Annotated in this window: 37 protein-coding genes, 3 tRNA genes and 6 pseudogenes; 19 read left to right on the forward strand and 27 right to left on the reverse strand. The window is 73.6% G+C overall.

Going from position 1 to position 41,729, the window contains the following annotated elements:
• From KPL57_RS23150 to KPL57_RS23175, 6 genes are all read right to left on the reverse strand, one after another.
• Positions 1 to 1,586 (reverse strand): LON peptidase substrate-binding domain-containing protein (locus KPL57_RS23150; RefSeq protein ID WP_226353161.1); only part of this gene is annotated, 1,586 nt, incomplete at its 3' end.
• A 117-nt stretch (positions 1,587 to 1,703) separates the two neighbouring features.
• Positions 1,704 to 1,985, reverse strand: a complete 282-nt coding sequence (locus KPL57_RS23155) for a DUF2516 family protein (protein WP_020625752.1) — start codon at positions 1,983 to 1,985, stop codon at positions 1,704 to 1,706.
• 184 nt (positions 1,986 to 2,169) lie between these two features.
• Positions 2,170 to 2,895, reverse strand: a complete 726-nt coding sequence (locus tag KPL57_RS23160; RefSeq protein WP_226353162.1) for a hypothetical protein — start codon at positions 2,893 to 2,895, stop codon at positions 2,170 to 2,172.
• An 11-nt stretch (positions 2,896 to 2,906) separates the two neighbouring features.
• Entirely contained in the window at positions 2,907 to 3,371 is a 465-nt protein-coding gene (locus tag KPL57_RS23165) for a helix-turn-helix domain-containing protein (RefSeq protein ID WP_226353163.1), read from the reverse strand.
• A 148-nt stretch (positions 3,372 to 3,519) separates the two neighbouring features.
• Positions 3,520 to 4,863, reverse strand: a complete 1,344-nt coding sequence (locus KPL57_RS23170) for a DUF445 domain-containing protein (protein WP_226353164.1) — start codon at positions 4,861 to 4,863, stop codon at positions 3,520 to 3,522.
• 279 nt (positions 4,864 to 5,142) lie between these two features.
• Positions 5,143 to 5,583 carry a hypothetical protein gene (locus tag KPL57_RS23175; protein ID WP_374203774.1) on the reverse strand — a complete coding sequence of 147 codons (441 nt, stop codon included), beginning with the start codon at positions 5,581 to 5,583 and terminating at the stop codon, positions 5,143 to 5,145.
• Positions 5,584 to 6,157: 574 nt separating this feature from the next.
• On the opposite strand from KPL57_RS23175, the pseudogene KPL57_RS23180 reads away from it, so the two are divergent.
• Together KPL57_RS23180 and KPL57_RS23185 are read left to right on the forward strand one after the other, a co-directional pair.
• Positions 6,158 to 7,067, forward strand: a pseudogene (locus tag KPL57_RS23180) (IS5 family transposase); the annotation flags it as partial.
• Entirely contained in the window at positions 7,053 to 7,715 is a 663-nt protein-coding gene (locus tag KPL57_RS23185) for a tryptophan-rich sensory protein (protein ID WP_374203775.1), read from the forward strand. The pseudogene KPL57_RS23180 and the gene KPL57_RS23185, both read left to right, overlap by 15 nt.
• A 77-nt stretch (positions 7,716 to 7,792) precedes the next feature.
• Here KPL57_RS23185 and KPL57_RS23190 read toward each other — a convergent pair whose 3' ends face one another.
• A complete protein-coding gene (locus tag KPL57_RS23190; protein WP_020627638.1) occupies positions 7,793 to 7,996 on the reverse strand; it encodes a cold-shock protein in 204 nt (67 codons plus the stop codon).
• A 1,753-nt stretch (positions 7,997 to 9,749) separates the two neighbouring features.
• Positions 9,750 to 10,388 (reverse strand): mycofactocin system transcriptional regulator, encoded by a 639-nt coding sequence (mftR, locus tag KPL57_RS23195; protein WP_226353168.1) that lies wholly within the window; start codon positions 10,386 to 10,388, stop codon positions 9,750 to 9,752.
• Positions 10,389 to 10,623: 235 nt separating this feature from the next.
• Between mftR and KPL57_RS23200 the strand changes: the two genes are divergently transcribed.
• A complete protein-coding gene (locus KPL57_RS23200) occupies positions 10,624 to 11,664 on the forward strand; it encodes a sigma-70 family RNA polymerase sigma factor (RefSeq protein WP_020626624.1) in 1,041 nt (346 codons plus the stop codon).
• Between the two features lie 61 nt (positions 11,665 to 11,725).
• Here KPL57_RS23200 and KPL57_RS23205 read toward each other — a convergent pair whose 3' ends face one another.
• Entirely contained in the window at positions 11,726 to 12,376 is a 651-nt protein-coding gene (locus tag KPL57_RS23205; protein WP_226353169.1) for an FMN-dependent NADH-azoreductase, read from the reverse strand.
• 91 nt (positions 12,377 to 12,467) lie between these two features.
• Here KPL57_RS23205 and KPL57_RS23210 point away from each other — a divergent pair, with 91 nt between their 5' ends.
• From KPL57_RS23210 to KPL57_RS23220, 3 genes are all read left to right on the forward strand, one after another.
• On the forward strand, positions 12,468 to 12,950 hold the full coding sequence (locus tag KPL57_RS23210; RefSeq protein ID WP_075312454.1) for a MarR family winged helix-turn-helix transcriptional regulator: 483 nt from the start codon (positions 12,468 to 12,470) through the stop codon (positions 12,948 to 12,950).
• A 63-nt stretch (positions 12,951 to 13,013) separates the two neighbouring features.
• Entirely contained in the window at positions 13,014 to 13,565 is a 552-nt protein-coding gene (locus tag KPL57_RS23215) for an ATP-dependent Clp protease proteolytic subunit (protein WP_020626628.1), read from the forward strand.
• A gap of 14 nt (positions 13,566 to 13,579) precedes the next feature.
• On the forward strand, positions 13,580 to 14,206 hold the full coding sequence (locus KPL57_RS23220) for a MerR family transcriptional regulator (protein ID WP_020626629.1): 627 nt from the start codon (positions 13,580 to 13,582) through the stop codon (positions 14,204 to 14,206).
• Positions 14,207 to 14,301: 95 nt separating this feature from the next.
• Here the strand turns inward: KPL57_RS23220 and KPL57_RS72590 are convergent.
• The 3 genes and pseudogenes from KPL57_RS72590 to KPL57_RS23230 all read right to left on the reverse strand — a co-directional run.
• A pseudogene (locus KPL57_RS72590) lies at positions 14,302 to 15,238 on the reverse strand (endonuclease/exonuclease/phosphatase family protein); the annotation flags it as partial.
• The gene (locus KPL57_RS23225) at positions 15,226 to 16,170 is read right to left on the reverse strand and encodes an MBL fold metallo-hydrolase (RefSeq protein ID WP_226353170.1); all 945 of its coding nucleotides are present in this window, start codon (positions 16,168 to 16,170) and stop codon (positions 15,226 to 15,228) included. The pseudogene KPL57_RS72590 and the gene KPL57_RS23225, both read right to left, overlap by 13 nt.
• A gap of 28 nt (positions 16,171 to 16,198) precedes the next feature.
• Complete coding sequence (locus tag KPL57_RS23230; RefSeq protein ID WP_226353171.1) at positions 16,199 to 16,960, reverse strand: NAD(P)H-dependent oxidoreductase; 762 nt, start codon at positions 16,958 to 16,960, stop codon at positions 16,199 to 16,201.
• Between the two features lie 101 nt (positions 16,961 to 17,061).
• Between KPL57_RS23230 and KPL57_RS23235 the strand changes: the two genes are divergently transcribed.
• Positions 17,062 to 17,385 (forward strand): helix-turn-helix domain-containing protein, encoded by a 324-nt coding sequence (locus KPL57_RS23235; protein WP_226353172.1) that lies wholly within the window; start codon positions 17,062 to 17,064, stop codon positions 17,383 to 17,385.
• 8 nt (positions 17,386 to 17,393) lie between these two features.
• On the opposite strand, the gene KPL57_RS23240 is transcribed toward KPL57_RS23235, so the two are convergent.
• The 5 genes from KPL57_RS23240 to KPL57_RS70070 all read right to left on the reverse strand — a co-directional run bounded on the left by KPL57_RS23240 (position 17,394) and on the right by KPL57_RS70070 (position 19,514).
• Positions 17,394 to 17,467 (reverse strand) — tRNA-Phe (locus tag KPL57_RS23240).
• Positions 17,468 to 17,503: 36 nt separating this feature from the next.
• Positions 17,504 to 17,577, reverse strand: a tRNA-Asp gene (locus KPL57_RS23245).
• 40 nt (positions 17,578 to 17,617) lie between these two features.
• Positions 17,618 to 17,690: transfer RNA gene (locus KPL57_RS23250), tRNA-Glu, on the reverse strand.
• 123 nt (positions 17,691 to 17,813) lie between these two features.
• On the reverse strand, positions 17,814 to 18,032 hold the full coding sequence (locus KPL57_RS23255; protein WP_020622469.1) for a hypothetical protein: 219 nt from the start codon (positions 18,030 to 18,032) through the stop codon (positions 17,814 to 17,816).
• A gap of 186 nt (positions 18,033 to 18,218) precedes the next feature.
• Positions 18,219 to 19,514, reverse strand: coding sequence for a GDSL-type esterase/lipase family protein (locus KPL57_RS70070; protein ID WP_226353173.1), 1,296 nt, complete (start codon positions 19,512 to 19,514; stop codon positions 18,219 to 18,221).
• A gap of 257 nt (positions 19,515 to 19,771) precedes the next feature.
• Between KPL57_RS70070 and KPL57_RS23265 the strand changes: the two are divergent.
• From KPL57_RS23265 to KPL57_RS23290, 6 genes and pseudogenes are all read left to right on the forward strand, one after another.
• Positions 19,772 to 21,661 (forward strand): annotated as a pseudogene (locus KPL57_RS23265) (propionyl-CoA synthetase).
• A 501-nt stretch (positions 21,662 to 22,162) separates the two neighbouring features.
• A complete protein-coding gene (locus KPL57_RS23270; protein WP_043276655.1) occupies positions 22,163 to 22,354 on the forward strand; it encodes a ferredoxin in 192 nt (63 codons plus the stop codon).
• Positions 22,355 to 22,588: 234 nt separating this feature from the next.
• Positions 22,589 to 24,212, forward strand: a pseudogene (locus KPL57_RS23275) (long-chain-fatty-acid--CoA ligase).
• Between the two features lie 25 nt (positions 24,213 to 24,237).
• Positions 24,238 to 25,422: an MFS transporter gene (locus KPL57_RS23280; protein ID WP_226353174.1), complete on the forward strand. Its 1,185-nt coding sequence runs from the start codon at positions 24,238 to 24,240 to the stop codon at positions 25,420 to 25,422.
• A 76-nt stretch (positions 25,423 to 25,498) separates the two neighbouring features.
• The gene (locus KPL57_RS23285; RefSeq protein WP_020622752.1) at positions 25,499 to 26,470 is read left to right on the forward strand and encodes a daunorubicin resistance protein DrrA family ABC transporter ATP-binding protein; all 972 of its coding nucleotides are present in this window, start codon (positions 25,499 to 25,501) and stop codon (positions 26,468 to 26,470) included.
• Entirely contained in the window at positions 26,467 to 27,285 is an 819-nt protein-coding gene (locus tag KPL57_RS23290; RefSeq protein ID WP_369804802.1) for an ABC transporter permease, read from the forward strand. Before KPL57_RS23285 ends, KPL57_RS23290 begins: the two co-directional genes overlap by 4 nt.
• A 158-nt stretch (positions 27,286 to 27,443) precedes the next feature.
• Here the strand turns inward: KPL57_RS23290 and KPL57_RS23295 are convergent, their stop codons facing one another.
• The 3 genes from KPL57_RS23295 to KPL57_RS23305 form a co-directional block, all read right to left on the reverse strand.
• Positions 27,444 to 28,466, reverse strand: a complete 1,023-nt coding sequence (locus KPL57_RS23295; protein WP_226353175.1) for an MmpS family transport accessory protein — start codon at positions 28,464 to 28,466, stop codon at positions 27,444 to 27,446.
• A gap of 105 nt (positions 28,467 to 28,571) precedes the next feature.
• On the reverse strand, positions 28,572 to 29,402 hold the full coding sequence (locus tag KPL57_RS23300; protein ID WP_226353176.1) for a DUF72 domain-containing protein: 831 nt from the start codon (positions 29,400 to 29,402) through the stop codon (positions 28,572 to 28,574).
• Positions 29,399 to 30,160: an alpha/beta fold hydrolase gene (locus KPL57_RS23305; RefSeq protein ID WP_226353177.1), complete on the reverse strand. Its 762-nt coding sequence runs from the start codon at positions 30,158 to 30,160 to the stop codon at positions 29,399 to 29,401. The genes KPL57_RS23300 and KPL57_RS23305 overlap by 4 nt, the downstream gene beginning before the upstream one ends.
• 88 nt (positions 30,161 to 30,248) lie before the next feature.
• On the opposite strand from KPL57_RS23305, the gene KPL57_RS23310 reads away from it, so the two are divergent.
• The gene (locus KPL57_RS23310) at positions 30,249 to 31,079 is read left to right on the forward strand and encodes a serine hydrolase (protein ID WP_226353178.1); all 831 of its coding nucleotides are present in this window, start codon (positions 30,249 to 30,251) and stop codon (positions 31,077 to 31,079) included.
• Positions 31,080 to 31,086: 7 nt separating this feature from the next.
• Here the strand turns inward: KPL57_RS23310 and KPL57_RS23315 are convergent, their stop codons facing one another.
• The 5 genes and pseudogenes from KPL57_RS23315 to KPL57_RS70080 form a co-directional block, all read right to left on the reverse strand.
• The gene (locus KPL57_RS23315; protein WP_075308689.1) at positions 31,087 to 31,335 is read right to left on the reverse strand and encodes a hypothetical protein; all 249 of its coding nucleotides are present in this window, start codon (positions 31,333 to 31,335) and stop codon (positions 31,087 to 31,089) included.
• Positions 31,332 to 31,556, reverse strand: a complete 225-nt coding sequence (locus KPL57_RS23320; protein ID WP_226353179.1) for a non-oxidative hydroxyarylic acid decarboxylases subunit D — start codon at positions 31,554 to 31,556, stop codon at positions 31,332 to 31,334. The genes KPL57_RS23315 and KPL57_RS23320 overlap by 4 nt, the downstream gene beginning before the upstream one ends.
• On the reverse strand, positions 31,556 to 32,989 hold the full coding sequence (locus tag KPL57_RS23325; RefSeq protein ID WP_226353180.1) for a non-oxidative hydroxyarylic acid decarboxylases subunit C: 1,434 nt from the start codon (positions 32,987 to 32,989) through the stop codon (positions 31,556 to 31,558). Before KPL57_RS23325 ends, KPL57_RS23320 begins: the two co-directional genes overlap by 1 nt.
• On the reverse strand, positions 32,989 to 33,174 hold the full coding sequence (locus KPL57_RS70075) for a hypothetical protein (protein WP_255677769.1): 186 nt from the start codon (positions 33,172 to 33,174) through the stop codon (positions 32,989 to 32,991). Before KPL57_RS70075 ends, KPL57_RS23325 begins: the two co-directional genes overlap by 1 nt.
• Before the next feature lie 65 nt (positions 33,175 to 33,239).
• Positions 33,240 to 33,563, reverse strand: a pseudogene (locus KPL57_RS70080) (UbiX family flavin prenyltransferase); the annotation flags it as partial.
• Positions 33,564 to 33,622: 59 nt separating this feature from the next.
• Between KPL57_RS70080 and KPL57_RS23335 the strand changes: the two are divergent.
• The 3 genes from KPL57_RS23335 to KPL57_RS23345 all read left to right on the forward strand — a co-directional run bounded on the left by KPL57_RS23335 (position 33,623) and on the right by KPL57_RS23345 (position 39,174).
• Positions 33,623 to 34,096, forward strand: coding sequence for a MarR family winged helix-turn-helix transcriptional regulator (locus KPL57_RS23335; protein ID WP_226353181.1), 474 nt, complete (start codon positions 33,623 to 33,625; stop codon positions 34,094 to 34,096).
• A 249-nt stretch (positions 34,097 to 34,345) separates the two neighbouring features.
• Positions 34,346 to 38,755 (forward strand): ATP-dependent RNA helicase HrpA, encoded by a 4,410-nt coding sequence (gene hrpA, locus KPL57_RS23340; protein ID WP_226353182.1) that lies wholly within the window; start codon positions 34,346 to 34,348, stop codon positions 38,753 to 38,755.
• Positions 38,756 to 38,784: 29 nt separating this feature from the next.
• Entirely contained in the window at positions 38,785 to 39,174 is a 390-nt protein-coding gene (locus KPL57_RS23345; RefSeq protein ID WP_226353183.1) for a VOC family protein, read from the forward strand.
• Here KPL57_RS23345 and KPL57_RS23350 read toward each other — a convergent pair.
• Positions 39,164 to 39,640, reverse strand: a complete 477-nt coding sequence (locus KPL57_RS23350) for a LysR substrate-binding domain-containing protein (protein WP_226353184.1) — start codon at positions 39,638 to 39,640, stop codon at positions 39,164 to 39,166. The two genes, KPL57_RS23345 and KPL57_RS23350, sit on opposite strands and share 11 nt — an antisense overlap.
• A gap of 62 nt (positions 39,641 to 39,702) precedes the next feature.
• A pseudogene (locus KPL57_RS72595) lies at positions 39,703 to 40,140 on the reverse strand (LysR family transcriptional regulator); the annotation flags it as partial.
• Positions 40,141 to 40,166: 26 nt separating this feature from the next.
• Here KPL57_RS72595 and KPL57_RS23360 point away from each other — a divergent pair.
• Positions 40,167 to 41,063, forward strand: coding sequence for an SDR family NAD(P)-dependent oxidoreductase (locus tag KPL57_RS23360; RefSeq protein ID WP_226353185.1), 897 nt, complete (start codon positions 40,167 to 40,169; stop codon positions 41,061 to 41,063).
• Between the two features lie 37 nt (positions 41,064 to 41,100).
• The gene (locus KPL57_RS23365; RefSeq protein WP_226353186.1) at positions 41,101 to 41,532 is read left to right on the forward strand and encodes an acyl-CoA dehydrogenase family protein; all 432 of its coding nucleotides are present in this window, start codon (positions 41,101 to 41,103) and stop codon (positions 41,530 to 41,532) included.
• Positions 41,533 to 41,729: the final 197 nt, after the last annotated feature.

Genomic DNA, 41,729 nt, shown 5'->3' on the forward strand with positions numbered 1-41,729 from the left:
GACAGCGCGACGTCGGTGAACTCCACGTCGCCGTCGTCCAGACCGGCCTTCGCGATCTGACGCGGCAGTAGGTGGTCGCGGGCGATCGCGACCTTCTCCGGCTCGGTGTAGCCGTCGAGCGTCACGATCTCCATCCGGTCGGCCAGCGGGCCGGGGATCGCGGAGGCGTCGTTCGCCGTCGCCAGGAACAGGACGTTCGACAGGTCGAGGTCGACCTCCAGGTAGTGGTCGCGGAAGGTGTGGTTCTGTGCCGGGTCGAGCACCTCCAGCAGCGCCGCGGTCGGGTCACCGCGGAAGTCGCTGCCGACCTTGTCGATCTCGTCGAGCAGCACGACCGGGTTCATCGAGCCCGCCTCGCGGATCGCGCGGACGATGCGGCCGGGCAGCGCGCCGACGTAGGTGCGCCGGTGGCCACGGATCTCCGCCTCGTCACGCACGCCGCCGAGCGCCACGCGGACGAAGTTGCGTCCGAGCGCGCGGGCGACCGACTCCCCCAGCGACGTCTTGCCGACGCCGGGCGGGCCGACCAGCGAGAGCACCGCGCCCGAGCCGCGGCCGCCGATGGTGTCGAGCCCCTTGCGTCCGCGACGGGCGCGCACGGCGAGGAACTCGACGAGGCGTTCCTTCACGTCGTCGAGGCCGGCGTGGTCGGCGTCGAGGATGCGACGCGCCTCCACCAGGTCCGACGAGTCCTCGGTCGTGGTGCTCCACGGGATGTCGAGGACGGTGTCGAGCCAGGTCCGGATCCAGCCGGACTCCGGGCTCTGGTCCGAGGCGCGCTCCAGCTTGCCGACCTCGGTCAGCGCGGCCTTGCGGACGTCGTCGGGCAGGTCGGCGGCCTCCACGCGGGCGCGGTAGTCGTCGGAGCCCTCCGGGTCGTCCTCACCGAGCTCCTTGCGGATCGCCGCGAGCTGCTGGCGCAGCAGGAACTCGCGCTGCTGCTTCTCCATGCCCTCGCGGACGTCGTTCGAGATCTTCTCGCTGACCTCCTGCTCGGCGACGTGCTCCTTGGTCCATTCCAGGAGCTTCTCCAGCCGGGCGTCGAGGTCGGTCTCGGCGAGCAGCTCGGCCTTGTGCGCGACGTCGAGCCACGAGGCCCACCCGGCGAGGTCGGCGAGCGCGCCCGGGTCGTCGGTCTGCTGGACCGAGTCGATCACCTGCCAGGCGCCCCGCTGCTGCAGGATGCCGACGACCAGGGCCTTGTACTCGCGGGCGAGCTCCTGGGTGCGGCCGGTGGGCGCACCGGCCTCGATCGGCTCGGCCTCGACCCAGAGCGCCGCGCCCGGACCGGAGACCCCCGACCCGATGCGGGCGCGCCGCTCACCGCGCACGACGGCGGCCCGGTCCCCGTTGGGGAGCCTGCCGATCTGCTCGAGCACGGCGACGACGCCGATGGCGCCGTAGCGGCCGTCGATGCGGGGGACGACGAGCACCCGTCTCCCGTCGTCGCGGTCCTGGGCCGCGGCGGTGGCCGCGTCCACCGCGGCACGGGTGTCGGAGTCGTCGAGACGGACGGGGACGACCATGCCGGGCAGGACCACGGCGTCGTCGAGGGGCAGGACCGGGAGCGTCAGCACGTCACTCATGCCCGGCACAACCACGCGGAGGGCCCTCCGCTTCCCGGAGTTGAGTCGTGTCCGCTCAGGGCGAACGCGGACCTCGGCCGGCCGGGACGGCCGTGAGCACCCCGAGGACCGGGTGGGTCACCAGCGCGGTCCGCCGCCCTGGACCTCCATCACCGCGGGCTTGACGTCGACCAGGTAGACCAGCGTCGCGACGGTGGCGGCCAGCCAGAACATGGCCCCGCCGTACATCGGGCCGCCCGTGACGAGCAGGAGCAGCAGCGCGACGCCGGTGATGCCCAGCCAGGCGTTCTTGGTGAGCTTGCCCGCCGCGGTGAAGGCGTCGGCGCGCTGCCTCAGCGCGTGCCCGAACGAGAACCCGCCGACCACCACCATGATCCACTTGATCACGAAGATGATCACTTCATCGGGGGCACTTGGCAGCGACAGCACGCGGCCAGAGTACGGACAACCCGGGCGCTGGTCACGTCCGGCGCCGCATCCCGGGCGGCCCGATCCACGGCCCCGCACACGACGACGCCCCCGGCCGATCGAGGATCGGCCGGGGGCGCGGTGCGTGCTCACCGGGCGCGGGGCCCGGCGGGTGTCACTTCTTCGCGGCGGACGCGCTCGAGGTGCCACGGCGGGTGGTCGGCTTGCGGGCCGGGACCTTCGCGCCGGTGGCGGTCTTCGGGTCGGTCTTGGCGGCGGTGCGGCGCGCGGTCGAACGCGTGGTGGACGCGACCTCGTCGCCGGCCTCCTCGATCGCCTCGGCGGCCTCCTTCGAGACCTCGGTGACGGCCTCGGCGACCTCGCCCGCGGCGGTCTGGGCGCGGCGGGCGACCTTCTCACCGACCGAGCGGGTCTGCGTGGTGACGGCGCCGAGGGTCTTGACGGCGACCTCGTGGGTCTCGTCCACGAACTCGTCGACGCGGGTGTCGAACTTCTCGGTCAGGTCCTCGACCGTCGCGATGGCCTGCTTGACCTGCGGCTGCTTGCGGATGCGACCCCAGGCCTTCTCACCGCGCTGGGCGAAGCCGACGTAGACACCCTCGACCTCGGAGCGGAACTCCTCGATCTGCTTGCGGATGTTGTCCGAGGACAGCTTGCCGCGCAGCTCCTTGAGCTCCTCGGGGAGCTCCTGGACGCGGGTCTGGACCTCCTCGGCGCGCTTGGTGGCGGTCTCGCGGGCGTCGGTGACGGCCTTGGTCACGGTGCTGTAGGCGTAGTCGCCGGCACCGAGGACGGCGAGCAGCGGGGTGCGGACGACCTCGGCCTGCTCGGCGGTCTGCTCACGCAGCTTCTGGACGTCGGCGCTGGTGGGGAGGTTCACGGCCATGATGATCACTTCCTGGATTCGGTGGACGTGTCGTCGGGATCGGCGGTGAGACCGTTCTCCCTGCGGAACGACTCGTAGACGTCGAGCAGCACGCGTTTCTGCCGCTCGCTGAGGGTCGGATCGGTGAGCACCGCGTCGGTCACCTGACCGGCGGGCCGCTCCTCGAGGATGCCGGCGCGGACGTACAGCGCCTCGGCCGAGATGCGCAGCCCCTTGGCGATCTGCTGCAGTATCTCGGCGGACGGCTTGCGCAGTCCCCGCTCGACCTGGCTCAGGTACGGGTTGCTGACGCCCGCGGTGCGGGCCAGCTGCCGCATCGAGACCTGGGCGGCCTCGCGCTGGGCGCGGATGTAGGACCCGATGCCCTCCACCGCGTGCCCCACGGTCTGACCGACGCTCTCGACGGCCTGCGCGACGCGCTCGGCGGGCTCGACGGACTCACGGTCTCCGGGCTTGCGCTCGGTGGCCATCCGTCTCACCTCCGCCTCGATCCGTTCTTCACTGACGGAATCGACCGTACGCGGCCCTGCTAGCTCTTGCAAGCAGGGTGCTAGCGCTGGTCACGTGGTGTGCGCCACGTCCATGACGGCGCGATGTCCTGCGGGGACACCTGCCCGATCACCCGATGACGAGCTCCCCCACGGCGTGGATGACCAGGCCGGCGAGCGCCCCGACGACGGTGCCGTTGATCCGGATCCACTGCAGGTCACGGCCCACCTGGAGCTCGATCTTGCGCGAGGTCTCCTCCGCGTCCCAGCGGGCGACCGTGTCGGTGATGAGCGTGGTGATCTGGCGCCGGTAGTGCCGCACGACGTACGACGCGGCGTCGGCCAGCCAGCCGTCGAGCTTCGCGCGCAGCTCGGCGTCGCGACCCAGCCTCCGCCCGAAGGCCATGAGGCCGTCGCGCACGCGCAGGCGCAGCTCGTTCGACGGGTCGTCCGCGGCGTCGAGGACCATGGCCTTCACGACCGTCCAGGCGCGGCCGATGAAGTGCTGCACCTCGGGGTGCTCGACGACCTGGCGCTTGACCTGCTCGGCGCGCTCCATGGTCGTCTCGTCGTGCTGCAGGTCGCGGGCGAACTCGGCGAGATACCGGTCCACGGCGTGCCGCAGCGGGTGCTCGGGGTCGGTCTTGACGGCCCAGGCATAGCCGCGGACCTCGGCGAACAGCTTGTCCGCGACGAGGTCGTCGACGAAGCGCGGGGTCCAGGAAGGCGCACGGTCGTGCACGACCCGCAGGACCATCTCCTGGTTGTCGGCGACCCAGTCGTAGGCGCGGTCGCAGACGAGGTCGACCAGCCTCCGGTGGGCACCGTCGACCAGGACGCCCTCCAGCGCCTTGCCCATCGGCGGCCCGACCGGGATCTCCATCAGCTTGCGCACCGCGACGGTCTCGATGACGTTCTGCACGTCCTCGTCGCGCAGCACGGTCACGACCGCCCGCGCGGCGGTGGCCAGCTCGGTGGTGACGCGGTCGGCGTTGCCCTGCTCGGCGATCCAGCGCCCGACCGACTCGCTGACCCCGATCCGGTCGAGCTTGTCGCGGACGACGGACTCGGACAGGAAGTTCTCCCCGACGAAGTCGCCGAGGGCGTCGCCGATCGTGTCCTTCTTGCGCGGGATGATCGCGGTGTGCGGGATCGGGATCCGCAGCGGGTGCCGGAACAGTGCCGTCACGGCGAACCAGTCGGCCAACGCACCGACCATGCCGGCCTCGGCGGCGGCCCGGACGTAGTCCGCCCCGGGGACACCGCGGACGACCTCGAAGTACTTCGCGACGAAGAACACGACCGTCGCACCGAGGAGGAACCCGGTGGCGACGGCCTTCATCCGCCGCAGGTCGCGTCGCTTCTGCTCGTCACCGGGCCCGAAGCCACCGAGGGGGACGGCGGGAACGGTCCCGATGGTGCGGTCCCGCTGCGGGACGGGGGTCGGGCGCTCCGGCGCGCGGGAGGTCTGCACACACCCATAGTGCCCGGGGACACCGACATCGGGCGGCGGGGGCGCCCGGAGCGGGGCCCGGCCGGGTCCGGCGATGTCCCGCCGGACCCGGCCGCGGCCGGTGGAGCGGCTGCTCGGCGAGGGAGAAGTGCCCCCTCGGGCGCCGCCTCCGCTGCGCACCACCCGGCCGGTGTCGGCGTCCGCACTCCAGACGAGCGGGGACGGCGACGAGACGCCCGGGCGGGCGGTACGCGGTCGCGCGGGCCGGATCCTCGGTTCCGTCCGGGCCGCGCGGGTGGATCAGCGGCGCAGGGCGCCCGGCATGCCGGACCGCTCGGCCCGGACCTCGTGCTCGTCGGGGAGGACCTGCTCGCCGGAACGACGGCGCACCGCGTCGCAGATCGCCTCGACGACGACCGCGGCCTCCGGCACCCGGTAGCCGACCCGCGCCGGAGCGACGCGCCACTGCACCCAGCCCTCGGGACGCTCGGTCGGCGGGGCGACGACACCGATGCCGTCGGTGTGCAGCACCACGTCGGCGTGCAGGCTCAGCTCGGCGGGCAGCGCGTGCCGCGGGCTCATCGGGAACCACCAGGTGTCCTCGGGCGTCGCGGCGACCGGCACGACCTCGCCGGCCTCACGCAGCGTCCGGCAGGCCTGGCGACCGATGACCGCGGGAACCTCGACCACGTCGAGCACGTCGCCCGTCGCCAGCATGACCTCCGCGCCCGGCCCCGGCACGAGCGGCCAACCGTGGTCGGCGTACTCGCGAGCGGCCGCTCACAGCTCCGCGCCGTAGACGGCTCGGTAGCTGTCCCACCAGGACATGGAGGTCACTTCCTTCCGCTTGTGCGACAACCCCTGCGGTGCCGCTCACCTGTGAAGTACAACACCAGGATGCGGGCTCCGGGCACGACTTCGCGAGGGGTACGCGACGAGGGTGCGCAGCGGCGAGACGAGCGGGGAACGCCGACCGCACAACGCCACGACCACCGGTGAACGGCAGGTGACCGGGCGCAGCGGACCGACGACCGGCGGCAACCTCCACGCCGTCCGGTGCGGTGCCGGTCGTCGCACCGCTCGACATGCCTCGTGCATCGATTATCTTTACGATAGAGATATTTGCGAGATCGAGAGGACCGACATGGCGTCGACGACGGCGAGGGCCGGCCGCACGGCCGGCCCGGCCACCGGGATGGACACGGCACAGACCTGGGCGGTGCTCGCCGCGGCAGTACTGCAGGCGGTGGCGGGCTCGCTCGGCGGCAGCGGGACGTTCGGGGAGTCGCAGCGGGTGCTCAGAGCGTGTTTGGAAATGGTGGGTGTGTCGGGATGGTCGACACGGCTGGGGTGCTCCATCGTGGTCGGCATGCAGGAACGACCGCGCCGGTACCCCTCGGACACCAGTGATGCCCAGTGGGTGGTGATCGAGCCGTTGTTACCGCCGCTCGCGCGGCGGGGGCGGCCTGTTGCTCATGCTCGTCGGGACGTGCTGGACGCGATCTTGTATGTCGTGCGGACCGGGTGTGCCTGGCGGGCGTTGCCGGTGGACTTCCCGCCCTGGCAGACCGTCTACTGGTACTTCAACCAGTGGGAACAGCAGAAGGTCACCGAGAAGATCCTCCCGGTCGTGCGGGGGCAGTTACGTATCGCCGAGGGCCGTGATCCGGAGCCGAGTGCGGGGATCATCGATTCCCAGTCGGTCAAGGGCGCCGACACCGTCGGCCAGGACTCCCGCGGCTACGACGCCGGGAAGAAGACAGGCGGACGGAAACGGTTCATCGTGACCGACACCCTCGGTCTGCTGCTGACCACGATGGTGTGCTCGGCCTCGGTACAGGACCGCGACGGCGCCAAGCCGATCCTGCTCAACCTCTACCTGCGCACCAGGGTGCGGTTCGTCTACGCCGACGCCGGCTTCGCCGGGCGACTGCTCGACTGGGCCGCCACGATCCTGCAGACAACGATCGAGATCATCCGCAAGCCACCCGAGCAGCGCGGATTCACCGTCCTCCCACGAAGGTGGGTGGTCGAACGGACCCTGGCCTGGCTCACCGCACACCGACGCCTGGCCCGAGACTACGAACGCCACCCCACCACATCCGAAGCCATGATCCGCTGGGCCGCGATCAACACCATCACCCGCCGCATCGCCCGTGGATACCCCGCCACCCGCCAGCAGAAACACACGACACCCTCAACCCACTAGAATTTCCAAACACGCTCTCAGCGACCGCTACCCCTCACTCATCACCCCCGCGACGGTGGCGTTCTCCGTGTGGGGCCTCATCTACCTGGTCCTGCTCGTGTACGCGGTGTACCAGTCACTGCCCGGGCAGCGGTCGCGCACGGTGCACCGGGCGACCGGTTGGCTGTTCGTGGCGACGGCGGTGTTCAACGCGGGCTGGATCGTCGTGTTCTCCCAGGAGTTCCTGGGGACCGCACAGCTGCTGATCGTGGCGCTGCTCGTGACCCTCGCGGTGGTGCTGCGCCGGCTCGCCGCATTCCCGGCCGAGGGGACGGCGGACCGGGCACTGCTGCACGGGCCGCTCGCGTTCTACGCGGGCTGGGTGTCGCTGGCGACCGTGGCCGGGTTCTCGGTGACGCTGACCTACTGGGGCGTGCCACTCGGCCCGGTGACGGCCGCGGCGCTGCTCCTGGTCGGCGTGCTGGGCGCGGGCGTCGCGACCCGGCGGACGACGGCGGCACTGCCGTACGCGGCGACAGCCGCCTGGGCGCTGGTCTGGGTCGCCGTGGAGTCCGCCGCGACCGGGACGGTGCCGGTGACCGTGGTCGCGGTGCTCGGCGTGACCGCGGTGGTCGTCGCGGCGGCGCTGCGAGCACGGGAGGGGCTGCGACCGGCCTTCGGCTGACCCCGGGAACGACGACGGCGCCGGTCCCCGAGGGGAGCCGGCGCCGTCGCGTTGCGCGGGTCGTGCCCGCGCAGAAGTCAGATCACGCGGACCGAGTCGGCCTGCGGGCCCTTCTTGCCCTGGCTGGCCTGGAAGTCAACGCGCTGGTTCTCCTCCAGCGTGCGGAATCCGTTCGACTCGATGGCGGAGTAGTGGACGAAGACGTCCGGTCCCTCGTCGTCGGTGGCGATGAAGCCGAAGCCCTTCTCGGCGTTGAACCACTTGACGGTGCCCTGCGGCATAGCGTGTGTCCTTCTCAGATGGAGCGGTTCCGGCCCTCACAGCAAGAGCCGGAGGTCGCGTGGACACCGCCGCGGCACCTCAGCACCGATCGACGACGCCCACCGTCACAACTTCAACGGACGCTCGACGGCGATCGGAGAAGAACGACTGCAACCGCCGCGGACGCTACCACGGCTCCGTGACACGTCGACCGTCCTCACTCGACCCCCCGCACGGCCGACTCCGCGGCACCGACCACCCGCCGCACGACGCCACGGGTGACCACGCCGCGTGAGATTCGGGCCGCCGATCGACGTCGGGCGGTCATCACCACCCCGAACGAGTGAGCACGACACACGTTCCACGCCGTCGAGTGAGCACCAGGCGTCCACACTCCCCGTTTCGGGTGGCGGCGGCGGTTCCGACCCGCTCGGCGGCCGCCCGTGAACCCGGACGGGGTCGCCCGTTCCGGGTGCAGCGCGGTGCGATCCGGCCACAGCGTGACCGATGGGACCCCTGTGACGCGTGTGGCCACGATCAGGTCACTGGTGGACGACGCCCCGTGACCGCAAGCTCAGCGCTGTCCGTCACCCCGTGCAGCAGCACAGCGAACTGGAGAGACCGTGCGATCCCGAGTCACCACTTCCGTCGCCCTGACCCTCATGATCGGCACCCTGGGTGTGTACGGCGCCGGCGTGGCCGGCGCGGCCGAGCCCGTTCATGCCTCCACCCCGGTCGTGCCGGCCGCGACCGCCGCCGACGCACCCGCAACGCCGTCCGACGGCCCGCTGGACCGGCTGTTCGACACGCTCTTCGGCGACGGCGCGGCGACCGCGCCAGCGACGCCCGCCGACGCCGCCGTCCCCGTCCAGGACGTGCCGACCCCCGCGGCACCGGGAGTTCCCGCGGCACCGGGAGTCCCGGCCGCTCCGGGCGTGCCGGTCGCCCCACAGGCCCCCGCCGTCCCGAGCACTCCGACAGCGCCGCAGGTTCCCGCTGTCCCGGGTACTCCGGCCGCACCGCAGGTTCCCGCTGTCCCGGGCGCTCCGGCCGTACCGGCCGCCCCGGCTGCGCCGCAGGTCCCCGCCGTCCCGGCCGCGCCGACCGTGCCCGCGGTCGTCGCGCCGGCGGTTCCCGGCGCCGCCGCCCTGCCCGCGGCTCCGGCAGCTCCGGTGGCTCCGGTGGCTCCGGCAGCTCCGGTCGCGCCCGCGGCTCCGGTCGCCCCGGCGGCCCCCGCGGTCCCGGCCACCTCCGCAACCCCGGCCGTGGCCGTCACCACGGACGCCACGGGCCAGCAGATCCCGGAGCCGCCGGCCGTCCCGGGCGCTCCGGCCGTCCCGCAGGCTCCCGCCGCCCCCGGGGCCCCGGCCCTCCCCCAGGCGCCGGTGACCCCGGCCGTCCCAGGTACCCCCGCCGCCCCGGCAGCGCCCACCGTCCCGGGCGCGCCCGCGACCCCGGCGGTGCCCGGTGCGCCGACCGCTCCGCAGGCCCCGGCCGTTCCGGGCGCTCTGACGACCCCGGGCACCTCTGCCCTCCCGGGTGCTCCCGCCGTGCCGGCGGCCCCGGGTGCACGGCCGTCGCCACCGCCCCGGCCGACGCGACCGCCTCGGGCGGCACCGTCGCGCCGCAGGCTCCGGCCGACGCCACGACCCAGGACACCGCCCCCACTCGCCCGAGCCTCTGGGAGCGGCTCTTCGGCACCACCCGCTGACCTGGCACCGCACGCATCGCCACGCGACGGCGTCCCCGCACCGGGGCGCCGTCGCGGCGCGTTCAGGGCAGCTCGGTCGCCCAGCCCCGCTGCAACGACCGCAGCACCTCGTCGAGCAGGTCGGCGAGCGCGGCGGTGTCGTCGGCCAGCCAGCGCTCGTAGGCGGCGATGCACACGCCCAGGCAGGCGTGCCCGACGCTCTGCGGGACGAGCCCCGAGGAGGCCTCCCCACGGCGCTCGGCGACGTGGTCGGCCACGACCTCCCGCCACGAGGCGTAGCGCAGCGTCGAGTGCGCCTGCAGCGCCGGGGTCTGCAGGATCAGCCGCAGCCGGCGCCGGTGCCAGGGCTGCTCGGCCGGCTCGACGTGGTTGAACTCCAGCACCGCGCGCCGGACCCCCTCCAGCGTCGGCAGGTCCGGCGGCTGGGCCGCGAGCACCGCGCGCATCCCCACCAGCTGCTCGTCGAAGGCACCCCAGGCGATGTCGTTCTTGGAGGCGAAGTACCGGAAGAACGTGCGACGCCCGATGCCCGCGGCGTGCGCGACGTCGTCGACGGTCGTGTTCTCGAACCCTTGGTCGCTGAACATCTCCAGGGCGATGTGCTCGATCTCCGAGCGGGAGGTGACCGGACGCCGGCCGGCGCGGCGTGTGCCGCTCCCGCCGGTGCTCCCGGGCCCGTCGTTCTCGGTCACCGCTGACATCGTCGCCCCGCCGTGCTCCCCGACTCCTCCGTCGTGCGTGCGACCGGCGGACCGGGAGGGTCGAGCGGAGCGCCGTCGGCCCCGATCATCCCACGTCGCGGTCGGCCCGTCGGCGTGCGTCGTCCCTGTTCGGCGGCCGTTCGTCGCGCGAGCCCTCCACTTTGTCGGTGTGTCGCGGCACACTCGCGACCAGACGGACCGGGACCCACCCGGACGGCTACGTCGAGGGGGAACCATGAGCGCACCCGCACGGGCTGCCGACGCCACCGTGGACGAGCGGCCACCCGAGGAACGTCTCGAGGACCACCGGCGCGAGCTGACCGGCTACTGCTACCGGATGCTCGGCTCGGCGTTCGAGGCCGAGGACGCGGTGCAGGACACGATGGTCCGGGCCTGGAAGGGCGTCGCGAAGTTCGACGGCCGGTCCTCCCTGCGGTCCTGGCTGTACCGCATCGCCACCAACGTCTGCATCGACGCGCTGAACGGACGCAAGCGTCGCGCCGTCCCGATGGACATCGGCGGCCCCGGCGCACCGGTCGCCGAGTCCCTGCGCGAGCCGCTGCCCGACGCCGAGTGGCTCGAACCGATGCCCGACGCCCGGGTGTCGACGCCGGCCGGGGACCCGGCGGACAAGGCCGTCGCGAAGGAGACGATCCGGCTGGCGTTCATCGCGGCGCTCCAGCACCTGCCGGCCCGCCAGCGTGCCGTACTGATCCTGCGCGAGGTCCTGTGCTGGAAGGCCGCCGAGGTCGCAGAGCTGCTGGACACCACGGTCGCCTCGGTCAACAGCGCCCTGCAGCGCGCCCGTGCCACCCTGTCCGAGCAGGGCATCTCCGAGACCGCGCCGCAGACCTCCCCGGCGATGGACCCGGCGCAGACCGAGCTGCTGATGCGCTACATGGCCGCCTTCGAGGCGTTCGACATGGAGGCGCTGACCGCGCTGCTGCACGAGGACGTCGAGCAGAACATGCCTCCGCTGGAGCTGTGGTTCCGCGGCCGGGACGACGTCATCGCCTGGATGGCGACCGGTCCCGGGCAGGGCTGCCGCGGGTCGCGGGTGGCTCCGGTGGAGATCAACGGGACGGTCGGCTTCGCCCAGTGGAAGCCGTCCGGGCCGAACGGCGAGTTCGAGGCCTGGGGCATCACGGCCCTGCGGATCGAGGACGGGGTCGTCACCGGGCTGAGCATCTTCCTCAACACCGAGCTGTTCGGCTACTTCGGGCTGCCGCTGCAGCTGGCCGACCGGCCGGAGCTGTGGGAGCCGAAGGTGGCCTGACCCGGCCCCGGCCGGGCCGGGCGGCGTCCGACCGCCCCGGCCCGGTGCTCGGGCCCGGCGCTCAGGCCGCCGGCGTCACCGCGGCGATCCGCTCCCCCGCGGCGCGGGCGTCGACGCGGGCGCGCTCGCGCTTCTCCGCGGCCAGCGGGCGCAGCTCGCTCATCGCGGGCACCACGTCGGCGAGGGTCAGCTCCGTCTCCACGACGGTCACGTCGGCGCCCCAGACGTCGCGCAGGATCCGGGTGATCCAGCCGGAGCCGTGGTCCCACCCCTCGCGCGGAGTGCCCGGCCCGTAGCCGCCACCCCGGGAGACGACGAGCACGACCGGGCGGCCGGCGAGCGGGGTGGTGCCCGGCGCGAACCGGGGGTCGGTGATCAGGGCGTCGACCCAGGTCTTGAGGTGCGCGGCGATGCCGAAGTTGTAGAGCGGAGAACCGATGACGACGGCGTCGGCGGCCAGCACGTCGTCCGCCAGCTCCGCGATGCGCGCGAGGGCCCCGCGCTGCTCCGGGGTGCGGTCGGCCTCGGCCACGTACCCGGCCGCGACCGCGGTCGTCCACAGGTCGGCCGGCAGCGGCGCGGTACCCAGGTCGAGACGGACGACCTCGGCGCCCGGCTGCGCCTCGAGGTAGGCGCGCTCGACCTCGTCGGCGATCTCGCGGCTGACGGAGCCCTCGGTGCGGATGCTCGCGTCGAGTCGGAACAGGGACACGGTGACCTCCCGGTCAATCTGAGAAGAAGATGTTCTGTTCGACAGAGTATCTTCGTAGGAGAAGACCTTGGCAAGCACGTATCCTGTGACGATGTCCGGTCCGTCCGCCCCGCAGAGCGTCGAGTGCGACCTGGCGTGGGCACTGACCCGGGTGGCACGCGACCACGCCACCGCGGTGCAGTGCGTCGTCGCCGCCCTGCCCGGCGGACAGCGCGGCTTCCAGGTGCTCGCCGCCGCGGCCGCGGACGACCCGCCCACCCAGCTCGCGCTGGCCCGCAAGCTCGGGGTGGACCGCACCGTCATGACCTATCTGCTGGACAAGATCCAGGAGGCGGGCCTGATCGAGCGCCGCCCCGACCCGACCGACCGCCGTGCCCGCCGGATCGTGCTCACCGAGGCCGGCCGGGCGCTGCTCTGCGACACCGAGAAGCGGATGCGCAGCGCCGAGGCCCACATCCTGGCGCCGCTCACCGCGGACGAGCAGACCGCGCTCCGGACGCTGCTGCGCCGAGTGGCGACCGCGGGCACCGACCCGACCTCCGCCGACGGCGAACCCCGTCCGCCGTCGGCGTAACCGCAGGTCCAGAGGCCGGTTCCGGATCTAGCGTCGGGCGGACACCCGAGGAGCGGAGATCCGATGCCCGTCCTGTCCACCCCATCCGACCCCGCCGACCGCCTGCTCGGCGAGCGGATCGTGCTGCTCGCCCGCGAGCTCGACGACGAGGTCGCCGCCGAGACCTGCGCACGCCTGCTGCTGCTCGCCGCGGAGGACCCGCGACGCGACGTCACCCTGCACGTGCTGGCCCCCGGCGGCTCCCCGGTCGCGGCGATGGCCGTGCACGACACGATCCGCACGCTCGGTGTCGACGTCGCGACCGTCGCCGCGGGGTCGCTCGCGGGCCCGGTGCCGTTCCTCGTCGCGTCCGGGACGCCGGGCAAGCGGCTCGCCCGCGCGCACGCCGCGTTCCTCCCGACCGCCGACGGCCCGGTCCGCGGCTCCCACCCCGGCGACGTGCGGGTCCGGGCCGACCACCTCGCCGGGCGTCGTCGCGAGATCGAGTCGCTGACCGCGACCTACTGCGGCGCCCCGCTGCCAGACGACGCCCGGGACCGCTGGCTGTCGGCGTCGGAGGCGGTGACCCTCGGCCTCGTCGACGGGCTGTCGGAGCCCCGGGTTCGAAACGGATAGCTAGAGTCTCGCAGGTGCGAGTCTCGGATCTGTCCCGGTCGTCCGGCGTCCCCGTCGCGACGATCAAGTACTACCTGCGCGAGGGCCTCCTCCCCCGCGGCGAGACGACGTCACCGAACCAGGCCCGCTACGACGACACCCACCTGCGCCGGCTCCGTCTGATCCGGGCACTCGTCGAGGTCGGTGGGCTACCGATCGCCACCGTCCGCGAGGTGCTGTCGGCCGTCGACGACCCCGCGGTCAGCCTGCACGCCATGCTCGGCCGGACGGTCTATGCGATCACCGGCGACGTCGGGGCGTCCGGCTCGCTCGACGAGGCGGAGGCGGACCTGGAGCAGGCGATGACCCACGTGGGCTGGCAGGTCGAGCACGGAGCACCCGCCCTGGCCGGGGCCCGGTCGGTACTGGCCCGGATGCGGGAGCTGGGCCTGGCTCCCGGCGAGACCACGCTGCGGGCGTGGGCCGAGGCCGCCGACCGCGCCGCGGAGGGCGACATGGCCGCGATCGGGCGGACCACCGGCCGGGAGCATGCCGCGGAGACCGCGCTGATCGGCACCGTCCTCGGCGACGCCCTGCTCGCGGCCCTGCGCCGCATCGCCCAGGAGAGCCGCTCCGCGCAGCTCTACCGCGACGGTTCCTGAGCGTCGGGCAGCCGCACGGTCACCAGCACCGCGCGGTGGTCGCTGCCCGGGGTGTCGAGGACGACGTGACGGCGGGTCACCGATCCGCGGGGCACCAGGACGTGGTCGATGCGGATACCGGCCCAGCGCGGCAGCGACGAGGGGAAGGTCGCGACGAGCCCCCGCCCGGTGCCGTCGGTGGCGTCGACGCAGCCGCCGGTGGTCGACGACGGCGTTGAGGTCCCCGGCGACGACCGGTGTCGGCCGGGCGCGGGTCCACTCCCCGATCAGCGCGAGCTCACCGGCCCACAGCTCGGTCCACCGCGGGTTCGTCGGGGCGGAGGTGTGCACCGCGTACAGCGTCCGGGTGCCGAGCAGGCCGCCGGTGACCTCCAGGTGCGGCAGCCGCATGCCCTCCCCGGGCCGGACGTCCACGTCCCCGGCCCTCGGCGCGGCCAGCACCACGGTGCCGTGCTGGTCCGGGACGCCGCTCGGGACCGACGACCACCCGCGGTAGCCGGCGAGCAGGGGCAGGAGCCGGTCGAGGTAGGCGACGCCCGCCTCGGGCAGCACAACGACGTCCGGCCGCTCCCGGGTCACCGTCGCGGCGAGCGCACCGGGGTCCGCACGCCCCAGCAGCACGTTGGCGACGAGCACCGTCAGCTCGGGCCCGTCCGGCAGCGGACCGGCGGGCCGGGGCAGCACCCGTCGCAGCGCGGGGGCGGCGGCCGCGGCACCGGCCAGGCCCACCGCCGTCGCGGTGCGGCGCAGCCCGGCGAGTCGCAGGAGGCCGGCGACCCCCAGCCCCGCGACGCCGAGGTGCGGGCGCAGCGCGGTCAGCCCGACCAGGGCGGAGTGCCGGTCGGTCCGCCACCGCCGTGGCAGCACGGTGACGGCGGTACGCAGGGCTCGGTCGACGATCACGGACACGGGTGGACAACGGATGCCGGGCGCGCTCGGTTCCACCTGGTCCGCGGGGACGGTCCCGACCGCCGGCGGCCGTCGGGTCCGGGCGCGGTCGTCGTCGCCGCGGCCGGTGCTCACGCCAGGCAGGTGAGTGGGCGGCCGCCGTTGTACTCGACCATCTCGGCGAGGGCGGTCATGACGTCGATCGGGGCGCCGCGCTCGGCGCCGTCGAGCTCGGCGTAGGCGCGGTGCAGGTTCCCGACGATGCGCTCGGCGTCCGGCCAGTCGGTGAACCGGCCGAGGTCGGTGTCGCGGGCGGCCTCCAGCGGGCGAATGCCGGCGTCGCGGGCGCGCTCGGCCAGGTCGACGACGAAGCGCAGGTAGTCGAGCATGTCCCGGACCGGCCCGTCGCCCTGGAACACCGGGCCGTGGCCGGGCACCGTCGTCGCGGCTCCGAGTGGCAGCACCACCTGCTCCAGGACGTCGATCGCCCCAGTCACCGACCCCATCAGCAGGAACGGCGTGCCGCCGTGGAAGACGAGGTCGCCGCAGTAGAGGACCGACCGGTCGGGCACGTGGACGAGGACGTCGTTGGTCGTGTGCGCGGGCGTCCCGGTGTGGACGACGTCGACCCGCAGGTCCCCCAGGTGCAGCGCGACGCGGTCGGTGAAGGTGAGGAACGGCGGGTCCAGCGGCAGCGAGCCCCAGTCGCCGTGGTCCCAGAACGGCAGGTCCCGGGGCGGCCCGAACGCGATCATCTCCGCGCGCGCCCGCTCGTGCGCGACGACCGTCGCACCGGAGAACAGGGCGTTGCCCCAGGTGTGGTCCCCGTGGTGGTGGGTGTTGACCAGCGTGCGCACGGGCCGGTCGGTGACCTCGCCGATCGCGGCGGCGAACGCCCGGGTCCGGCGTTCGGTGGAGCAGGAGTCGACGACGACGGCGCCCTGCGGCCCAACCAGCAGCCCCGTGTTGTTGATCCACCAGGTGCCGTCGGGCTGGACGTAGGCGTAGAGCCCCTCGGAGACCTCCTCCAGCCGGGGCGGACCGGGAACGGTGATGTCGTGGGGGTGGGCGCTCATACTCCGATCATGGCCCCCTCGACCCGGTTCAGCCCGCGATGTGCACGTCCAGCCCCGTCTCCCCCGGCCGGATGTGCGGGGCGAGCTCCCAGCCGCCGGTGTACTCCCCGGTGAACTGCGGCCGGTAGCGGATCGGGTCGTCGTCGAAGAGACCGTCGAGCCGCCGGAACAGGTCGGTCCGGACCGCGGTGAGGTCCTCGACGTGGTCGGCGCTCGGGAGCGCCCAGGGCGGGAGGACGTCCATCCCGGTGTAGGCGAAGGTGCCGTGCAGCAGACCGAACAGCAGCTGATGCAGCTCGCCGGACATGCCGCGCGGCCCGATCGCGGCCGGACGATCGCCGAGGGTGGTCAGGACGAGCGCACGCCTGCCGGTGAGGCGCCCCTGCTCGAACCGCAGGCGCCGGCCGGTGGCGGCGTCGGTCCCGAACGCGAACCCGTGGACCAGGACGCGGTCGAACCAGCCCTTGAGGATCGCGGGCATCCCGTACCACCACAGCGGGAACTGGACGACGAGCGCGTCGGCCCGGCGCAGCTTCTCCTGCTCACGGGCCACCTCGGGCGCCTGCCGGCCCTCGAGGTACGCGGCCCGGGTGTCGGCTCCGACGCGGAACGTGCCGCTGTCGACGCCCCCGTCGCACGGCCGCAGGACCGGGTCCCAGTGCATCGCGTAGAGGTCGGACTCGACGACGTCGTGGCCGCGGGAACGCAGCCGGTCGACACCGGCTCGTCGCAGCTCACCGTTCAGCGAGGAGGTTTCGGGGTGGGCGCTCAACCACAGGACGGACGGCATACTGCGATGGTCGACGCGCAGGGTCGACCTGACCAGTACGGACATTTCTGTCGCTTGGGGGGGGGTTGCTGTGCGCCTGCCCGTGATCCGCGCGCTGGGGTGTGCCCGGTCGAGGTCGCCGTGTCGGTCCTCGGGGCACGTGGAAGCTGACACTGGTCAAGCACCTGCTGGACGGGCCCCGCCGGTTCAACGAGCTCGGCCGGCTCGTCCCGTCGGCGAACACGAAGACGCTAACCCGGCAGCTGCGGGAGCTGGAGAGCGACGGCGTCGTGCACCGGGCCGTGTTCGCGGAGGTCCCGCCGCGGGTGGAGTACCGGCTGACCCGGCTGGGGCGGACCCTGGAGCCGGTGGTCGAGGTGATGGACCGGTGGGGGGCGGGGTTCGCCGAGGCCTACATCCGGGATGCGGAGGAGATCGGCCGCTGAGGGAAGTGTGGCCAGGGGCGGGGTCGAACCGCCGACCTTCCGCTTTTCAGGCGGACGCTCGTACCAACTGAGCTACCTGGCCCCGGCCTCCGGGAAACCGGAGATCCAGAGAGTGGAGCGACCCAGACGGGACTCGAACCCGCGACCTTCGCCGTGACAGGGCGACGCGCTAACCAACTGCGCCACTGGGCCTTGCTCTTACGAGAAGCATCGTATCCGACACCTCTCCCGGTACCCCCAACGGGATTCGAACCCGCGCTGCCGCCTTGAAAGGGCGGAGTCCTAGGCCGCTAGACGATGGGGGCTGGGACCAGACCCGTGGGCCTCGACCTTCCCTCAACGGCTGTCCGTTGGGAGTGAGGAAACCTTACGACACCGGTCCGGGGGACCCTGCAACCACCACCCCCCAGTTCCGGCATCGCCGCAGGTCAGCGAGCCACGGGTGGCGGCTGTTCCGGGTTGCCGGAGATCAGCCCCAGCATGTCGAGCAGCTCGCGCAGGTCCTCGGAGTCGTCGGAGTTCCGTGCGACGACGAGCCGGGCGCGCTGCACCTGCTCGTCGGACACCTTGAAGGCGTCGGCCGCGTTCCGCGGCGCCGGAATGGAACTGGTGTCGTCGTCGATGCCGCGCTTCGCGCCGATGGTCACGAGGCCTCCCCGTAGGCCGCCAGGACCTGCTCCGGGCACGTCCGGTGGGGCGCGCCGCGAGCCGGTGTCCGTCGGTACCGCCACGTGCTGTGGCTGTGACCAAGACGTTACCCATCGTGTGTGGACCCTGCACGCCCCTTCCCGGGTGACGGCCGGTCACGCGGAGCTGCGTAGGGCGGGTGCGTCTCAGCGATCCGGGGAGGTCCGGCAGGGGCTCCCGGACAGCTCCCCGACCGGCACGGATGCCGTCAGCGCCCGGTACCCGGCGGGCGACGGGTGGAGCCCGTCGCCGGAGTCCAGGTCGGGACGGAGCCGGAGCGGGTCACCCGGGTCGCCCAGTGCGGCGGCCGCGTCGATCACTCCGTCGGCCCAGCGACGGCCCTCCGAACGGAGCCAGTCGTTGACCTCGTCCCGGGCCGCGACGGCCGACGGTGCGGCGCGACCACCGCTGGCCGACGGCGGGATGGTGGTGAGGAACACGCGCAGACCCGCGGCCCGGGCCCGCTGGGCGAACTCCTGCATCCCGGCGACGAGGTCGCCGCCGGCCGCGCCCGCGGCGAGGTCGTTGGTCCCGACGAGCAGCACCACGTCGCGTACGCCGGGGACGGCGGCCACGTCGTCGTCCCAGCGGGTCGACGGCGCGTCGCCGCCGGCCGGCGGGTCGTCCTGCAGCAGCTGGTTGCGCGACAGCCCCGCGTTCAGCACGGTCATCGGCCGGTCGCCGCCCGCCGCGGAAAGCCGGGCGGCGAGCTGGTCGGGGAAGCGGTCGTCGCCACCGGGGGTGGAACCCACGCCGTCGACGAGGGAGTCCCCGATCACGAGGACCGCGCCCGTCCGGACGGGGCGCCAGTACCTCCAGCCGGTCAGCACCGGCCAGGACTGCAGGGTCGTGTCGAAGCCCGCCGCGTCCGGGGCCCCGGTGCGGTCCCCCGGCCCGGACAGCCAGGCGGTGCGCATCGCGACCGGGTGCGAGCCGATCGTGCGCGGCACCTCGGCGAGGAACAGGCTCACCGTCAGCGGCACGCCCGCCGCGGCGGCCACCGGAGCGGGGTCGGTCAGCACCTCGGCGACCGCCGGGATGTCGGCCACGGGCGCGCCGCCGACGGTCAGCGGGACCGGCCGGGTCACCGCGGCACCCGGACCGGTGGTGCCGACGGTCATCGCCGCGATCCGCAGTGGCCCGTCGCCGTGCCGGTTGGACAGCCGCAGCCGCAGCTGCTCCCCCCCGGCGCCGGGCCGCACCACCATCCGCAGCGTCCGACCGGCGAGGCTGTCGCCGGGGACGGCCTGCTGCGCGGCGTGCCAGGCGGCGGTCCAGCCGGGCGTGCACGTCGTCGCCGCGGCGGCGGCCGGGACGACCGACCGGGCCGGGCCGCAGCCCACGGCGACGAGTCCGACGAGCAGCGTTCCGAGCACCGCCGCGCCGGCGGGCCCGCGCCGCGCACGCCACCGGACCGCACCGTCGTCGGGCCGCACCGGCACCGCCTCTCCTCCACTCGCCCCGCCCGCGGATCGGACGGGTGCCCCACGCGCTGTGTCGAGCCGTCACCCGATCACGTTACGGATCCGTCCGGTCACACTGCGACGATCGGCGCCCCGTGGTCGGCGAGCGGCCTCCCCCTCGGGATCGGTCCTGCCGGGCGAGGGCTGCGCACTGTCGGTGCCCCGTCCTAGGGTCGTCGGCGACACGAGGGGCGGCCACCGTGGGCCGCCGGGATCGCCAGGGGAAGAGGACGACGGTGACCGCCTACGAGGAGATCTTCCGTTCCAGCGTGGACGACCGTGAGGGCTTCTGGCTCCGCGCGGCCGACGGGATCGACTGGGACGTCGCCCCCACCCGCGCGCTCGACGCGTCGAACCCGCCGTTCTACCGCTGGTTCCCCGACGGCGAGCTGAACGTCGCGTACAACGCGCTCGACCGGCACGTCGACGCCGGGAACGGCGACCGCACCGCCTGGTGTACGACTCACCGGTCACCGGGTCGCGGCGCACCTACACCTACGCGGAGCTGCACGACGAGGTCGCGCTGTTCGCGGGCGTGCTGCGCGACCAGGGCGTCGGCCACGGCGACCGGGTCGTCGTCTACATGCCGATGGTCCCCGAGGCCGCGATCGCGATGCTCGCCTGCGCCCGCCGCGGCGCCGTCCACTCGGTGGTGTTCGGCGGGTTCGCCGCCAAGGAGCTCGCGGTCCGGATCGACGACGCCGGGCCCAAGGTCGTCGTCTCGGCATCCTGCGGCATCGAGGGCAAGCGGGTCATCGAGTACAAGCCGCTGCTCGACCGGGCGATCGAGCTGTCCGAGCGCAAGCCCGCGTCCACGGTGATCCTGCAGCGCGAGCAGGCCACCGCGCGGCTGGGCCCGACCGACGTCGACTGGGCCGAGGCCGTCGCCCGCGCCACGCCGGCCGCCCCGGTCCCGGTGAAGGCCACCGACCCGCTCTACGTGCTCTACACCTCCGGCACCACCGGCAAGCCGAAGGGCGTGGTGCGCGACTCCGGCGGCTACGCCGTAGCCCTGGCCTGGTCGATGCCCAACATCTACGACGTCGGCCCCGGCGAGACGATCTTCACCGCGTCCGACGTCGGCTGGGTCGTCGGCCACTCCTACATCGTCTACGCGCCGCTGCTGGCCGGGGCGACGACCGTGCTCTACGAGGGCAAGCCGGTCGGCACGCCGGACGCCGGCCAGTTCTGGCGGGTCGTCCAGGAGAACGGGGTGAAGTCGGTCTTCACCGCGCCCACGGCGTTCCGGGCGATCAAGAAGGAGGACCCGAAGGGCGAGTTCCTCGCGCAGTACGACGTCTCGTCGCTGACGTACCTCTTCCTCGCCGGTGAGCGCCTTGACCCCGAGACGCACCGCTGGGCCTCGGACCTGCTCGGCATCCCCGTCATCGACCACTGGTGGCAGACCGAGACCGGCTGGCCGATCGCGGCCAACCCGGCGGGTATCGAGCTGCTGGAGATCAAGCCCGGCTCGCCGACCCGGGCCATGCCCGGCTGGGACGTCCAGGTCCTCGACGAGCGGGGCAACCCGGTCCGAGCCCGGCGTCGACGGCGCGATCGTGGCGAAGCTGCCGCTGCCGCCCGGCGCCTTCCCGACCCTGTGGAACGACGACGAGCGCTACGTCAGCTCCTACATGTCGGCGTTCGAGGGCTACTACCTCACCGGCGACGGCGGCCACCTCGACGCCGACGGCTACGTCTTCGTCATGGGCCGCACCGACGACGTCATCAACGTCGCGGGCCACCGCCTGTCCACCGGCGGGATGGAGGAGGTCCTGGCCTCGCACCCGGACGTCGCGGAGTGCGCGGTGATCGGCGTCGCGGACACCATGAAGGGGCAGATCCCGCGCGGGTTCGTGGTGCTGAAGTCCGGCGTCGACAGCGACGCGGAGGGCTACGAGGACGGGCTGCGCGCCGAGCTCGTGCAGATGGTGCGCGACCAGATCGGCGCGGTCGCCGCGCTCAAGGACGTCGCGATCGTCCCCGCCCTGCCCAAGACCCGTTCCGGCAAGATCCTCCGCAAGACGATGCGCGGGATCGCCGACGGCGTCGAGGAACCGGTGCCCTCCACCATCGACGACGCGTCGGTGCTGGACACGCTGCGTCCGGTGTTGCGCAGGGAGTGAGCGCTCTCCATCGGGTGGTCCGGACGCGTTCCGCTTGACCCGGATCACCCGATGGCGGTAACGGCGGGCGGCCGCGTCCCGATGGTTGGTCGACGGCCGCTGCCGCTCCCCGGCATCCTTCCGCGCGGTCGTCGACGTGGAGGTGTGCGTGGACTCGGCGCGACTGCGACTCGCGGCACTGGCCGCCCCGGTGGCGCTCGGCGTCGTGCTCGGTGTGGCCGCGATGCTCGAACCCGACGACGTGCGCATGCCCTCGGTCGGCAGCATCCCGGTGACGACCCGGGCGACGACCGCGCTCCTCACCGGATACCGCACACCACCCCGCCGCCGACGCCCGTGCAGGCCCGCGCGAACCTCGCTCCGCAGCCGTTGCCGACCGCCGCCCGGACCGGCGACAGCCGCTGACCTGCAGCCTTCCCAACCGAGGAAGGGAAGCATAACCGCAGGTCAGGGGGCCCTCAGTCCTGCGGCGTCGACCCGGACGGGGGCACCATGGGTGCCATGAAGGTCATCGTGGATTTCGACCGCTGCGAGAGCAACGCGGTCTGCATGGGTGTCGCGCCGGAGGTCTTCGAGGTGCGTGACGACGACTACCTCTACATCCTCGACGAGAACCCGGCCGAGGCGCTGCGGCCGAAGGTCGAGGAGGCGGCACGGAGCTGCCCGAAGGCCGCCATCACGATCGAGGACTGAGCCCCGGCGGTCGAGGGGCGAAGCAGCGGCACTGAGCCCCGGCGGTCGAGGGGCGAAGCAGCAGCACGAGCCCCGGCGGTCCAGGGGCGAAGCAGCAGCACGAGCCCCGGCGGTCCAGGGGCGAAGCAACAGCACGCCCCCCGGCGGTCGGCGGTCGGAGCAGCAGGTTGCCGGGTACTCCCCGCGGCGAGCAGGATCGCGGCGACGAGTGCACCGCCTGCGAAGGAGCCGACCGTGACACAGGGCGCGACGACCGACGTCTGGACCACCCCGCTCACCCCGCTGGCCTTCCTGGGTCGCTCGGCGGAGGTGTTCGCGGAGTCCACGGCGATCGTCTACGGCGACCGCAGGTACACCTACGCCGAGTTCGCGGCGGAGGCGACCCGGGTGGCGAACGCACTGGCCGCATCGGGCGTCGAACCCGGTGACCGGGTCGCCTACCTGCTGCCGAACGTCCCGGAGATGCTCGTCGCGCACTTCGCGGTGCCGCTCGCGGGCGCGGTCCTGGTCGCGATCAACACGCGCCTGTCGACCGAGGAGGTCCGCTACATCCTGGACCACTCGGCGGCCACGGTGCTGGTCGTCGACGCCGTCCTGTACGAGACGGTCCGCCCGGTCGCCGACGAGCTGGCGACGGTCCGCGAGATCGTCACCGTCGTCGACCCGGCGGCGCCCGGCGACGGCGTCGGCTCCGGTCTGGGCTACGCCGACCTGCTCGCCCGCGGTTCGGACGCCCCGCGGCCGTGGGCCGTCGACGACGAGCGCGCCACCATCACGATCAACTACACCTCGGGGACGACCGGCAACCCGAAGGGCGTCGAGTACCACCACCGCGGTGCGTACCTGAACTCCTTCGGCGAGATCGTCCACTCCGGGCACAGCGCGGACAGCGTCTACCTGTGGACGCTGCCGATGTTCCACTGCAACGGCTGGTGCACCCCGTGGGCGGTGACGGCGGTCGGTGGCACCCACGTCTGCCTGCGCGAGGTCCGCGGCGACACCATCTGGCGGCTGATCGGCGAGCACGGCGTCACCCACCTCAACGGCGCCCCGACCGTCGTCACGACGATCATGAACGCGCCCGAGGCCGTCACCCTGGACTACCAGCTGGTGATCACCACGGCCGGGGCGCCGCCGTCGCCGACGACGATCCTGCAGATGGAGCGGATGGGGTTCCGGATCGTGCACGTGTACGGGCTCACCGAGACCTACGGGCCGTACGCGGTGAACCAGTACCAGCACGCCTGGGACGACCTCGACGGCGAGGAGCGGCCGGCTGCAGGCCCGCCAGGGCGTCGGCATGGTGTGCGCGGACCGGGTGCGGGTGGTCGACGAGCAGATGGCCGACGTCCCCCGCGACGGCGCCACGATGGGCGAGATCGTGATGCGCGGCAACAACGTGATGAAGGGCTACCACCGCGACGAGGAGAAGACCGCGGAGGCGTTCCGGGGCGGCTGGTTCCACTCCGGGGACCTGGGGGTCGTGCACCCCGACGGGTACGTCGAGCTGCGCGACCGGGCCAAGGATGTCGTGATCTCCGGTGGGGAGAACATCTCCACCGTCGAGGTCGAGCAGGCGATCGTGTCGCACGACGCGGTGTTGGAGGCCGCCGGCGTCGGGGTGCCGGACGAGAAGTGGGGCGAGGTCTGCAAGGGCTTCGCCGTGCTCAGGGCAGGCCGTTCGGCCGAGCCGCAGGAGCTCATCGACCACGTCAAGACGAAGATCGCCCGCTACAAGGCGCCGAAGTACGTCGAGATCGTCGACGAGCTGCCCAAGACCTCCACCGGCAAGGTCCAGAAGTTCGAGCTGCGCGAGAAGGAGTGGGCAGGTCGCGGGAGCTCCCGCATCCAGGGATGACGCATATCGGTTAGCGTTGCTGAACGTGAGCATCGCAACCGAAACGGGCACGACGGACACCGCGGCACCGTCCGCCTTCCGCGTCGCCACCGGCGCGGTGATCGTGACGACGGCGTCGGTGCTGCCGGTGTTCCTCACCGGTGCCCTGGCGGTGCAGCTGTCGCGCGACCTGGCCTTCGACCCCTCCGGGCTGGGGCTGGTCGTGGCGCTGTACTTCGGGGTCAGTGCGCTGTGTTCGCTGCCGGTCGGGATGGTCGTCGAGCGGTTCGGGTCGCGGGTGACCAGCCGGATCGCCGTCGTCGGGGCGGCGGTGCTGATGGCGGCCCTGGGGCTGGGCGCGCGGTCCTACGTCGCGCTCGTCGTGCTGCTGCTCTGCGGCGCCTGGTGCAACGTGATGGGCCAGCTGTCGTCGAACCTGACGCTCGCGCGCTCGGTGCCCGCGCACCGGATGGGGCTGTCGTTCGGGGTGAAGCAGGCCGCGATCCCGGCGGCGACGCTGCTGGCCGGGCTGGCCGTGCCCGCGGTGGCGCTGACCGTGGGCTGGCGCTGGGCCTACGGGATCGGCGCCCTGCTGGCCCTCGCCGCCCTGTTCGCCTGCCCGCGGGCCGACGCCCGGCCGTCGGCCCGCGCCGGGAAGGGTGACCGGGCGACGGGCGCGCTCGCGGTGATCGGCGCGGCCTCCGGGCTGGCCGCCGGGACCGCGACGGCGCTCGGCATCTTCCTGGTCGCGTCGGCGGTGGACCGTGGGATCGACCCCGGTCTCGCCGGGCTGGTGCTGACCCTCGGCAGCGTCGTGGGCCTGTCGGCGCGGTTGCTGCACGGGTGGCTGGCGGACCGTCGCACCGGGGGCCACGTGGCCGTGGTGGCGGCGAGCCTCGCGTCCGGCGCGATCGGGTTCGTGCTGCTCGCCGTCCCGGGGACGCCCGCACTGGTCTTCGGCGTGGTGCTGGCGTTCGGGCTCGGGTGGGCGTGGCCGGGCCTGCTGCAGTTCGCCGTCGTGCGGCTCAACCCGTCCGCCCCGGCCGCGGCGACGTCGATCGTGCAGGTCGGCGTCTACGCCGGCGGCTTCGCCGGGCCGATCGTCTTCGGCTCGCTCGCCACCCACGCCGGCTTCCCGACCGCGTGGACGGTCAACGCCGTCGTGATGCTGGTGTCGGCGGCGTTGATGCTGGTCGGGCGCCGGATGCTGGTCGCGCACGCGCGGCGCTGAGCGGAAACAGGGCCGAATCTGTCAGGGTCGTGGTGCACAGTGGCGTCCGCTCACGTCGTTCGAGGGGGACTTCACGATGCCGGACGCGATCCGCGCCACGGGACTGGTCAAGACCTACGGGTCGTTGCGGGCACTCGACGGGGTGGACCTGTCGGTGCCGGAGGGGACCGTGCTCGGCCTGCTGGGCCCGAACGGCGCCGGGAAGACCACGGTCGTCCGGGTGCTGACCACACTGCTGACACCGGACGCGGGCACCGCCACCGTCGCCGGCGTCGACGTGCTGGCCGATCCCGCCGCGGTGCGCAGCCGGATCGGCCTGTCCGGGCAGTACGCCGCGGTCGACGAGTACCTGACCGGTTTCGAGAACCTGGAGATGGTCGGGCGGCTCTACCACCTGGGGCGCCGCCGGGCCCGGGACCGTGCCCGCGAGCTGCTGGCGGACTTCGGCCTGACCGACGCCGCGGACCGGCCTGCCCGCACCTACTCCGGCGGGATGCGCCGCCGGCTGGACCTGGCCGGGGCACTCGTTGCCGACCCGCCGGTGCTGCTGCTCGACGAGCCGACCACCGGGCTGGATCCGCGCAGCCGCAACGACCTGTGGGACGTGATCCGCGGGCTCGTCGCACGCGGGACGACGCTGCTGCTCACCACCCAGTACCTGGAGGAGGCCGATGCGCTGGCCGACGAGATCGTGGTCATCGACCACGGCCGGGTCATCGCCCGCGGCACCGCGGACCAGCTGAAGTCCCAGGTCGGCGGGGAGCGGCTCGAGGTGACCGTCAGCGCGGCCGCGGACCTCGACGCGACCGCCGCGCACCTGGCTCCGCTCGGCGTCGGCGAGGCGGTGCTCGACCGGCACCGCCGTTCGCTGACCATGCCGGTCAGCGGCGGGGTCGACGTGCTGCGCGCCGCGCTGGACCGGCTCGCCGACTCCGGCACCAAGGTCGACGACGCGGGGCTGCGCCGCCCGACGCTCGACGACGTCTTCCTCACCCTGACCGGGCGCCCCGCCGACGAGGCGGACCAGGCCGAGGAGCCGACCCCGTGAACGCCGCCGCCACCATGCTCGCCGACGCCTCCGTCGTCGCGAAGCGCAACCTGATCAAGATCAAGCGGGTCCCGGACCTGCTGGTCTTCACGACCCTGTCCCCGATCATGTTCGTGCTGCTGTTCGCCTACGTCTTCGGCGGCGCGATCGACCCGACCGGCGGCGGGGCCGGGTACCGGGAGTTCCTGATGGCCGGGATCTTCGCCCAGACCGTCATCTTCGGGGCCACGAACACCGGCGCCGGGCTCGCCGAGGACGTCAAGAAGGGCATCATCGAGCGGTTCCGGTCGCTGCCGATGTCGTCGTCGGCGGTGCTGACCGGCCGGACCCTCTCCGACGTGGTGAACAACCTGATCGTGCTGGTGGTGATGTCGCTGACCGGGCTGCTGGTCGGGTGGCGGATCCACACCTCGGTCGGGGAGGCGCTCGCCGGGTTCGCCGTGCTGATCGTGTTCGCCTACGCCTTCTCCTGGGTGATGGCGTTCGTCGGGCTGCTCGTGCCGAGCCCGGAGGTGGTGAACAACGCGTCGTTCGTCGTGATCTTCCCGCTGACGTTCCTCGCGAACACCTTCGTGCCGCTGAACTCGCTGCCCGGCCCGCTGCGGGTGTTCGCCGAGTGGAACCCGGTCTCGGCGGTGACCGCGGCCGCACGGTCCCTGTTCGGCAACGACGGCGCGATCCCGGCGTCCGCGTCCGTCTCGGACGCCTGGCCGCTGCAGCACCCGGTGCTCTACGTGCTGATCTGGTCGGTCGCGATCGTCGCGGTCTTCGCGCCGCTGGCGAGCTGGCAGTACCGGCGGGCCGCGAGCCGCTGACAACACCGCCGCCGGCGACCCGAGCCCGGATGGGGGGAGGCCCTCCCCGGGCGTCCCCGGGGAGGGCCTCGTCGTCCGTCGGGACGCTCGTCGTGTGTGACCACTCCAGCGACTGCGGGAGCACGTCGCTGGGGAGCGTCCCGGCGTACGTGTGGGGGTCAGCTGCCGTTGCAGCTCACGACCGCGTAGGGACCTGAGCTGGTCGAGGAGGTGATCTCCTCGCCATTGCGCAGGATGCGGCAGGAGATCTCGCCGCTCCCGCCGGACCCGGACTGGGCCATCAACGACAGCGGCTGGAAGGTGAGGACACCCGCGTCGAAGGTGACGTCCTTGGTCCAGGGCAGCGAGGTCCCGTTGACCTGCTCCATGCCCATCGTGTCGTCCTTGACGTAGGTGATGTTCCCGGCGGTGCCGGAACCGCTGACCTCGTAGGTGATCACGTCACCACCGGTGGTCGCGGGCGCCGACGCGGCGACGTCGGACTCCGGTGCGGACACGGCCGGGGCCGCGGTCGGCACGGCCGGCGGCAGGCCGGACACCGCGGCGGCGAACACCGAGGCGTAGAGGACACAGATGACCAGCCCGATCGCCGAGAGCACCGTGCCCGCGATCGCGACCCCACGGTTGTCCGCACGGCCCCGGCTCGCCCGGACGACACCGAGCACGCCGAACAGCAGACCCAGCAGCACCAGCGGCCAGGCGATCACCCCGATGAACGGGATGAAGGAGAACAGCAGGCCGAGGATCCCGAGCACCAGCGCAGTGACGCCGAAGCCGTTGCGCGGCGCGACGGCCGGGGCGGCGACGGCAGGGGCCGCGGTGCGCTGCTGCGGGACGGCGGCGCGCTGGGCCGCGCTCGGCCAGGGCTGGGCGCCGGCGGGCGCCTGCTGCTGCGGCATCCCGCCCGAGTTGGTGCGGCCGAAGGGCGGCCCGCCGAAGGGGACGTCGGGGTTGCCGTCGTAGTACGGGTTCGGGTGCCCGCCGGAGTGCTGCGGCCGAGGCTGGTGGTGCGGCGCCCGGCCCTGCGGCGCGGCGCCGCGCGGGTCCTGCGCGTACTGCTGCCGGTGGTGTCCGGGGCCCTGGGGACCCGGGTACTGCTGCGGGACGCGGTGCGGGCCGGACTGCTGCTGCGGCGGGCCGGAGAGGTCCGGGGCGCCGTGGCGGTTCTGCGGAGTGGTCACGTCACGGCTGTCGCGGCGACGGCGGCCCGCGTATCAGCTGGTCCGCACTTATCAACAAATCTGAGGACAGGGCCGTTCGGCCGTGCGGGTACAGGACCGAACAGGTCAGCCGAGCCGGTCGAGCAGGGCCCGGGCGTCGGTCGGTGCGTGGACCTTCGCGTCGTTGTCGAAGTAGCAGACGACGTCGTGCCCGGCGTCGCGCCACGCCCGGATGCGGGCGGCCCAGCCGTCGAGCGCCGCGGCGGTGTAGCCACCGGCGTAGAGCTCGCCCTGGCCGTGCAGCCGCAGGTAGACGAGATCGGCGGTGACCTCGTCGAACACCGGCCAGGTGCCCGCCGAGTCCGACTGCACCAGGGCGACGCCGTGCTCGCGCAGCAGCGCGGTGAACGCCGGGTCCCGGAACGACGGGTGCCGCGGCTCGACCGCGTGCCGCAGCGGGCGGTCGGCGTCGGTCTCGACGAGCGCCCGGCCGTCGAGCCGCTCGTCGTGTCCGGTCGCGGCCCGGGCGGCGGCCGTGGTGGTCGACGGCAGCAGCTCCAGGAAGCGGGCCACCCGGTCGGCGTCGAAGCGCATCCGGGGCGGCAGCTGCCACAGCACCGGGCCCAGTGCGGGCCCCAGTCCGAGCACCCCGGAGGCGAGGAAGTTCGCGACCGGCACCGCGACGTCGCGCAGCTGCTTCAGGTGCGTCACGAAGCGCGGGCCCTTCACCGCGAACACGAACCCGGCCGGGACCTGCTCGGCCCAGACCCGGTAGTTCTCCGGGCGTTGCAGCGAGTAGAACGACCCGTTGATCTCGATCGAGGTGACCTGCCGGGACAGGTACTCCAGCTCCCGGCGCTGCACCAGCCCCGGTGGGTAGAACGTGCCGCGCCACGGCGGGTAGCGCCACCCCGACGTCCCGACCAGCACGGTGCCGGCCCGGGGCGTCCCGCTCACGTGCCACCGACCAGTCCGCGCAGCGCGGCGGCGGCCGCGACCGGGTGGGTCACCGGGCCGTTGTGGCCCCAGGGCAGCTCGACCAGGCCCCGCCCGATCCCGGCGGCCAGGGCCTCGGCGCACCGGTGCTCCCAGCGCCCGCGCGACTCGTAGCCGCCGGTGGGGATCACCCGTACCCCGCTGGCGGTCACGTCGGCCGGGTCGATCCGGGCGGCCCGCACGGCCGGGACGTCGTGGCGCAGGAAGCGGCGCAGTGCGGGCTGCGGGTCCCCCGACGGCGGCTCGGGCCGGTACCCGGGCTCGACCGGGTCCTCGCCGGAGGTCAGCTCCGCCATCGTCCGGATCGCGGCGCCGATGTCGTCGCGCGCGACGAGGTCCTCGACCCGGTCCATGGCGGCCTCGAAGGCCGCGTCGCGGACCAGGCCGGGCAGCGGTGGCTCGTGCGCGACGAGCGTCGTGACCAGGCCCGGGTGCCGGACGGCGAGCAGCAGCCCGATCACCGCACCGATGCTCACCCCCACGACGGCAGCGGGCCCGGTGCCCGCCAGCAGCCCGGCCGCGTCGTCGGCGTGCGCGGTCAGCGGGACCGGGCCGTCGTCGGCCGGGCTGCGCCCGATCCCGCGACGGTCGTAGGTGAGCACCCGGTGGGTCACGGCCAGCTCGTCGACGAGCATCCGCGCCGCGCCCGCCTCGGACGCGCCGGCCTGGATCAGCAGCAACGGTGGCCCCGACCCGGTCACCTCGTGGTGCAGGGGCACGACGTCCTCCCGGGCCGGTCTCGGGGCGGCCGGACGGCCGCCCGTTTGCCAGGATGGACGTCATGCGTACCCGACCGCACCTCGAGTCGTGACCGAGCTCGCCCCGGCGGTGCGCCGGGTCCTGGACTGGCCGGTCGACCACGTGGGCGCCGCCGTCGTCGCCGCGGACGGCACGGTGCTCGCCACCGCGGGCGACGTCGACCGCGAGTTCGCGCTGGCGTCGGTGACCAAGCTGCTCTCGGCCTACGCGGCGCTCGTCGCGGTCGAGGAGGGCGCCGTCGACTGGGACGACGCGGCCGGTCCGGAGGGTGCGACGGTGCGGCACCTGATCGCGCACACCTCGGGCCTGGCGTTCGACACCGACGAGGTCAAGGCCGCGCCCGGGGAGAAGCGGATCTACTCCAACACCGGTTTCGCCGTGCTCGCCGACGCCATCGCGGCCGCGACCGGCATCGGGTTCGCCGAGTACCTGCACGAGGCCGTCTGCACCCCGCTCGGGATGGGGCACACCCGGCTGGAGGGGGCCGCCGGCTCCGGCGCCGTCTCGACCGTCGAGGACCTGACCCGCTTCGCCGCCGAGCTGCAGGCCCCGCGGCTGCTGGACCCGCGGACCGTCGCCGAGGCGACCACGGTCGCCTACCCCGGTCTCGACGGGCTGCTGCCGGGCTACGGCCGACAGCGACCGAACGACTGGGGCCTGGGCCTGGAGATCCGCGACGGCAAGTCCCCGCACTGGACCGGGGTGCACTCGTCGCCGCGGACGTTCGGGCACTTCGGGCAGTCCGGCACGTTCCTGTGGGTCGACCCGGACGCGGGCGCCGCGGCCGTCGTCCTGACCGACCGCGACTTCGGGCCGTGGGCGGTCGAGGCGTGGACGCCGTGGACGGACGGGGTGCTCGCCGCGCTCGCGGCCGGCTGAGGGCCGGTCAGGGGTCGACCCGGTCGAAGCCCCAGGAGTGTGGCGGCCGGGCCAGCAGCTCGCCGGGCGGCTCGGGCAGCGTCGTCCCGGCCGGCACCCCGACCGCGATCACGACGACCCGCCCGCCGTCGGCGACGAACAGCTCGTGGCGCTGCGCACCGGCCAGCGCGACGGCGGCCCGCTCGCGCACGTGGTCGAGGAGCTCGTCACGGCGGCCGTCGGCGGCGCGGGCCTCCCACATCAGCGTCGGGGTCACGGCCGGCGCGCCGGCACGGTCGGCACGTCGACCGCGGCGGCCACGTCGCCGGCGGTGACCCGGAACCGGTCCGGATAGTGCGCGGCGTCGCGGACCGCAGGCGGCTCGGTGTCGCGCCAGACGAAGCCGCACAGCCCGCAGCGGTGCACGGTCCACACCCCGGGGACCGGGGAGGTCGCGAGCACGGCGGCGCCGTCGGTGGAACAGCGGGGGCAGGTCATCAGCGGTTCTCCTTCCGGTCGCCGGCGACGAGCCGGCCCAGACGCTCGACCCAGGCCGCGGTGTCGTCGGGCGGCACGACGCGCTGGGAGTAGTGCCCGCGGTCGTCCGGGGCGGTCGGCGTGGTGGCGTCGATGATCAGCTTGTGGGTGATGCCGGCCGGGTCGGATCCCGGGTCCAGCGGCAGCACCGGCATGTCGGGCAGGGTCACCAGGTCGTGCGCGGGGTGCATCTTGGTCGACAGCGCCCACATGACCTGGGGCAGGTCGAACGGGTCCACGGTGTCGTCGACGCAGATCACGACCTTGCAGTAGCCGAGGCCGTGCGGGGTGGTCATGGTCCGCATCCCGACGGCCTTGGCGAAGCCCCCGTAGCGGTTGCGGACCGAGACGATCGCGAGCAGCCCGTGGGTGTACATGGCGTTGACCGCGCGCACCTCGGGGAACTCGGCCTGCAGCTGCTTGAGCAGCGGGACGCAGGTGTTGGGCCCGATGAGGTAGTCGCACTCGGTCCACGGCATGCCGATGTAGAGGTGCTCGAAGTAGGGCGTGGTGCGGTAGGACACCCGGTCGATCCGGATCTGCGGCATGCGCCGGCCGCCGGAGTAGTGCCCGGTGAACTCGCCGAACGGGCCCTCGAAGTGCCGCTCGCGCCCGAGGACGACGCCCTCCAGCAGGATCTCGCAGCCCCACGGGACGTCGAGCCCGGTCTCCGGGCCGGTGGCGATCGGGCAGGGTGAGCCGCGCAGGGCGCCCGCCATCTCGTACTCGCTGTCGGCGTAGGCGATCGGCATGCCCGCGACCAGCGGGATCGTCGGCTCGTTGCCGAGCGCGATCGCGACCGGCAGGTCCTCGCCGCGCTCCTCGGCGCGGCGCAGCTGCAGCGCGATGTCGTGCTGCGGGACGGGCTGCAGCCCGAGCGTGCGCGGTCCCTGGACCTCCATCCGGTAGATGCCCAGGTTCTGCTTGCCGAAGGAGTCCGGGTCGTCGGGGTCGCGGCTGACGACGGCGGCCTTGTCGATGTAGAAGCCGCCGTCGCCGGCGTTGATGCGGAACAGCGGCAGCAGCGCGAACAGGTCGACCGCCTCGCCGGCGACGGTGTTCTCCGCGAACGGCGGGTCGGCGCGCCGCTCGACCGGCACCGGGAAGGCGTCCCAGCGACGGCCGAACTCCTCGACCTGCTCACGCACCGGGGTCTCCGGCGGCAGCCCGAGCGCGACGGCGTGGTTGGCCCAGGAGCCGTGCGCGTTGAGCACGATGTTCGGGTCGCGGAACCCGGCGACGTCGGTGAACAGCAGCGCGGGGGCTCGGTCGCCGAGCTTCGGTGCGGCGGCACCGGCGGCACCGAGGTCGGGCTCGGCCTTCACCTCGTCGTCGATGCGCAGGAGCTGGCCGTGCCGCTCGAGCTCGGCCAGGTAGTCGCGGAAGGTGTCCATCAGGCGCTCCTCCTCTGACGGGCGGACCCGCCGGTCCAGCGGCGGGCCCGCGGGGCGGGCAGGTCGAACTGGTCGCAGATGCGTGCGACGACGTGGTCGACGACGTCGTCCAGTCCGGCCGGGTGGTTGTAGAAGGCGGGCATCGGCGGGACGATCCGCACCCCGGTGCGGCGCAGGGCCAGCATGTTCTCGAGGTGGACAGCGGGGTCTCCCGCGGCACGAGGACCAGCTTCCGGTCCTCCTTGATCGTGACGTCGGCGGCACGGGCGACGAGCCCGTCGGCGATCCCGTGCCGGATCTGCGCGAGCGTCTTCATCGAGCAGGGGACGACGACCATCCCGTCGGTCCGGAACGAGCCGGACGAGATCGACGCGGCCTGGTCCCCGAACGGATGTGCGGTCCCGGCCAGCGCCTCGACTTCGGGCACCGTCCAGCCGGTCTCCTCGACGATCGTCGCCCGTGCCCACCGGGAGAGCACGAGATGCGTGTCGACCTCGGCCTCGCGCAGCGCCTCCAGCAGACGGATCCCGAGGATCGCGCCGGTCGCGCCGGTGATCCCCACGACGAGTCGCACCGGGCCACCTCCCAACTAGTTCGCATACTAACTGTTTGAATACGAACTATACTCGGCGCATGATCGAGCGCAACCCGGGTGCCGACGAGGCGGTCGTGCACCTGCTCCGCCGGGTCCTGCAGTCCCACACCGCGGCCTGGCAGCAACGCGTCCCGCAGCTGACCAAGCCGCAGTACGCGATGCTCGACGCGCTGCGCCGCCGGCCCGGGATCGACCAGGTCACGCTCGGGTCGCTCGCGGCGACCGACAAGGGCACCACCACCGAGCTGCTGCGCCGGATGGAGCGCAACGGCTGGCTGACCCGCACCCGGTCCGAGACCGACCAGCGACGTCGGCTGGTCCACCTCACCGACGAGGGCGAACGCCTGGCCGCCGGGGCCGCGACCGAGGCCCGCGCGCTGGCCGCCGAGTTCCTCGCCCCGCTCGACGGGGCCGACCGGACCCGGCTGCGCGACCTGCTGGCCCGGCTCGCCGTGGCGGAGCCCGACGGGGACGGGGAGTCGTCCGGGATTCCTCACCCGGGGCGGGAATGAACCGCGACCCCCGCCCGTTGGAACGACTGTCCGAGCCGGGCGAACCGAGTCCCCGGGCCGCAATAGATAACCGCCACCGTGGAGTTCCGTTCGGCTGGAGCCACGATGCGCCACTCGCCGCGAGGCGACCGGCGTCCGGTTCGGACCCCATACCTCCCCTTCTCGAAATCCATTCGACGACGCCTGCGAGGCCGGTCACCATGGTCGGCGCACGCCCGGTCCCGGGCGAGCAGGCAGACTGAACGAACGATGTCCAGCGAACCCGTCCCGTCTCCGACCTCCGCACAGCCGTCGTCGCACGACCGACCGCGCCGACCCCGCCGCCGACCCGGCGCCCGGGGCGAGCACCAGCCGCGCGGCGGGAACTCCGGCACCCCGCAGGACACACCTCCACAGGAGACCACCTCATCGGACCTCGCCGCAGCGCAGGCCGCCCCCGGGACGGAGGGCGCCGCGCGCGGCGTCCCGGCCCGCGATCAGCAGCGCCGCCGTGCATCGACGCAGCGCCGCCGCGGGCCTCGGGGTCGGCGCGCTGCCGTCACGGCGCCCGGCCCCGACCAGCCCGGCCGTCGCGGCCCCGACCGCGACGGCCCGGACCCCTCGGGCCCCATCCCGGCCGCAGAGACCGACGCCGGCCGGCCGCGCCGGGGCACCGGCGGGAGCCGCGACGCCGAGCCGCCGCTCCCCCCGCTCGACGACGCCGAGCTCACCGCCCTGCGCGAGCGCCTCGACTCCCTCGGCCCGGCCGAGGCCGAGCGCCTGCGCGGCCGGCTGGACCGGGCCCGCGACGGGCGCGCCCAGCAGTGGGTCGCCGACGCCGTCGCGAAGGCCGAGCACCGCATCGCACGCCGGCGCGCCGCGCTGCCGCGGATCTCCTACCCCGCGACGCTGCCGGTCTCCGCGCGCCGCGAGGAGATCGCCGACGCGATCCGCGACAACCAGGTCGTCATCGTCGCCGGGGAGACCGGCTCCGGGAAGACGACGCAGCTGCCGAAGATCTGCCTCGAGCTGGGCCGCGGTGTGCACGGGATGATCGGACACACCCAGCCGCGGCGGCTCGCCGCGCGCACCGTCGCCACCCGGATCGCCGAGGAGCTGGGCGTCGAGCTCGGCGGGGCGGTCGGCTGGAAGGTCCGGTTCACCGACGCCGTCGGCGACTCGACCATGGTCAAGCTGATGACCGACGGCATCCTGCTGGCCGAGCTGGCCGGGGACAAGGACCTGCTGGCCTACGACACGCTGATCATCGACGAGGCGCACGAGCGCAGCCTCAACATCGACTTCATCCTCGGGTACCTGACCCGGCTGCTCCCCCGCCGTCCCGACCTGAAGGTCGTCATCACCTCCGCGACGATCGACCCGGAGCGCTTCGCCCGGCACTTCGGCACGGCATCGGAGAGCGGCGAGCCGAGCCCCGCGCCGATCGTCGAGGTCTCCGGGCGCACGTTCCCGGTGGAGGTGCGGTACCGGCCCGTCGTCGACCCTGACGACCCGGACGCCGACCCCGACCGGCAGCTGGACGACGCGATCGGCGACGCCGTCGTCGAGTTGCAGCGCGAGGGCCCCGGCGACGTGCTGGTGTTCCTGCCCGGTGAGCGCGAGATCCGGGAGGCCACCGAGGCACTGGAGCGGCGCAACCTGCGGAACACCGAGATCCTGCCGCTCTACGCCCGCCTGTCGACGGCCGAGCAGCAGCGCGTGTGGGCGCCGCACGCAGGCAACCGGGTCGTGCTGGCCACCAACGTCGCCGAGACCTCGCTGACCGTCCCCGGCGTCCGCTACGTCGTCGACACCGGGACCGCGCGCATCTCGCGCTACTCGCGCCGTCTCAAGGTGCAGCGGCTGCCGATCGAGAAGATCTCCCAGGCCTCGGCGAACCAGCGCTCCGGTCGCTGCGGCCGCACCTCGGACGGCATCGCGATCCGGCTGTACGCCGAGGACGACTTCGACGCCCGACCCGAGTTCACCGACCCGGAGATCCTGCGGACCAACCTGGCGTCGGTCGTGCTGCAGATGATCGCCCTGGACCTGGGCGAGATCTCGGAGTTCCCGTTCGTCGAGCCGCCGGACCGGCGCGCCGTCGCCGACGGTCTGGACCTGCTGCACGAGCTCGGTGCGCTGCGGCCGGACCGGCGCTCGCTGACCGCCGTCGGGCACTCGCTGGCGCGGCTGCCGGTGGACCCCCGGCTGGGCCGGATGCTCGTCGAGGCGCACCGCAACGGCTGCCTGCGCGAGGTGCTGGTCATCGCGGCCGCGCTGAGCGTGCAGGACCCGCGCGAGCGGCCGACCGAGCAGCGCCAGGCCGCCGACGAGCGGCACCGCCGCTTCGCCGAGGACGGCTCGGACTTCCTCGCGTTCCTGCGGCTGTGGGACCACCTGCAGCAGCGCCGCGACGAGCTGTCGGGCAGCCGGTTCCGGCGCGAGCTGCGCGAGGACTTCCTGCACTACCTGCGCGTGCGCGAATGGTGGGACCTGCACGGCCAGCTCCGGCAGGCCGCCCGCAGCTCCGGCATGGAGGTCAACGACCACGACCCCGAGTGGCCGCGGCACGCCGACCGGATCCACCAGTCCGTCCTCGCCGGTCTGCTGTCGCAGGTCGGCATGCAGGACCCGCTCTCCGAGAAGAGCACAGGGAAGGGCACGGGGAACGGCAGAGACGGGAAGAAGGAGCGGAAGGGTCCGAAGGACTACCTCGGAGCCCGCGGCGCGAAGTTCGCGATCTGGCCCGGCTCGGGTCTGGCGCGCAAGCCTCCGCGCTGGGTGATGGCCGCCGAACTCGTCGAGACGACGAGATTGTGGGCGCGGACCGTCGCACCGGTGCAGCCGGACTGGATCGAGCCGCTCGCCGAACATCTCGTCAAGAAGACGTATTCGGAACCGCGCTGGTCACGCAAGCGCGGGAGCGCCGTCGCGACCGAGCGGGTCACCCTGCACGGGCTGCCGCTGGTCGCCGACCGCACCGTCGCCTACGGCCGGATCGACGCCGAGGTGAGCCGCGACCTGTTCCTGCGCCACGCTCTCGTCGAGGGCGACTGGGACACCCGGCACCCGTTCTTCCACGCCAACCGGGAGCTGCTCGACAGCGTCGAGGAGCTCGAGCACCGGGCCCGGCGGCGCGACCTCGTCGTCGACGAGGACACCTTGTTCGCCTTCTACGACGAGCGGGTCCCCGCCGACGTCGTCTCCGGGGCGCACTTCGACCGCTGGTGGAAGCGGGAGTCGAAGCGGTCCCCGGACCGGCTGACCTACACCGAGGAGATGCTCGCGACCGAGGCCGCGAAGCAGGTCGACCGCGACCACTACCCCGACCACGTCGAGGCGGGCGGGCTGACGCTGCCGCTGTCCTACGCGTTCGAGCCGGGCCACCACTCTGACGGCGTGACCGTCGACGTGCCGGTGGCGGCGCTGAACCAGGTCGACCCGACGCCGTTCACCTGGCAGGTGCCGGGGCTGCGCGAGGAGCTCGTCACCGCGTTGATCCGGACGCTGCCGCGGAACCTGCGCCGCAACTTCTCCCCCGCCCCCGACCACGCGAAGGCGGTGCTGGCCCGGCTGCGCGGCGAGACCGGCCGACGCCCGCTGCTGGACGTCCTGGAGGACGAGCTCGGCCGGATGCGCGACGTGCACATCCGGCGTGAGGACTGGGAGCTGGAGCGGCTGCCCGAACACCTCACGGTGACGTTCCGGGTGCTCGACGAGTCCGGTGCCGAGCTGGCCCGCGACACCGACCTGGACCGGCTGCGCCGCGCCCTCGCCCCGAAGGTGCGGGAGGAGCTGGCCGCCGCGGGCAGCGACGTCGAGGCGACCGGGCTGACGTCGTGGACGATCGGTGAGCTCCCCCGCGAGCTGCCGATCCGGCGCGGCGCGCACACGGTCACCGGCTACCCGGGCCTGCGCGACCGCGGCACGAGCGCCGACGTCCGGGTGTACGCGACGGCGTCCGAACGCGACCCCGCCCACCACCGCGGCGCCCGGCGGCTCCTGCTGCTGAACACCACCCACCCGGGCAAGCAGGTGCAGCGCGGTCTGGACAACCGGGCACGGCTGGCCCTGTCGCGCAACCCGCACGGCTCGCTCGACGCCCTGCTCGACGACTGCACCACCGCCGCCGCCGACCACCTGATGGTCCGTGGCGGTGGCGACCCGTTCGACGAGGCGCAGTACGCGCGGCTCGCGGAGCTGCTGCGGATGCGGCTGCCGTCGACGACGCTGCAGGTCCTCGACGCCGGCCGCGGCGTACTGGAGGTGTGGCACCGGGTGGGTGCGGCGCTGGCGGACCTGCGCGGCCCGGCCACCCGCGACGGCGTCGCCGACGTGACGGCGGTCGTGGGCCGGCTGGCCGCGCCGGGCTTCGTCACCGCCGCCGGGGCGACCCGGCTCGGCGACGTGAAGCGCTACCTGCAGGGCTGCGAGCTGCGGCTGGAGAAGCTGCGCGCCGACCCCGCCCGCGACGCCAGGTGGACCGCCGAGATCGCCCCGGTCGAGGCCGAGTACCGCGGGCTGCTCGCCGCGCTGCCCGAGGGCACCGAGCCGTCGCCGGCGCTGCGGGAGATCGGCTGGATGGTCGAGGAGCTGCGCATCTCGCTCTACGCCCACCCGATGAAGACCCGGCACCCGGTGTCGGTGCGGCGGATCGAGCGGGCGATCGACGAGCTGTGACTGTCGGGGGTCGCGGGCACACTGCGACCATGACCGATGCACCGATCGCCATGTTCCGTCTCTTCGCACTCGACTGCCCGGACCCGATGGAGCTCGCCCGGTTCTACTCGGCGATCACCGGCTGGCCGGTGATCGGTCCCACCGACGCCGACCCGGACTGGGTCGAGCTCGACCCGGGTGGGGCGGGCGCCACGCTGGCGTTCCAGCAGATCTCCGAGGGTGAGTTCACCCCGCCCGAGTGGCCCGGGCAGGTGCGCCCGCAGCGCGGGCACGTCGACTTCGTCGTGCCCGACCTCGACGCCGGGGAGGCCGCGATGCTGGCGATCGGGGCGCGCAAGCACGACGTCCAGCCCACGCCGGCGAGCTTCCGGGTGTTCCTCGACCCGATCGGGCACCCGTTCTGCCTGGTCAAGGAGTAGCGGGCGCACCCAATGCCGCCGCCTCCTCCCGGATCGCCCGCACGAGAGCCGAGGCGGCGCCCGACGGCGCGCCGGCGGTGACCGCGAGCAGCGCACGGTCCGGTACGACCGGTTTGCGCACCGGGATCCAGCGCACGTCGCGCGGCACCGAGTCCGCGGCGAGGCCGGGCACCACGGTGACGGCCAGCCCGGCGGCGACCAGCCCGTACCGGGTCGCCCAGTGGCGCGCCTCGTAGCCGATGTGCGGCTCGGACAGGCCCGGCCACGCGCCGAACTGCGGCTCGCCGGCCGGGCCCGCTCCGGCCACCCAGGTCTCGCCGACCAGGTCCTCCACGTCGAGCACGTCCCGGTCGGCGAGCCGGTGCGTCCGGCCGACGGCGACTCTCGAGCCACGGGGGACGTGCAGCGTCTCGGCACGCAGGCCGTCGAGGTCCGGCGCGGGGAGCCCGTCGCCCACCGCGACCACCGCCCCACCTCCACCTGTCCGGCACGCAACCGTCGCACCTGGACCGGGCTCGCCGCCTCCTGCAGGGCGACCCGCAGGCCCGGGTGCCGGGCACGCGTCCTGGCGACGGCCCTCGGCAGCAGCACCGCCGTCGCCGTCGGGAACCCCGATGCCACGAGACTCCCGGCGAAGCGGTCGCGCACCCCGGCGACCTCTTCGAGCGCCCCGTCGAGCTCGGCGAGCACCCGGCCCGCCCGCCGGACGACGACCTCACCGGCGGCCGTCGGCCGCACCCCGCGCGGCAACCGTTCGAACAGCTCCGAGCACGCGGCCGCCTCCGTGGCCGCGACCTGCCTGGACACCGCTGACTGCGTGTACCCGAGCACGGTCGCCGCGCCGCTGAACGAGCCCTGCCGGGCCACCTCGAACACGGTCCGCAACCCGGCGACGGTCAGCTCGGCCATGAGTCGATGGTATGCGGTCTGCTCATGTCTGTTGTGCACAGGTCTCGCTTGTCGCATGTGCTGGAGCGACGCACGCTGGACCCATGACGAACGACAAGGTGTGGTTCCTGACCGGCGCGTCGCGGGGCTTCGGGCGCCTGTGGGCCGAGGCCGCGCTGCGGCGCGGTGACCGGGTCGCAGCGACGGCGCGGGACGTGCGCACGCTCGACGGCCTCGTCGCCGCCCACGGCGACGCCGTGCTCCCGATCTCGCTCGACGTCACCGACCACCCGGCGGTGATCGACGCCGTCCGCCGGACCGTCGAGCACTTCGGCCGGCTCGACGTCGTCGTGAACAACGCGGGGTACGGGCACTTCGGTGCCGTCGAGGAGCTGAGCGAGGACGAGATCCGTGCGCAGATGGAGACCAACTTCTTCGGCGCACTGTGGGTGCTGCAAGCCGCCCTGCCCGTCCTCCGCCGCCAGCGCAGCGGACATCTCGTCACCGTGACGAGCGAGGGTGGCGTCCGCGCGTTCCCCGGGATCGGCGCGTACCACGCGTCGAAGTGGGCGGTGGAGGGGCTTACGCAGTCCCTCGCAGGCGAGGTCCGCGAGCTCGGGATCCGCGTCACGAACGTCGAGCCCGGCCCGTACGCGACGGGGTGGCTCGACGCCACCCGGCACAGCGCGCCGCTGCCGCTACGACCACGTCCGGGACTCCGCGGGAACCTTCGACGTCGGGGACCCGGAGGCGACGGTCCCCGCGCTGCTCGCCGTCGTCGACGCCGAGGACCCGCCGCTGCGGGTGTTCTTCGGCCGGTCGTTCGAGGCCGTCCGAGCGCAGTACCTGGCACAGATCGCGGAATGGGAGCGCTGGCAGGACGTGGCCCTGGAAGCGTTCGGGCCGGTCCGGGCCGGATGACCGGTGCGGGCCGGCGCCCGCACCGGAACCGGATTCGTTCGCCACCGCACGAATCCGGCGGGGTCGGCGGATCGGTGTGAGGATCAGGTCTCCGTCGACGGCGAGGGGCCCGCGATCATGACCGCACCGACCACCCCGTACACCGAGCTGGGCGAGGCCCTGGGCACCGACTTCTTCTCGGTGCGCGACCAGTTCACCGACGAGCAGTGGCAGCGCTTCGCCGACACCCGCACGTTCGTCGACTCCGAGGTCCTCCCCGACATCAACGACTACTGGGAGCGCGCCGAGCTGCCCTGGCACCTGTTCCGGCGGCTGCCGGAGCTCGGGGTCGTCGGCGAGGACATCCAGGGCTACGGGGCGGGATGGAGCCCGCTCGCGCTGGGCCTCGTGCACATGGAGCTGCACCGTGGCGACGGCTCGCTCGGCACGTTCCTCGGGGTGCACGCGGGCCTGGCGATGAAGGCGATCGCGATGTGCGGCTCGGAGGAGCAGAAGCAGCGCTGGCTGCCGGCGATGTCGACCATGGACTCCTCGGCGCGTTCGCGCTGACCGAGCCGATGCACGGCTCGGACTCGGTCGCGCTGGAGACCACCGCGACCCGCGACGGCGACCACTGGGTGCTGCGCGGGTCCAAGCGCTGATCGGCAACGGCAGCGTCGCGGACCTGGTGGTCGTGTGGGCGCGCGACACCGACTCCGGGGAGGTGCTCGGATTCGTCGTCGAGACCCCGGCGGAGGGATACCGGG

The sequence above is a fragment of the Pseudonocardia sp. ICBG601 genome (assembly GCF_020496245.1).

What these genes read in the sequence shown, in the direction of transcription:
- KPL57_RS23165 (WP_226353163.1), bottom strand. Translation starts at nt 3,371, where the DNA reads ATGGCCACCGAGCGCAAGCCCGGAGACCGTGAGTCCGTCGAGCCCGCC.
- KPL57_RS23190 (WP_020627638.1), bottom strand. Translation starts at nt 7,996, where the DNA reads ATGCCGCAGGGCACCGTCAAGTGGTTCAACGCCGAGAAGGGCTTCGGC.
- mftR (WP_226353168.1), bottom strand. Translation starts at nt 10,388, where the DNA reads ATGTCAGCGGTGACCGAGAACGACGGGCCCGGGAGCACCGGCGGGAGC.
- KPL57_RS23200 (WP_020626624.1), top strand. Translation starts at nt 10,624, where the DNA reads ATGAGCGCACCCGCACGGGCTGCCGACGCCACCGTGGACGAGCGGCCA.
- KPL57_RS23210 (WP_075312454.1), top strand. Translation starts at nt 12,468, where the DNA reads ATGTCCGGTCCGTCCGCCCCGCAGAGCGTCGAGTGCGACCTGGCGTGG.
- KPL57_RS23215 (WP_020626628.1), top strand. Translation starts at nt 13,014, where the DNA reads ATGCCCGTCCTGTCCACCCCATCCGACCCCGCCGACCGCCTGCTCGGC.
- KPL57_RS23225 (WP_226353170.1), bottom strand. Translation starts at nt 16,170, where the DNA reads ATGAGCGCCCACCCCCACGACATCACCGTTCCCGGTCCGCCCCGGCTG.
- KPL57_RS23230 (WP_226353171.1), bottom strand. Translation starts at nt 16,960, where the DNA reads ATGCCGTCCGTCCTGTGGTTGAGCGCCCACCCCGAAACCTCCTCGCTG.
- KPL57_RS23270 (WP_043276655.1), top strand. Translation starts at nt 22,163, where the DNA reads ATGAAGGTCATCGTGGATTTCGACCGCTGCGAGAGCAACGCGGTCTGC.
- KPL57_RS23285 (WP_020622752.1), top strand. Translation starts at nt 25,499, where the DNA reads ATGCCGGACGCGATCCGCGCCACGGGACTGGTCAAGACCTACGGGTCG.
- KPL57_RS23320 (WP_226353179.1), bottom strand. Translation starts at nt 31,556, where the DNA reads ATGACCTGCCCCCGCTGTTCCACCGACGGCGCCGCCGTGCTCGCGACC.
- KPL57_RS23325 (WP_226353180.1), bottom strand. Translation starts at nt 32,989, where the DNA reads ATGGACACCTTCCGCGACTACCTGGCCGAGCTCGAGCGGCACGGCCAG.
- KPL57_RS70075 (WP_255677769.1), bottom strand. Translation starts at nt 33,174, where the DNA reads ATGCTGGCCCTGCGCCGCACCGGGGTGCGGATCGTCCCGCCGATGCCC.
- KPL57_RS23335 (WP_226353181.1), top strand. Translation starts at nt 33,623, where the DNA reads ATGATCGAGCGCAACCCGGGTGCCGACGAGGCGGTCGTGCACCTGCTC.
- hrpA (WP_226353182.1), top strand. Translation starts at nt 34,346, where the DNA reads ATGTCCAGCGAACCCGTCCCGTCTCCGACCTCCGCACAGCCGTCGTCG.
- KPL57_RS23345 (WP_226353183.1), top strand. Translation starts at nt 38,785, where the DNA reads ATGACCGATGCACCGATCGCCATGTTCCGTCTCTTCGCACTCGACTGC.
- KPL57_RS23360 (WP_226353185.1), top strand. Translation starts at nt 40,167, where the DNA reads ATGACGAACGACAAGGTGTGGTTCCTGACCGGCGCGTCGCGGGGCTTC.
- KPL57_RS23365 (WP_226353186.1), top strand. Translation starts at nt 41,101, where the DNA reads ATGACCGCACCGACCACCCCGTACACCGAGCTGGGCGAGGCCCTGGGC.